General features: G+C 72.2%; 44 protein-coding genes (2 of these 44 only partly in view). 29 read left to right on the top strand and 15 right to left on the bottom strand.

Annotated features, from left to right (window positions below):
- Nucleotides 1–1,086 carry the 3' portion of a Gfo/Idh/MocA family oxidoreductase gene (locus ABZ370_RS09425; protein WP_358618550.1) on the top strand. The gene continues 282 nt to the left of window position 1, outside the view, so the window shows 1,086 of its 1,368 coding nt (coding positions 283–1,368); the start codon falls outside the window, past its left edge; its stop codon occupies nt 1,084–1,086.
- Between the two features lie 47 nt (nt 1,087–1,133).
- On the opposite strand, the gene ABZ370_RS09430 is transcribed toward ABZ370_RS09425, so the two are convergent.
- Nucleotides 1,134–7,544 (bottom strand): type I polyketide synthase, encoded by a 6,411-nt coding sequence (locus ABZ370_RS09430; protein WP_358618552.1) that lies wholly within the window; start codon nt 7,542–7,544, stop codon nt 1,134–1,136.
- 232 nt (nt 7,545–7,776) lie between these two features.
- A complete protein-coding gene (locus ABZ370_RS09435) occupies nt 7,777–9,081 on the bottom strand; it encodes a beta-ketoacyl synthase N-terminal-like domain-containing protein (protein ID WP_358618553.1) in 1,305 nt (434 codons plus the stop codon).
- Between the two features lie 335 nt (nt 9,082–9,416).
- Here ABZ370_RS09435 and ABZ370_RS09440 point away from each other — a divergent pair, with 335 nt between their 5' ends.
- The 11 genes from ABZ370_RS09440 (at nt 9,417) to ABZ370_RS09490 (ending at nt 22,000) form a co-directional block, all read left to right on the top strand.
- Nucleotides 9,417–9,929 carry an Lrp/AsnC family transcriptional regulator gene (locus ABZ370_RS09440; RefSeq protein WP_358618555.1) on the top strand — a complete coding sequence of 171 codons (513 nt, stop codon included), beginning with the start codon at nt 9,417–9,419 and terminating at the stop codon, nt 9,927–9,929.
- 122 nt (nt 9,930–10,051) lie between these two features.
- Nucleotides 10,052–10,897 (top strand): dimethylargininase, encoded by an 846-nt coding sequence (gene ddaH, locus ABZ370_RS09445; protein WP_358618556.1) that lies wholly within the window; start codon nt 10,052–10,054, stop codon nt 10,895–10,897.
- On the top strand, nt 10,897–12,150 hold the full coding sequence (gene rocD, locus ABZ370_RS09450) for an ornithine--oxo-acid transaminase (RefSeq protein ID WP_358618557.1): 1,254 nt from the start codon (nt 10,897–10,899) through the stop codon (nt 12,148–12,150). Before ddaH ends, rocD begins: the two co-directional genes overlap by 1 nt.
- A gap of 357 nt (nt 12,151–12,507) precedes the next feature.
- Nucleotides 12,508–13,122, top strand: coding sequence for a hypothetical protein (locus ABZ370_RS09455; protein WP_358618558.1), 615 nt, complete (start codon nt 12,508–12,510; stop codon nt 13,120–13,122).
- Nucleotides 13,110–15,329 carry an aminodeoxychorismate synthase component I gene (pabB, locus tag ABZ370_RS09460; protein WP_358618560.1) on the top strand — a complete coding sequence of 740 codons (2,220 nt, stop codon included), beginning with the start codon at nt 13,110–13,112 and terminating at the stop codon, nt 15,327–15,329. Before ABZ370_RS09455 ends, pabB begins: the two co-directional genes overlap by 13 nt.
- A gap of 140 nt (nt 15,330–15,469) precedes the next feature.
- Nucleotides 15,470–16,975: an AMP-binding protein gene (locus ABZ370_RS09465; RefSeq protein WP_358618797.1), complete on the top strand. Its 1,506-nt coding sequence runs from the start codon at nt 15,470–15,472 to the stop codon at nt 16,973–16,975.
- Nucleotides 16,976–17,057: 82 nt separating this feature from the next.
- Nucleotides 17,058–18,653 (top strand): AMP-binding protein, encoded by a 1,596-nt coding sequence (locus tag ABZ370_RS09470; protein WP_358618561.1) that lies wholly within the window; start codon nt 17,058–17,060, stop codon nt 18,651–18,653.
- Nucleotides 18,646–19,878: an FAD-dependent monooxygenase gene (locus ABZ370_RS09475; RefSeq protein WP_358618562.1), complete on the top strand. Its 1,233-nt coding sequence runs from the start codon at nt 18,646–18,648 to the stop codon at nt 19,876–19,878. Before ABZ370_RS09470 ends, ABZ370_RS09475 begins: the two co-directional genes overlap by 8 nt.
- A 19-nt stretch (nt 19,879–19,897) precedes the next feature.
- Entirely contained in the window at nt 19,898–20,791 is an 894-nt protein-coding gene (locus ABZ370_RS09480; RefSeq protein ID WP_358618564.1) for an aminotransferase class IV, read from the top strand.
- On the top strand, nt 20,788–21,291 hold the full coding sequence (locus tag ABZ370_RS09485) for a carboxymuconolactone decarboxylase family protein (protein WP_358618565.1): 504 nt from the start codon (nt 20,788–20,790) through the stop codon (nt 21,289–21,291). Before ABZ370_RS09480 ends, ABZ370_RS09485 begins: the two co-directional genes overlap by 4 nt.
- A 169-nt stretch (nt 21,292–21,460) precedes the next feature.
- Nucleotides 21,461–22,000: a hypothetical protein gene (locus tag ABZ370_RS09490; RefSeq protein ID WP_358618567.1), complete on the top strand. Its 540-nt coding sequence runs from the start codon at nt 21,461–21,463 to the stop codon at nt 21,998–22,000.
- Nucleotides 22,001–22,004: 4 nt separating this feature from the next.
- Here the strand turns inward: ABZ370_RS09490 and ABZ370_RS09495 are convergent, their stop codons facing one another.
- A complete protein-coding gene (locus ABZ370_RS09495; protein WP_358618568.1) occupies nt 22,005–22,715 on the bottom strand; it encodes an FCD domain-containing protein in 711 nt (236 codons plus the stop codon).
- A gap of 123 nt (nt 22,716–22,838) precedes the next feature.
- Between ABZ370_RS09495 and ABZ370_RS09500 the strand changes: the two genes are divergently transcribed.
- Entirely contained in the window at nt 22,839–24,101 is a 1,263-nt protein-coding gene (locus ABZ370_RS09500) for a cellulase-like family protein (RefSeq protein ID WP_358618569.1), read from the top strand.
- Nucleotides 24,102–24,135: 34 nt separating this feature from the next.
- On the opposite strand, the gene dgoD is transcribed toward ABZ370_RS09500, so the two are convergent.
- Entirely contained in the window at nt 24,136–25,281 is a 1,146-nt protein-coding gene (gene dgoD / locus ABZ370_RS09505; RefSeq protein WP_358618571.1) for a galactonate dehydratase, read from the bottom strand.
- 10 nt (nt 25,282–25,291) lie between these two features.
- On the bottom strand, nt 25,292–26,020 hold the full coding sequence (locus ABZ370_RS09510; RefSeq protein WP_358618572.1) for an SDR family oxidoreductase: 729 nt from the start codon (nt 26,018–26,020) through the stop codon (nt 25,292–25,294).
- 171 nt (nt 26,021–26,191) lie between these two features.
- Here ABZ370_RS09510 and ABZ370_RS09515 point away from each other — a divergent pair, with 171 nt between their 5' ends.
- From ABZ370_RS09515 to ABZ370_RS09525, 3 genes are all read left to right on the top strand, one after another.
- Nucleotides 26,192–28,681, top strand: coding sequence for a SpoIIE family protein phosphatase (locus ABZ370_RS09515; RefSeq protein WP_358618574.1), 2,490 nt, complete (start codon nt 26,192–26,194; stop codon nt 28,679–28,681).
- Between the two features lie 69 nt (nt 28,682–28,750).
- On the top strand, nt 28,751–30,124 hold the full coding sequence (locus tag ABZ370_RS09520; protein ID WP_358618575.1) for an MFS transporter: 1,374 nt from the start codon (nt 28,751–28,753) through the stop codon (nt 30,122–30,124).
- Entirely contained in the window at nt 30,115–31,287 is a 1,173-nt protein-coding gene (locus ABZ370_RS09525; protein ID WP_358618576.1) for an anhydro-N-acetylmuramic acid kinase, read from the top strand. Before ABZ370_RS09520 ends, ABZ370_RS09525 begins: the two co-directional genes overlap by 10 nt.
- A 9-nt stretch (nt 31,288–31,296) precedes the next feature.
- Here the strand turns inward: ABZ370_RS09525 and ABZ370_RS09530 are convergent, their stop codons facing one another.
- The 4 genes from ABZ370_RS09530 to ABZ370_RS09545 all read right to left on the bottom strand — a co-directional run bounded on the left by ABZ370_RS09530 (nt 31,297) and on the right by ABZ370_RS09545 (nt 36,215).
- Nucleotides 31,297–31,983, bottom strand: a complete 687-nt coding sequence (locus tag ABZ370_RS09530; protein WP_358618799.1) for a class I SAM-dependent methyltransferase — start codon at nt 31,981–31,983, stop codon at nt 31,297–31,299.
- Between the two features lie 133 nt (nt 31,984–32,116).
- Nucleotides 32,117–33,994, bottom strand: coding sequence for a molecular chaperone DnaK (gene dnaK / locus ABZ370_RS09535; RefSeq protein ID WP_358618577.1), 1,878 nt, complete (start codon nt 33,992–33,994; stop codon nt 32,117–32,119).
- Between the two features lie 66 nt (nt 33,995–34,060).
- Nucleotides 34,061–35,464 carry a Si-specific NAD(P)(+) transhydrogenase gene (sthA, locus tag ABZ370_RS09540; RefSeq protein ID WP_358618578.1) on the bottom strand — a complete coding sequence of 468 codons (1,404 nt, stop codon included), beginning with the start codon at nt 35,462–35,464 and terminating at the stop codon, nt 34,061–34,063.
- 49 nt (nt 35,465–35,513) lie between these two features.
- Nucleotides 35,514–36,215, bottom strand: a complete 702-nt coding sequence (locus tag ABZ370_RS09545) for a YoaK family protein (protein WP_358618579.1) — start codon at nt 36,213–36,215, stop codon at nt 35,514–35,516.
- A gap of 159 nt (nt 36,216–36,374) precedes the next feature.
- On the opposite strand from ABZ370_RS09545, the gene ABZ370_RS09550 reads away from it, so the two are divergent.
- Entirely contained in the window at nt 36,375–37,409 is a 1,035-nt protein-coding gene (locus ABZ370_RS09550; RefSeq protein ID WP_358618580.1) for a membrane dipeptidase, read from the top strand.
- A 94-nt stretch (nt 37,410–37,503) separates the two neighbouring features.
- On the opposite strand, the gene ABZ370_RS09555 is transcribed toward ABZ370_RS09550, so the two are convergent.
- Together ABZ370_RS09555 and ABZ370_RS09560 are read right to left on the bottom strand one after the other, a co-directional pair.
- Nucleotides 37,504–38,931: a cytosine permease gene (locus ABZ370_RS09555; RefSeq protein ID WP_358618582.1), complete on the bottom strand. Its 1,428-nt coding sequence runs from the start codon at nt 38,929–38,931 to the stop codon at nt 37,504–37,506.
- 90 nt (nt 38,932–39,021) lie between these two features.
- Nucleotides 39,022–39,939, bottom strand: a complete 918-nt coding sequence (locus ABZ370_RS09560) for a flavin reductase (RefSeq protein ID WP_358618583.1) — start codon at nt 39,937–39,939, stop codon at nt 39,022–39,024.
- Between the two features lie 180 nt (nt 39,940–40,119).
- On the opposite strand from ABZ370_RS09560, the gene ABZ370_RS09565 reads away from it, so the two are divergent.
- The 6 genes from ABZ370_RS09565 (at nt 40,120) to ABZ370_RS09590 (ending at nt 45,568) form a co-directional block, all read left to right on the top strand.
- A complete protein-coding gene (locus tag ABZ370_RS09565) occupies nt 40,120–41,298 on the top strand; it encodes an LLM class flavin-dependent oxidoreductase (RefSeq protein ID WP_358618584.1) in 1,179 nt (392 codons plus the stop codon).
- Nucleotides 41,291–41,944 (top strand): amino acid synthesis family protein, encoded by a 654-nt coding sequence (locus tag ABZ370_RS09570; protein ID WP_358618586.1) that lies wholly within the window; start codon nt 41,291–41,293, stop codon nt 41,942–41,944. Before ABZ370_RS09565 ends, ABZ370_RS09570 begins: the two co-directional genes overlap by 8 nt.
- Nucleotides 41,941–42,492, top strand: a complete 552-nt coding sequence (locus ABZ370_RS09575; protein WP_358618587.1) for an amino acid synthesis family protein — start codon at nt 41,941–41,943, stop codon at nt 42,490–42,492. Before ABZ370_RS09570 ends, ABZ370_RS09575 begins: the two co-directional genes overlap by 4 nt.
- Nucleotides 42,489–43,298, top strand: coding sequence for an alpha/beta fold hydrolase (locus tag ABZ370_RS09580; RefSeq protein WP_358618589.1), 810 nt, complete (start codon nt 42,489–42,491; stop codon nt 43,296–43,298). Before ABZ370_RS09575 ends, ABZ370_RS09580 begins: the two co-directional genes overlap by 4 nt.
- A complete protein-coding gene (locus ABZ370_RS09585) occupies nt 43,295–44,782 on the top strand; it encodes an aldehyde dehydrogenase (RefSeq protein WP_358618590.1) in 1,488 nt (495 codons plus the stop codon). The genes ABZ370_RS09580 and ABZ370_RS09585 overlap by 4 nt, the downstream gene beginning before the upstream one ends.
- Before the next feature lie 105 nt (nt 44,783–44,887).
- Complete coding sequence (locus tag ABZ370_RS09590) at nt 44,888–45,568, top strand: GntR family transcriptional regulator (RefSeq protein WP_358618592.1); 681 nt, start codon at nt 44,888–44,890, stop codon at nt 45,566–45,568.
- Nucleotides 45,569–45,623: 55 nt separating this feature from the next.
- Here ABZ370_RS09590 and ABZ370_RS09595 read toward each other — a convergent pair whose 3' ends face one another.
- Genes ABZ370_RS09595 through ABZ370_RS09605 form a run of 3 tightly spaced genes read right to left on the bottom strand, consistent with a single transcriptional unit; the run spans nt 45,624 to nt 48,803 of the window.
- On the bottom strand, nt 45,624–46,298 hold the full coding sequence (locus tag ABZ370_RS09595) for a GntR family transcriptional regulator (RefSeq protein ID WP_358618594.1): 675 nt from the start codon (nt 46,296–46,298) through the stop codon (nt 45,624–45,626).
- Nucleotides 46,299–46,334: 36 nt separating this feature from the next.
- Nucleotides 46,335–47,405, bottom strand: a complete 1,071-nt coding sequence (locus tag ABZ370_RS09600) for a sialidase family protein (protein ID WP_358618595.1) — start codon at nt 47,403–47,405, stop codon at nt 46,335–46,337.
- Nucleotides 47,406–47,417: 12 nt separating this feature from the next.
- The gene (locus ABZ370_RS09605) at nt 47,418–48,803 is read right to left on the bottom strand and encodes an MFS transporter (protein ID WP_358618597.1); all 1,386 of its coding nucleotides are present in this window, start codon (nt 48,801–48,803) and stop codon (nt 47,418–47,420) included.
- 209 nt (nt 48,804–49,012) lie between these two features.
- On the opposite strand from ABZ370_RS09605, the gene ABZ370_RS09610 reads away from it, so the two are divergent.
- From ABZ370_RS09610 to ABZ370_RS09630, 5 genes are all read left to right on the top strand, one after another.
- Entirely contained in the window at nt 49,013–51,316 is a 2,304-nt protein-coding gene (locus ABZ370_RS09610; protein ID WP_358618599.1) for a glycoside hydrolase family 3 N-terminal domain-containing protein, read from the top strand.
- A gap of 184 nt (nt 51,317–51,500) precedes the next feature.
- The gene (locus tag ABZ370_RS09615) at nt 51,501–52,424 is read left to right on the top strand and encodes an AEC family transporter (RefSeq protein ID WP_358618601.1); all 924 of its coding nucleotides are present in this window, start codon (nt 51,501–51,503) and stop codon (nt 52,422–52,424) included.
- A gap of 202 nt (nt 52,425–52,626) precedes the next feature.
- On the top strand, nt 52,627–53,451 hold the full coding sequence (locus ABZ370_RS09620; protein WP_358618603.1) for a SigB/SigF/SigG family RNA polymerase sigma factor: 825 nt from the start codon (nt 52,627–52,629) through the stop codon (nt 53,449–53,451).
- Between the two features lie 163 nt (nt 53,452–53,614).
- Nucleotides 53,615–54,451: an SDR family oxidoreductase gene (locus ABZ370_RS09625; protein WP_358618605.1), complete on the top strand. Its 837-nt coding sequence runs from the start codon at nt 53,615–53,617 to the stop codon at nt 54,449–54,451.
- Nucleotides 54,452–54,539: 88 nt separating this feature from the next.
- A complete protein-coding gene (locus ABZ370_RS09630; RefSeq protein WP_358618607.1) occupies nt 54,540–55,274 on the top strand; it encodes an HdeD family acid-resistance protein in 735 nt (244 codons plus the stop codon).
- A gap of 433 nt (nt 55,275–55,707) precedes the next feature.
- Here ABZ370_RS09630 and ABZ370_RS09635 read toward each other — a convergent pair whose 3' ends face one another.
- Nucleotides 55,708–56,865: a hypothetical protein gene (locus ABZ370_RS09635; protein WP_358618608.1), complete on the bottom strand. Its 1,158-nt coding sequence runs from the start codon at nt 56,863–56,865 to the stop codon at nt 55,708–55,710.
- Nucleotides 56,866–57,059: 194 nt separating this feature from the next.
- Between ABZ370_RS09635 and polX the strand changes: the two genes are divergently transcribed.
- On the top strand, nt 57,060–57,671 hold the 5' end (the start) of the coding sequence (polX, locus tag ABZ370_RS09640; protein WP_358618610.1) for a DNA polymerase/3'-5' exonuclease PolX. The gene runs 1,134 nt beyond the window's last position; 612 of the gene's 1,746 nt are visible here — the first part of the coding sequence; the start codon lies at nt 57,060–57,062; the stop codon falls past the right edge of the window.

Genomic DNA, 57,671 nt, shown 5'->3' on the forward strand with positions numbered 1-57,671 from the left:
CCCGCGCTGCGGGCCGGATGCCGGGTGGTCACCGAGAAGCCCATGACCACCGACGCCGCCAAGTGCCGCCGCATCCTGCGCACCGTCGAGGAGACCGGCAACCATCTGGCGGTGGCCTTCAACTACCGCTTCAACCCGGTGCACGAGGAAGTGCACCGGCAGCTGTCCTCGGGCGCCATCGGCGAGGTGCTGTCGGTGCACTTCGAGTGGCTGCTGGACACCCGGCACGGCGCGGACTACTTCCGCCGCTGGCACCGCGAGAAGCAGCACAGCGGCGGGCTGATGGTGCACAAATCCAGCCACCATTTCGACCTGGTCAACTGGTGGCTGGGGGCCCGTCCAAGGGACGTCTTCGGCTACGGCAGGCTCGGCTTCTACGGCCGCGAGGCGGGCGACCGCAGCGGCTACCGCCGCGAGTACGAGCGGGCCCACGGCGCGTCCGCCGCGAAGGACGACCCGTTCGCGCTGGAGCTGGCCGACAACGACGCGCTGCGCTCGCTGTACCTCGACGCCGAGGGGGCGGACGGCTACCACCGGGACCGCAATGTGTTCGGCGACGGCATCACCATCGAGGACGACATGTCGCTGCTGGTGCGCTACGACACCGGCGCCACCATGACGTACCACCTGACCGCGTACTCCCCCTGGGAGGGCTACCGGGTGATGTTCAACGGCACCCGCGGCAGGCTGGAGCTGGAGGTGGAGGAGAGCCGGTGGCAGCCGCCCGTGCTGGGTACCACCTCCGGCCGGGGCACGATCCACGGCGACGAGGCGCTCGCCAACGCGGGCGGCCCGCGGGTGGTGCTGCGCCCGCTGTGGGAGCCGCCGCGCGAGGTGGAGCTGCCGGTATTCGACCACGCGGGGCACGGTGGCGGCGACGAGCGCATGCTGACGGCGCTGTACGGCCCCCTGGACGGGGCGGTCTCGGCGGCGGCCACCGGGACGCCTTCCGCCGACGCCTCCGACGCGTCGAAGCAGCGGGCCACCGAGGCGGACGGAGCGCTGGCCCTGGTCACCGGTCTGGCCGCGAATGAATCGTTTGTCACCGGAAAGCCCGTGGCCACGGCGGAGGTGGTGCCGGTGTGAGCGCACGGTGGACTCGCTGACCCGGCACCCGCCACCCGGACGGCACACTAGGCGCTCAACCGCTCCTGGTGTGCTGTCAGTTCCAGGCCCATGTGCTGGGCCAGGCCGACGGCGAGAGCCGCCACGGTCGGGTGCTGCCAGACGAAGTTCGCGGCGAGCTTGATGTTCAGGCCGGTTTCCAGGCGTACCCGCAGCTCCATGGCGAGCAGCGAGTCGAAGCCGAGGGACTTCAGCGGGGTCTGCGGGTCCAGGGTGGTGCTGCTCAGCCGCAGGACGACCCGGATGTGGTCGGTCAGATACGCCTCCAGGGCGGCGCGGCGGGCGAGTCCGGCCGGGACGGCGGTCAGCCGGGCCCGGATGTCGCCGGTGTCCTCCCGGGTGTCGGCCGGGTGGCCGTCGCCGGGGACGAGCAGGCCGAACAGGGACGAGTGGCGCCCGGCGGCCGGAATCCAGCTGGTGGGCTCGCCGGGGATGACACCGGTGTGCACTCGCCCGTACGCCAGCAGGGTGCCGAGCGCGCGGAGCCCCTGGTCGGTGGGGATGGTGTCGTAGCCGCGCTCGGCGAAGCCGGTGGCGACGCCGGTCTCGCCCCACGGGCCCCAGTTGACGGTCAGCGTGCGCAGGCCCTGGGCGGAGCGCCAGGCGGCGAAGCCGTCCAGCCAGGCGTTCGCGGCGGCGTAGGCGCCCTGCCCGGGGTTGCCGAGCAGCGAGGCCATGGAGGAGAACACCGCGAACCAGTCGGGCCGCGTTCCGGCGGTGGCGCGGTGCAGCCGCCACGCCCCGGTGACCTTCGGTGTCCACACCCGGCGCAGCTGGTCCTCGCGGATGTTGGTGACCGCCGCGTCGTCGAGGACCATGGCGCAGTGGACGACGCCGTCGAGCCGTGCCCCGTCGGCGGTGGCGGCGGCCACCAGCCGGTCGGCGGTGCCGGGGCGTCCGATGTCGCCGAGGATGACGGTGACCTTGGTGCCGGTGGCCGACAGTTCGCCGAGTGTCTGCGCGTCGGTACCCGTGGGTGCGGTGCGGCCGTTGAGCACGAGGTGGCCCGCGCCCTGGCCGGCCAGCCAGCGGGCGGTGGCCAGGCCGAGGCCGCGCAGCCCCCCGGTGATCAGATAGGTGCCGCCCTCGCGCACCGGGGCGGGCCCGTCGGGCAGGACGGCGCCGACCTCGCCCTGCTGCGGGAGCGTCAGCACCAGCTTGCCGAGGTGGCGGGCGCCCGCCATCTGCCGGAACGCCTCGGTGACGTCGGCCAGCGGATAGGTGGTGCACCGCAGGGGCTTCAGGCGTCCGGCGGCGAACTCGTCGAGCACCTCGTGCAGCGCGGTGGCGAACACCTCGCGGCGGGAGGTCTGGAGTTCCACCAGGTCGACCGCGCTGAAGGTGATGTTGTGGCGCAGCGGCGAGAGGCCGAGCGGGGCGTCGGAGAGGATGTCGCGGACGCCGAGTTCGATGAAGCGGCCGAAGGGGCGCAGTGACTCAAGACCGGCCCGGATGGCCGCGCCGGACAGGGAGTTGAGGACGATGTCGACGCCCTCGCCGCCGGTGGCCGCCATGACCTCGTCGCGGAAGTCGAGCGAGCGGGAGTCCATGACGTGGGTGATGCCCATGGAGTGCAGATAGCGGCGCTTTTCCTCGCTGCCCGCGGTGGCCAGCACCTCGGCGCCCAGCAGCCGGGCGACGGCGATGGCGGCCAGCCCGGTGCCGCCGGTGGCCGAGTGGATCAGCACCCGCTCGCCCGCCGTGACCCGGCCGATGTGGCGCAGCGCGTACCAGGCGGTGAGGAAGGCGAGGGGCAGTCCGGCGGCGGTGGCCGGGTCGAAGCCTTCGGGGATGGGGCCGGTGCAGTCGGCGGGTACGACGGCGAAGGAGCTGAAGGTGCCGCCGCGCGCGTCGGCCGCCACGACCCGGTCGCCGACCCGGAGGTGGTCGACGCCGGGGCCGACCGCGGTGACCTCACCGGCGCATTCGAAGCCGAGCCGGTAGCGGACGTCCCCTTCGCCGGGGAGCAGGCCCATGGCGGTGAGGACGTCGCGGAAGTTCATGCCCGCGGCCAGGACGCGCAGTTCTGCCTCGCCGGGACCGGGCGGGCGCCGCCCGGCGGTGGCGAGCTCCAGGGTGCCGAGGTCGCCGAGGCGGCCCGCCCGCAGCCGGAAGCCGTCGGTGCCGCAGCGTACGGTGCGGGCGGCGGCCGTGGTGCGTTCGGTGTCGGTCAGGGGTGCGTAGGCGAGCCGGGCGGTGTGGCGGGTTCCGCCGCGCAGGGCGATCTCGTCCTCGGTGGCGTCGGCGAGGAGTTCGGGGACGAGGTCGAGCGGTGCGGCCGGGTCGGTGTCGACCAGGGTGGCGCGCAGCTCCGGGTGTTCGTACGCGAGCACCCGCACCAGCCCGCGCAGCGCGCTCTGCGCCGGGTCGGGCACGTCCTCGGGTGTTACGGCCCGGGCGCCGCGGGTGACGGCGTACAGGCGCGGCGGATCGGCGGCGTCGGCGGAACGGGTGGGACCGGCGGAACCGGCTGGACCGGCGGCGAGGGCCTGGGCGGTGGCGAGCAGCCGCCGGGTGCGGCGCAGCGCGTCGCCGCCGCCACCGTCGCCACTGTCGTCGCCGTCGGAACGCGGCGGAGTGCCGCACAGGACGACGACGCCGCGCGGCAGGGCGCCGGGGCCGGTCAGCCGGGCGATGAGGTCGTCGCGGAGGTCGTCGAGCCGGGTGTCGTCCAGGGGCGGGTCCCAGACCCGGGTGGTGGCTCCGGCGGCACGCAGCGCGTCGGACGCGGCGTGGGCGGAGCCGTCGCCCTCGCCGACGACGAGCCAGTGGCCGGGCGGGCGTGCGGAGTCCGGGGCGGGCAGCGCGGCGCGTTTCCAGCCGACCTCCAGGAACCACTGGTCGACCTCGGTGTTCTGCCGCGCGGCGCGGCGGGCGATCCGCAGCCCGTCGATGGCGACGATCGGGCGGCCTTCCCCGTCGAGCAGCCGGATATGGCCGACAAGGACCCCGGCGGTGCTCTCGGCCGTCACGCGGGCGTGGCAGTAGACGGCGGTGGCGGGGTCGCCCAGGACGCGGGCGGTCTGGATTCCGACGGGGAGCACCAGCCCCTGATCGGCGTCCTTCAGCAGCCCGGCGACCAGGAGCTGGGCGCACAGGTCGACCAGGACGGGGTGGATGCGCAGGGCGTGTCCGGGGGTGCGGGCGGCGTCGGGTATCCGTACCCGGGCCCAGAAGCTGTTGCCGAGGCGGGAAGTGTGCATCTCGGTGATTCCGTTGAACGCCGGGCCGTGTTCGATGCCCCGGGCCCGCAGATTGGCGTACAGGACGGCCGGTTCGACGGGGACGGGGTGGCGCAGGGCCAGGGTGCGTACGGAGGCGGGGCGGGGCCGCGCGGGTGTGGCGAGGCGGCGCAGTACCGCACCGGCCTGCCTGATCCAGGTGCCGTCCTCGCCTCGGCCGAAGATCTCGCAGGTGGCGCGGTCGGCGGCGGCCACGGTCACGGTGGTGCTGAGGTCGGTGTGGTCGGCGATGGTCAGGAGCTCGTGGAAGCGCAGATCGGTGACCTCGACCTCGGTGGGGGCGGCGTCGAAGACCTGGCAGGCCGTGGTGAGAGCGAGCGCGTAGTAGCCCGCGCCGGGCAGGACGGGGGTGCCGTGCACCCGGTGGTCGTCCAGCCAGGGCAGGGTGGCGGTGCCGGTGCTGGCGCGCCAGGAGTGGCGGAGGGCTTCGCCGGGCACTTCGGTGTGGCTGCCGGGCAGTTCACCGGCGCGCCCGCCGGTCGTGCCGGGGGCGGGCTCGGGCAGCGCGGGGATGGCCCAGTGGGGGGTGCGGTCGAAGGTGATGACGGGGACGTCGGCGAGGTCGCCGTCCCCGTACAGACGCGCCCAGTCGACGGGGACGCCCGCGCAGTGGAGGGCGGCGAGCTGGGTGCGGAAGGTGGTGGCCTCGTCCTCGCCCCGGCGCAGCGTGGGCAGGACGACCGGGTCCCGGGTCAGCTCGGCGAGGGTGCGGGTGACCGGGTGGGTGACCACGGGGTGCGGGGAGATCTCCACGTACACCACGTGGCGGTCGGCCGCGGCGGCCGCGAGCGCGGCGGAGAAGCGGACCGGGCGGCGGAGGTTGGCGCACCAGTAGTCGGCGTCGAAGGCGGGCAGGTCGTGCGGGTCGTCGAGGACGGTGGTGTAGAAGGGTATGCGCGGCCGCCCGGGTGTCAGATCGGCCAGGACGGTGCGCAGTTCGGGGAGCAGGGGGTCGACCTGCGGGGAGTGCGAGGCGACGTCGACGGCGACCAGGGCCGCGGGGACGCCACGGGCCTCCCAGTCGGCGACGAGGCGTTCCACGTGTGCGGTGTCCCCGGCCACGACGGTGGAGCCGGGCGCGGCCATGACGGCGACGGTGACGCGGCCTTCGGCGGTGCCGAGTTCGGCCCGCACCTCGTCGGCGGGCAGGCCCACGGTGGCCATGGCGCCGTTTCCGGCGATCCGGGTGAGGAGCGCGGAGCGGCGGCAGATGACCTTGACGCCGTCGGCCAGGGAGAGCGCCCCGGCCACCACTGCGGCCGCCACCTCGCCCATGGAGTGGCCGATGACCCCGGCGGGTTCGACGCCGTGGGCGCGCCAGGTGGCGGCGAGGGCGGTCTGCAGGGCGAACAGCACGGGCTGGACGCGGGCGCAGCCGGTCACCGGCTCGCTCGCGCGGATGATGTCGAGCACCGAGAAGCCGGTCTCGGCGGCGATGAGTTCATCGGCCTCGGCCAGCGCCGCGGCGAAAGCGGGGTCGCGCTCCAGCAGTCCGCGTCCCATGCCGGGCCACTGCGAGCCCTGTCCGGAGAACACCCACACCGGCCGCCGGGACACCTCGGCGCCCACGGCGCCGGTCACCACCGCGGGGTGGGCCTGGCCGGTGGCGAACGCCCGCAGGGCCTGGATGAGTTCGCCGTGGGTGGTGGCGGTGACGCCGAGCCGCCCGCGGCCCGCGGCCCGGCGCAGGGCGAGGGTGTGGGCGATGTCGCGCAGCGGTACGGCCGCGCCGTCGCCCTCCAGCCAGTCGGCCATGCGCCGCGCCGCGACCGGCAGCGCGGCGGGGGACCCGGCCGGGAGGAGGACGATGTGCGGGTCGGTGGCGCCGGTGGTGTGGCGCGGCCGCCGCACACCGGGGCGGGCCGGGGTGGCGGGTGGCTGTTCCAGCACCACATGGGCGTTGGTCCCGGAGAACCCGAAGGAGGAGACGGCCGCGAGGCGGGGGCCGGTGCGCACGGGCCAGGGGGTGAGTTCCCGGGGAACGAAGAAGCGGGTGGCGTCGGCGTCGATGGCCGGGTTCCATCGGGTGAAGTGCAGATTGGGCGGGATGAGGCCCTCGTTCAGGCAGAGGATGGCCTTGATGAGGCCGGTGACCCCGGCGGCGGGTTCGAGGTGGCCGAGGTTGGTTTTGACGGACGCCAGGGCGCAGCGGTCGCGGCCGGTGCCGTACACCTGGGCGAGGCTGCCGAATTCGACGGGGTCGCCGACCGGGGTGCCGGTGCCGTGGGTTTCCACCATTCCGACGTCGCGGGCGTCGATTCCGGCGCGGGCGAGCGCCTCCTCGTACAGGGCGCGCTGGGCGGTGGGCGAGGGCGCGGCGAGTCCGTCGGAGTGGCCGTCCTGGTTGACGGCGGAGCCGCGCAGCACGGCGAGGATACGGTCCCGGTCGCGGATGGCGTCGGGGAGGCGTTTGAGGACGACGATGCCACAGCCCTCGCCGCGTACGAAGCCGTCGGCGGCGGCGTCGAAGGCGTGGCAGTGGCCGGTGTGGGAGAGCATGCCCATCCGGTCGAAGGAGCGGGTGACTCTGGGTTCGAACATCAGGGTGACGCCACCGGCGAGGGCCAGGTCGCATTCGCCCGTGCGCAGCGCCTGGGCGGCGAGGTGCACGGCGACCAGGGAGGAGGAGCAGGCGGTGTCCAGGGCGAGGCAGGGTCCCTGGAGGCCGAGGAGGTAGGAGATCCGGCCGGCGGCGACGCAGTGGGCGTTGGACAGGGCCGAGCCCTGCTGCTCCTGGGTGTGCCGCTCGAGGCGGTCCGCGTAGTCGTTGTAGCTGAGGCCGGTGAAGACGCCGGTGGCGGTGCCGGTGAGCCGGTCCGGGGGTGTTCCGGCGTGTTCCAGGGCCTCCCAGGCCACCTCCAGCAGCAGCCGGTGCTGCGGGTCGAGAACGTCGGCCTCGCGGCCGGAGACGCCGAAGAAGTCGGCGTCGAAGCCGGACACTTCGCGCAGATAGCCGCCGACGGCGGGCAGGCCGGAGCCGTCCGCCGGGCCGGTGGCGGGCGGCGGCCCCCACAGGGCGGTGCGCTCGGCGGGGGCCGCGGCGACCGCGTCCCGCGCCTCGGCGAGCAGGCGCCACAGGGCGGCGGGCGAGTCGATGTCGCCGGGGAGGCGGCAGCCCATGCCGACCACCGCTATGCGGGTCGGCGGGCGTGCGGAGGCAGGGGTGTTCTGACGCATCAGGGTCTCCGTGAGGGTGTTTCGGCCTATGGGGTGGGAGGCCGGAGGGAGCGGGGCGGGCTTTGAGGGTGTCCGCCGAGGGTGTCGCAGAGGAGGTCCGCAACGGATGTCCGCAGAGCCGCGGCGGGTGAACCCGCGGTGGCGGGGGCACCTCCCGGCGGTGGCCGGGAGCGTGCGATCACACGGGGAGGGTGGCGGGCGCGCGGGCCCGGCGGGGCTTGGCGGACGCCCGTTACGTGGCGTCCGGGCTGCCCAGCAGCATGGCGTGTTTCACGCCGCCGATCTGGTAGTTGAAGCTCAGCGCGTAGTCGAAGTCGAGGGGCCGGGTGCGGGTGCCGGGGACGGGGTCGAAGGGCAGTCCGTCGGCGGGTTCCTCGCAGTTGGCGGTGGGGCACACCTCGCCCTGTTCCATCATCATCAGGGTCAGGGCCGCGCCGACGCAGCCGATGGGTGAGCCGTGGTGGCCGAAGCAGCCCTCCTGAGTGGTCACCAGGACGGAGCTGTCCGGCCCGTACAGCTCCCGGATGGCGTTGGCCTCCAGGGCGGTGACGGCCGCGCCGCCGTCGCAGGCGCCGTTGACGTACGGGATCTGCTCGATCCGCCACCGGTCCCCGAGGCAGGCGCGGACGGCCCGGACGAGCTGTGTGCCGCCCGCGTCGGTGGCGAGGGGGTTGTCGAGGCCGTCGCGGGTCATGGCGGTGGCGAGCACCTGGCCGTAGAGGTGTGCGCCGCGGCGCAGGGCGTGTTCCCGGCTCTCCAGGATCACGGTGGCAGATCCCTCGCCGTGGTTGATGCATTCGGCGCGCCGGTCGTAGGGGCGCATGAGGGAGTCGAACGAGGCGAGGAGGTCGGGCATGGCGGCGGCGTCCATCGCCTCGTGGGCGCGCTGCGCGCCCACTTGCAGCCGCTGGCCGTGCTGGATCAGGCCGAGGTCGAAGGCGTCGACCCCGGTCACGGCGGCCATCTCGACCTCTCCGGTGGCGATCAGCCGGCGGGCGTTGCCGATCTGCACGGCGGCGGACGAGCAGCCGCAGGTGACCGTGTAGCAGGGGCCGGTGGAGCGGGCCACCGCGGACTGGACGACCGCGACGTCGGAGGGGGTCGAGCCGAGCCCGGCCGCGACGAACATCTCCACCCCGTCCAGCGCGGTGGCCTCATCGGACTGGGTGTTCAGCAGCGAGAGATAGACACCGACATTGGTGTCCACTCCGCCGCGACCGACGAGGAGGGCCGCCTCGCCCAGATCACCCGCCTGGAGGTCCAGTTCGGCGTCGGCGCAGGCCTCCACCAGGGACACCAGGCCGAGGCGGTGGACGCTGGTGTAGTGGCGGGAGAAGAACTCGGGGATTTCGGGGAGCCGTTCTCCGAAATGTTCTGGGGTGAGGTTCACCGCACCGTAGGCGATGTCCCGCTGTACGAGGGCGGAGCGGCCGTGGGAGGCCATATCCCATACCTGTCCCGCGGTGAATACGGGCTCGGCGTCGCCCGGCAGGCAGAAACCCAGACCGGTGACCACGGCGTCCCGCGGTCTTTTCATCGCGGCCTCCTGAAGCTGATAATAGTTGTCATGACGACCACCTGATCATCACTCGGAAACGATTGCGGATTAGAAGACGTTACGCCGCGGTAAGGACCGCCGGAAGGTTGTGCCGTATCACCGAGGCGGAAACAACAGGCACGGTGCCCGGATTCGTACGCCCGGCGCCCAGAGCACACCACCGCCGCGCTATCGGGCCCCGCGTTCCCGCGCACGCCCCCTCTTGCAGAAACTTCCTGAAAACCGGGGAAACCAAGGGAAAACAGAGCGGTTTGCGGGCATCTCATCGGTATGTCATTTCGACTGTTCATCACCGGCCGCCGAAAGGACCCCACATGACGAACCAGTCCGCACCGTTCGACGACCTGGACCGCAAGATCGTCGCTGCTCTGGTCGCGAATGCCCGGGCGAGCTTCACGGAGATCGGCGCCGCGGTCGGGCTGTCGGCGTCCGCGGTCAAGCGGCGGGTCGACCGGATGCGGGAGAACGACGTGATCACCGGCTTCACCACGACCGTGCGGCCCGCCGCCCTGGGCTGGCGGACCGAGGCGTACGTGGAGGTGTACTGCGACAGCGCGGCCCCGCCCCGGCGGCTGGCGGAGGTGGTGCGCAGCTACCCGGAGATCACCGCGGCCATGACGGTGACCGGGGGCGCCGATGCCCTGCTGCACGTCATGGCCAGGGATGTGGAGCACTTCGAGGAGGTGCTGGAGCGCATCCGGACCGAGCCCTTCATCCGGAAGACCGTCAGCTACATGGTGCTGTCGCATCTGATAGCGGGCAGCGCCGAGGCTGGTGCGAGCCCCGCCGCACCCCCCGGTGAGCTGGACGCAATGAACACTCGCTGAACCCGTCGAAGACGCAACATCGCTGCGTCATTGCGCAATTTTCCTTTCTTGTGTCCCCTCTCGTCCGCTTTCTACCGTTGAATCATTCCCCCGGTCGCCCGCGGAAGCGAGAGGACTGCTCCGTGCCCCAGACCCGTGTGCCGCGCCCCCGGCGCTATCTGACCTGTCCGCCCAGATTCTTCGACGTGCGGTACGCCATCAATCCCTGGATGCGCGAGGACACCGTGGTCGACACCGCGCTCGCCCAGGCCCAGTGGGAGACCCTGATCCATACCTATCGCGATCATGGCCACCGGGTGGAGACCGCCGAGCCGGTGCCGGGTCTGCCGGACATGGTGTTCGCGGCGAACTCGGCCCTGGTCCTGGCGGGCCGGGTCTTCGGCTCCCGGTTCCACGCGCCCCAGCGCCGTCCGGAACAGCTCGCCTACACGTCCTGGTTCAAGGCGGCCGGATTCGAGGTGCACCCGCCGGAGGCGGTGTGCGAGGGCGAGGGCGACCTCGTGCCCGCCGGGCGGTTCGTGCTGGCGGGCACCGGGTTCCGCACGACGCGCGCCGCCCACCAGGAGGTGCAGGAGTTCTTCGGGGTGCCGGTGATCAGCCTGCTCCTGGTGGACCCGTACTTCTACCACCTGGACACCGCCCTGTTCACGCTCGACGACGAGAACGGCGCGAACGGCGGAACCGGCGAGGACGGCGCGAACATCGCCTACTACCCGGGGGCGTTCTCCCCCGGGAGCCGTGAGGTCCTGGAGCGCCTCTTCCCGGACGCGCTGATCGCCACCCGGGACGACGCCATGGCCTTCGGGCTCAACTCCGTCTCCGACGGCCGTCATGTGTTCGTCGCGCCGCGCGCGACCGGCCTCATAGCCCAGCTCACCGAACGCGGTTACGTCCCCGTCCCCGTCGACCTGTCGGAGCTGCACAAGGCCGGCGGGGGCATCAAGTGCTGCACTCAGGAGATCCGCTGATGACCGCACCCGCACGCACCGCACACACCGCCCCCGCCGCCGACGGCCGACCCGCGCGCTCCTCGGAAGAGCTGATCCACGCCGAGGAGTCCTCGCTCGCCCACAACTACCATCCGCTGCCCGTGGTCGTCTCCCGCGCCGAGGGCGTCTGGGTGTGGGACGTCGAGGGCCGCCGCTACCTCGACATGCTGGCCGGTTACTCGGCCCTCAATTTCGGCCACCGCCACCCGGCGCTCGTCGAGGCCGCCCACCGCCAGCTCGACCAGCTCACCCTCACCTCGCGCGCCTTCCACAACGACCGGCTCGCCGGGTTCGCCGAGGGGCTCGCGCGCCTCACCGGCCTGGAGATGGTGCTGCCGATGAACACCGGCGCGGAGGCGGTGGAGAGCGGCATCAAGCTGGCCCGCAAATGGGCGTACGAGGTCAAGGGCGTCGCCCCCGACCAGGCGACGATCGTGGTGGCCGACGGCAACTTCCACGGCCGCACCACGACGATCGTCGGGTTCTCCAGCGATCCGGTGGCCCGCGAGGGGTTCGGCCCGTTCGCCCCGGGCTTCCGCGTCGTCCCGTACAACGACCTCGCCGCACTGGAGGCGGCGGTCGACGAGACCACGGCGGCCGTGCTGATCGAGCCCATCCAGGGCGAGGCGGGCGTGCTCATCCCGGACGACGGCTATCTGCGCGGCGTACGCGAACTCACCCGGCGGGCCGGGGCGCTGTTCATCGCCGACGAGATCCAGTCCGGACTCGGCCGCACCGGCACCACCCTCGCGGTCGACCACGAGGCGGTGCGGCCGGATGTGCTGCTGCTCGGCAAGGCGCTGGGCGGCGGAATCGTGCCGGTCTCCGCGGTGGTCGCCGACCGCGCGGTGATGGGCGTGCTGCGCCCCGGCGAGCACGGTTCCACCTTCGGCGGCAATCCGCTGGCCGCCGCCGTCGGCTCGGCCGTGGTCGATCTGCTGCGCACCGGTGAATTCCAGTGCCGCGCCGCCGAGTTGGGCGAGGTGCTGGACGCCGGGCTGAGCGCGCTGCACGGCAAGGGCGTGGTGGGTCACCGCTGCCGCGGCCTGTGGGCCGGGGTCGATGTGGACCCCGCGCTGGGCACCGGGCGCGAGATCAGCGAACGACTGCTGCGCGAGGGCGTCCTGGTGAAGGACACCCACGGTTCGACGATCAGGCTGGCGCCGCCGCTGACCATCTCCCGGGAGGAACTGGAAGCGTCGCTGGCATCACTGGAGAAGGTGCTCGGCTGAGACCGCGCACCTGATCGAAACGGGCCCCGCACAGCCCGAAACCAACCCGACGGCGACTTTGAGCGCCGGGCCGCATTACGTTCCATACGGCCCGGCGCTTCGTCATGTTCAATGCGTCTCGGAGATTCTTTTTCGAGGCCCCGTCCGAGCCCCCTGAACCGTAGATAACGCGCAGGTCACGGCCCACTTATCGAGTTTTTATGTACGTTGTTGAGCATTCGACTGTTGCGGATCTCCCGATGTGGAACACTTCCTGTCAACTCGCTGGGAAGACCCGGCGGAGAGTATGAAGTCCTTGCAGGTCAGCATGGGTTGAGAAGGCGAGCGTGCAGGGTGCGGGAAGGAGTTGCGGCTGGAGTGGACACGGAACCGGTCACGGTGACGGCCGCATACCGGGTGGAGTCCGGCCGCGAAAGCGAGTTCTATGGCTGGGCGATTGAGATGCTCAATGCCGCGGCAAGTCTTCCGGGATACCTGGGGGGTGGCGTCATGGGCTCCGGTCAGGCGTCCTCCGAGTGGCACGTCATCTACCGGTTCGACAGGGAAGTATCCGCACAGGCATGGGAAACCTCGCTCGAGCGCGCCCGGTTGGCGACTCGGGCCGGGCCCTTCGTACAAGAAAAGGGAACTCAGCGCACCTCAGGACTGCAGAACTGGTTGAAGGGTCCGGTGCGGCCGCTGCCGCCGCCCCCCAAATGGAAACTCTGGCTGGTGAACCTGAGCGCCGTGTTCCCTCCGGTCCTCATCTTCAACGTGCTGGTGATCCCGTTCCTCGAGGGCACCAATTTCCTGCTGCGGACCCTGGCTCTGTGTCTTGGCGTGACCGCGATGGTGACCTGGCTCGTCATGCCGCGCCTGCAGCGGCTCCTCAAGAAGTGGCTCTACCCGCCGCTTCAGTCGATCCGAGGACGTCACAGGCGCATGGCGGTGGACGGCCCGAAGCAAGGAGGCAAATCCGGATGGAATCGCTGAGGACGCTCCTCGTCGATAATTACGACTCGTACACGTACAACCTCTTCCATCTGCTCACCGAGGTCAACGGTGAGGAACCGGAGGTGCTTCTCAACGACGCGCCCGAATGCGCGGGCATCGACCTCTCCGAGTTCGACAACATCGTGGTCTCCCCCGGCCCCGGACATCCGGCCGACGCCCGTGACTTCGCCGGTGCCGCCCGGCTGATCGAGCGCGCCACGATTCCGGTGCTGGGCGTGTGCCTGGGCCATCAGGGCATCGCGCTCGGCGCCCAGGCCCGGGTGGTGCCCGCCCCCGAGCCGCGGCACGGCCATCTCTCCCGCATCAAGCACGGCGGGAAGGGCATCTTCCGCGGAATCCCCCAGGACTTCACCGCCGTCCGCTACCACTCGCTGTGCGTGGCCGAGCCGCTGCCGCTGGGGCTCCAGGGCATCGCCTGGTCCGAGGACGGCGTCCTGATGGCGCTGCGCCACCGGGCCCGCCCGCTGTGGGGTGTGCAGTTCCACCCGGAGTCGGTGCTCACCGGATACGGCCACCGGATGTTCAGCAACTTCCGCGATCTGACCATCGAGCACGCCAACGGCGACTCCGTGACGTCCATCGCCTCCCCCGGCGGGCCCCGCAAGCCCCGCGCCCCGCGCCCCGCGAAGCCGGTGGTGACGAGCGCCCCGGCCGCGGCCGCCACGAAGGCCCGCTCCTACCGGCTGCACGCCCGCTGGCTGGCCGACGCGACCGACACCGAGGCGGCCTTCACCCGGCTGTACGCGGACGCGCCGCGCGCCTTCTGGCTGGACAGTTCGCGCACCCAGTCCGGCGAGGCGCGGTTCTCCTTCCTCGGCGACGGACAGGGGCCCCTCTCCGAGTTCGTGGCGTATGACACCGCCACCAAGGTGTGCGAGATCGAGCGCCCCGGGCAGCCCGCCACCACGTACGAGGGCAGCGTCTTCGACTACCTGAAGCGCGAGCTGGCCGCCCGCGAAGTACACGCCCCGGACCTGCCGTTCGACTTCACCGGCGGCTACGTGGGCTACCTCGGCTACGAGATGAAGGCCGACTGCGGCGCCCCCGGCCGCCACGAGGCCGCCACCCCGGACGCCTGCTGGCTCTTCGCCGACCGCTTCGTCGCCGTCGACCACCAGGAGGGCGTCACCTACATCTGCAGTCTCAGCGAGGACACCCCCGACGGCCACCGCGACGCCAAGGAGTGGCTGGACGCGACCGTGACCGTGCTGACCGGGGTGCCCGCCCAGAACGAACCCCTGCCCGCGCCGCCGCCGCTCACCACCACCGCCGCCGTCGAACCGTGGCTGGTCCGGGACCGCGAGAAGTACCTCGCCTCGATCGAGGCGAGCCTGCGCGAGCTGCGCTCCGGGGTGAGCTACGAGGTCTGCCTCACCAACTCCGCGTGGCTGCCCGCGCCGAGCGACTCGTACACCTTCTACCGGACGCTGCGCCGCTGCAACCCGGCCCCGTACGCCGCCTACCTGCGGTTCGGCGACACCGACGTGGCGTGCGCCTCCCCCGAGCGCTTCCTGCGCGTCACCCCGGACGGCATCGCCGAGGCCAAGCCGATCAAGGGCACGGCGCCGCGCTCCGGTGACCCCGACAAGGACGCCCGGGCGCTGGCCGCCCTCGCCACCAGCGCCAAGCCCCGGGCCGAGAACCTGATGATCGTCGACCTGCTCCGCAACGACCTGGGGCGGGTGTGCAAACCGGGCAGCGTGTACGTCCCGCGGCTGATGAACACCGAGTCGTACGCCACCGTGCACCAGCTGGTGTCCACCGTGCGCGGGCGGCTGCGCCAGGACACCAGCACCGTGGACTGCGTACGGGCCTGCTTCCCGGGCGGCTCGATGACCGGCGCCCCCAAGCTGCGCACCATGGAGATCATCGACTCGCTGGAGACCGAGGCCCGCGGTGTGTACTCGGGTGCTCTCGGCTTCCTCAGCTGCAACGGCGCGGCCGACCTCAGCATCGTGATCCGCACCGCGGTGTTCACCGGCGGCCGGATGCACATCGGCGCGGGCGGCGCCATCGTCCTCGACTCCGATCCGGCCGAGGAGTACGAGGAGATGCTGCTGAAGACCGCGGCGACGATGCGCGCCTACGACGTCTCGGAACAGCGGCCCGCCGGTGAGCTGGACGACCTGCTGGTGGCGGCGGCCCCGTCGCTGCCGGACTCCCCCGCGAAGGAGCTGGAACGGTGACCGCCCTCTCGGATCTGTCCGACCTCCCGGGCCTCCCGGGCCTCCCGGGCCTCTCACATGGCTCGGAGTCCGCCCTCGTCGACCCGGTCCTCGGCCACTCGGGGCTCGCGTCGTCCGGCCCGTCGGTCTTCGTCCCGTCGGTGTCCGCCAACGTGGCCGCGCATCTGGCGGCGCTCGCCGACCGGTGCGGCTGGACGGCCCGGCCCGCCTTCCTGGAGGCGCACCGGGTCTGGACCCATGGCGAGGTCCACGACCGTGCCGCCCGCGCCGCCACCGTGCTGGCCGGGCGCGGGGTGGGCGCCGGGGACCGGGTGCTGATAGCGCTGCCCGACGGCATCATGTGGGTGGCCACCTTCCTGGCCGTCGCCCGGCTGGGGGCGGTGGCGGTGCTGGTCAACCCCGGGCTCACCGCCGACGACCACCGGCTCATGGCCGAGGACTCGCGGGCCGCGCTGTGTGTCTCGGGCCCCGGCCTCCAGGACCACTTCGACACCGCGCGCTGGCTCGGCGCCGACCAGCTGTCGGCGCTCACGGGCCCGGACGGCGTCGACGCCGCGGCCGCGGCGTGCGAAGCCGAGCCGGTGACGGCCGACGCCCCGCTGTACATCCAGTACACCTCGGGAACCACCGGCCGCCCGAAACCGGTGACCCACACCCATGGCCATGTGGCGGCGTACTACGACCTGGTGGGCCGGGACGTGCTGGACATCCGCCCGGACGACGTGACGTTCTCGGTGTCCAAGCTGTTCTACGCCTACGGGTTCGGGAACGCGTTCGTCTTCCCGCTGTTCTCGGGGTCGTCCGCGGTGCTGAGCGCGCAGCGTCCAGGCCCCGGCCTCACCGACGACCTGGTGGCCCGGCACCGGGTGACCCTGCTGTACTCGGTGCCGTCCGCGTACGCCGCCCTGGTGGACGAGCGCGGCACCGGGCACACACCGTGCTTCGCCTCGGTGCGCGCGGCCGTCAGCGCGGGCGAGAGCTTGCCCCGCGGGCTGGGGGAACGGGTCGCCGAAATGCTGGGCGCCCCGGTGCTGGAGCAGATCGGCTCCACCGAGGCGGGCCACGCCTTCTGCGCCAACACGGTCTGGGAGAACGCCCCCGGCACCCTGGGCCGCCCGGTGCCGCGCTACGAGCTGGAGCTGCGGGACGGCAAGGGCGCCGTGGTGGCCGCCGCCGAAGGCGAGGCGGCCGAGGGCGAGTTGTGGGTGCGTGGGCCGACGGTGGCCGCCACCCGCCCGGCCGGCGACGGCTGGCTCGCCACCCGGGACCGGGTCCGGCGCAACCCGGACGGCACGTACCAGCACCTGGGCCGGGTCGACGATCTGGAGATGGTCGGCGGGATCACCGTGTCCCCGCTGGAGGTCGAGGAGGTGCTGCGGCACCACCCGGACGTACGGGAGGTGGCGGTGGCCGCCGTCCCCGACAGCCGGGGCGCGACCCGGCTGCACGCCTTCGTGGTGCCGACCGCGCCGGTGGCCGGTGGCCGGACCGTCGACGAGCGGGCCCTGTCGGACGACCTGATCGCGCTGGCCCGCAAGCGGCTCGCCGCGTTCAAGGCGCCGCGCACGGTGCGGGTGGTGGCGTCCCTGCCCCGCACGCAGACCGGCAAGCTGCGCCGCCATGTCGTACGGACGGGCGCCTGGTGACAGTCCGTCTTCCCGCCGGACACCGTCCCGCCGCCCCCGCGCGCACCCTCTCGTGAACGATTCCGAACGGTAGGTACTGGATATGTTGGAGCGGCTACTCCCCGAGCGCGGGTTCTACCTCGGGCAGATGTTCCAGGAGGCCGCGGCCCGGTACGGCAGGGTCCGGGTGACGCTCGACCGGCCGCTGGACGTCGCACCGGACGCCGGTACGGACCTCGGGTACACCGATCTGGCGGATCTGGTCGACGATCTGGCCGCCCGGCTGTGGTCGGCGGGGGTGCGGCCGAGCGAGCATGTGGCGATCCACAAGAGCGACAACGTCGACATCGTGCTGCTGGCCTGCGCCGTCTCCCGGATCGGCGCGGTGCCCGCCCTGCTGTCGCCGTCGCTGGACGGCGGGGTGGCCGCGGTGCTGCTCGACCGGCTCCACGCGCCCTGGCTGATCACCGACCGGGCGGCGCTGGAATCCACCCTGAGCGGTCTGGACACCGGGCTCGCCCGCGGGGTGCTCACGGTGGACGAGGCGCCCGGCAACGGCAACGCCATCCCGCTCGCCGTGTACGCCGGGGTGCCGCGCCGCGCGCCCATCCGGCTGCACCCCCGCGAACCCTCGCTGATCACGCACAGCTCGGGCACCACCGGCATCCCCAAGCTGGCGGTGCACTGCGCGCACACCATGTGGAACCGGCTGGTACCGCAGCAGGCGCTCGGGCGGGCCACCCGCGGCGAGTCCGCCGCGCTGCACATGTCGTTCGTGCACTCCCGCTTCTACCATCTGCTGGGTGTGCTGCTGCACTTCGGCAGCCCGCTGCTGCTGCTCCTCGACCCCGACCCGGCCCACGCGGGCCCGCTGCTGGCCAAGTACCGGCCCGGGATCGTGGAGACCCACCCCAACACCTTCGTGCTGTGGGAGGACCTGACCGACGCGCCCGGGATGCCGCTGGCCAACGTACGGGCGTACGGCTCCACCTTCGACGCCATCCATCCGCGCACCGTGCAGCGGCTGCTCGGCGCGTCCCGCCGCCGGGACCCGCGGCTGGTGCAGCTGTACGGGCAGAGCGAGACCGGGCCGATCGCCTTCGGCTGGTACACCCGGCGCGGCGCGGACCGGGTGCAGGGGCGGCGGGTGGGCACCGGCATCCCCGGGTTCACCCGGATACGGGTGGTGGACGAGCGGGGCCGGACGTGTCCGCCGGGCAAGCCGGGGGCCATCGAGGCCCGTACCCGCGGCCGGATTCTCACCTATCTCGGCGCCCCCGACCAGTACGCCCAGCAGGTGGACCGCGGCTGGTGGCGGATGGGCGACATGGGCTACCGCGACCGCTGGGGCGCGCTGTACCTGCTCGACCGCGAGGTCGACCAGCACGCCACGGTCGACTCCAATCTGGAGGTCGAGGACGAGCTGCTGTCCCGGGTCGCCGAACTCCGCGAGGTGGTCATCGTCCACGGTCCCAGCCTGGAGCCGGTGCCGGTGGTGTGCACCCGCGGGGACCTGCCGCTGGACGCCGGACGCTGGCGTACGGCCACCTCGGACCTGCCGCCGCTGGCCGATCCGGTGCAGTGCCGCTTCGAGGACCTGCCCCGCACCGGCACCTGGAAGATCAAGCGGCTGGAGATCAGCCGGCTGCTGGCCGAGGGCGGGCTGCCCACGCTGTCCACCGTCCGGGCCCATGGCTGACCCGGCGGAGATCGCGCGGCCGGTCCTGGTGGTGGGTGCCGGGCCGGTCGGGATGACGGCGGCGCTCGCCCTGCGGGCCCGCGGACTGCCGGTCACCGTGCTGGAGTCGGGGGCGAAGGACCGGGTGCGGCCCGGGAGCCGGGCGCTGTTCGTGCACCGGCAGTCGCTGAAGCTGCTGGAGCGGGCCCGCCCCGGGCTCGGGCAGCGCGTCGCGGCGTACGGCACGACCTGGCGGACCCGGCGCACCCTCTACCGCGGGCGCCAGGTGTTCGCGCGGACCTATCCGGAGGCCGCGAACGGCGGCGGCGATGACAGGCTGCCCGCCTTCGCGAGCCTGCGCCAGGTGGACACCGAGCGCTTTCTGTTCGAGGCGTGCCTGGAGGCGGGCGTGGACTTCCGCTTCGACGCCGAGGTGACCGGGGTCGAGGCCACCGGCACCGGGGTGACGGTGACGGCGGCGGACGGCGACAGCTGGACGGCCGGGCACGCGATCGCCGCCGACGGCGCCCGCTCCGGGGTGCGCCGGGCGCTGAACATCCCGCTGGAGGGCACCCGTTCCGACGGCTATCACGTGGTGGTGGACGTGGCGGACCCGGCGGGCGGGGAGATGTCGTTCGAGCGGGTCTTCCACTACGAGCACCCCGCCGCCGGCGGCCGCACCGTGCTGCGGGTGCCGTTCACCGGCGGCTTCCAGATCGACTTGCAGTGCCGGGCGGACGACCCGCCGGGTACGTACGACACCGAGCAGGCGGTGCGCCGCTGGCTGCCCCGGCTGGTGGGCGCGGACTGCGCCCACCATGTGCTGTGGGTGTCCCGGTACCACTTCCTGCGCAAGGTGGCCGCGTCGTTCACCGATCCGGCGGGCCGGGTGCTGCTGACGGGCGAGGCGGCGCATCTGTTCCCGCCCTTCGGGGCGCGCGGGATGAACAGCGGGATCGCGGACGCGGTCGCGGCGGCCGACGCGATTTCGACGGCATGCTCCGACCCCACGCGGGCACCCGTGGCCATCGGCGAGTTCGCTTCCACCCGTCGCCGTGCCGCGCTGTTCAACAGCGTGGCCGCGGGGGCGGCCCTGGACCATATGCGGCCCCGCCGCTGGGGGCGGATGACCCAGCGCGCGGCGGCCACGCTGGCCCCGGTGGTCCCCCGGTGCGGTGCGTGGCTGGAGCACGCCCCGTACGGCCCCCGCGGCGGCCCGAAGGCCGACGCGGCGCGGAAGTACTGACGGTGGAGGGAACGAACGCGTGAACACGGATACGGACACGGCCAGGGACACGAACACGGGCACGGACCGGGTCGCGACGGCCCGGGACACCGGCCGGGGGAAGCCGTCGGAGCAGCAGCAGTGGACGCTGATGTGGCGCGAGGACGGCGGGCTGATGCCGTCGCGCCCGGTGCCCGACAGCGCGCTGCTGGCCGCCGACTCCTGGCTGGTCGACGAGGGGCGGGCGCGGGCGCTGGGCCACCACCACCGGCGGTTCGCCGCCGCGTGCGCCGAGGCGACGGGCGACTCCCCGGCCCGGATCGAGAGCTTCTGGCAGGACGCGGTGGCGGCGCTGCCACGCACCGGCCGCTGGTTCCCCCGGGTCGAACTGGCCGGTCCGGAGCCCGCCCGGCTCTACTTACGGATACGGCCCGCACCGCCCCGGACGGCCGATGTGGCCGTCTGTCTGACCGAGGAGTTCGACCCGCGCATCCATCCGCGCCGCAAGGGACCGGATCTGTCCCTGCTGGCGCATCTGCGCCACCGGGCCGCCCAGCGCGGCGCGCAGGAGCTGTTGCTCACCACCCCCTCCGGTCTGGTGCTGGAGGGGACGACGGCGAACGTCCTGTGGTGGGAGGACGACGTCCTGTGCCTGCCGCCGCCGGACCTGCCGCTGCTGGCGGGCGTCACCACGACCCTGATCCAGGAGCACGCGGCGGAGCTGGGCGTCCGTACCGAACACCGCCGGTGTCCCGTCCAGGAGCTGGACGGGCGCGAGGTGTGGCTGGTCAACGCGTTGCACGGGATACGTCCCGTGGCCGCGTGGCTCGGCCGTCCGCTGCGCGCGGGACCGGCCCTGCGCGCCGCTTCCTGGCAGAGCTGGCTCGACAGCTGTGCCGATGTCCTCATGCCGACGAACGGAGTTCACCCATGACCGCGACCGCACCCGGCCCCCGGACCACCACCGCCCGGCTGGAGCTGAAGAAGCTGGCCCCCAAGGTGTCCGCCGCGATGGGTGCCCTGCACGCGGCGGCCGTCGAGGCGGCGCAGGAGGCGAAGGTCGAGCCCGAGCTGCTCGAACTGGTCAGAATCCGCGCCTCCCAGCTCAACGGCTGCGCGTTCTGCCTGGACATGCACACCAAGGACGCCCGGGCCCAGGGCGAGACCGAGCAGCGCATCTACGCCCTGAACGCCTGGCGGGAGACCCCGTTCTTCACCGAGCGCGAGCGGGCCGCGCTCGCCCTGACCGAGGCCGTCACCGATGTGAGCGACGGCCACGTCCCGGACGAGGTCCACCGGGCCGCGTCCGAGGTGTTCGACGAACCGCAGATGGCGGCCTTGATCTGGGCCGCGGTCGTCATCAACGCGTACAACCGCACGGCGATCAGCGCCCGGATGGTGCCCGGCGCGTATCAGCCCGCTCCTCGCACCTGACCCACTGCCCGTCGCGTGGCGCGCCATGGGGCACCCCCGGCGCATGGCGCGCCGCGCGACGACGTCAGCACTCGCTGGAGGCCTTGAGACCATGAACACCCACGGACCGCGGGGCGCTTTCGGACCCCATCCGCCCCTGCTGGGCCGTCCGGCCAGGGGGCGCAACCCGTTGCGCAGGCGGACTGACCGGGTCCAGTCCTGGTGCACCGTGCTCTTTCTGCTGGTCCTCGCGATCGGCCTGCCGATGGCCGCGGTCGGCGCGGGGAACGCCGCGTACGCGTCGCAGATGCGCGTCGTGCACGACCAGGCCGCGGCGCGGCACCAGGTCACCGCGCGGCTCGCCGAGTCCCCGCAGGGCGGGCCGGGCCAGTCGGAGGCCACCGAGCTGAGGATGGCGAAGGTCAGCTGGACCGGCGGGGACGGCGCCCGGCACATCGGTGTGGCCACGGTGCCCGGCCGTGCGGACTCGGGTACGGAGGTACGGGTGTGGGTGGGCTCGGACGGGGATCTCGCCCAGCCGCCCACTTCCGCCTCGACCGCGCGGACGATGGGCTGGTTCACCGGCATGCTGACCGCCGCGGTGGTGGCCGGGGCGGCGTTCGCGGGGCGGGCCCGGGTCCGGTACGTGCTGGACCGGCGCCGGTACGCGAGCTGGGACACGGAGTGGAAGGCGGTGGAACCCGCGTGGTCCGGCCGGAACCGTCGCTGAACGGTTAATCACCGGGCGGCCGGGACGCGGCGGCGCCGACGTCCTCGGCCGCCTTGGCGAGCAGGTCGAGCATGGCCAGCTCCGCGCCCGGTGCGTCCCGGTCGCGGACCGCGTCCAGCACCCGGCGGTGGCTGGGCACCGGGTCGTCGGCGTCCCCGTGGGCGTGCACCAGCCGGTCGCGCTCGCGCAGCCCGGGCTCCAGGATCAGCTCGAACCGGGCGAGGAGTTCGTTGCCGGTGGCGGCGAGCAGCGCCCGGTGGAAGGCGGCGTCGGCGTCGGCCTCGGCGGCCAGGTCGCCCCGGGCGCGTTCCATCGCGGTCAGCGCCTCGTCCAGGGCGGTCAGGTCGGCGTCGGTGCGGCGCAGCGCGGCGCGGTGGGCGGCGGCGGGTTCCACGACGGAGCGCACATCGGTGAGGTCGCGCATCAGCCGCTCGCCGTCGCCGCCCGCCATGCGCCAGCGGATCACATCGGCGTCCAGGAGGTTCCAGGCGGAGCGGGGGCGGACGTAGGTGCCGCGCTTCTGCCGGGCGTCGATGAGCCCCTTGCCCGCCAGGACCTTCAGGGATTCGCGCATCACGGTGAGGCTGACGTCCAGTTCGTCGCCGAGGGCCCGCACGTCCAGGGTGTCGCCCTCGGCCCAGTGGCCGCCGACGATGCGGGCGCCCAGCCGCTGGACCACCTGGCCGTGCACACCGCGGCCGGAGTAGGACGCCATGGGGTTTCTCCTCGGGGAAAGGGGCGTTGGGCATTATTTATGAATACATCTTGACACCCCCCAGGCCCGCCCGGACGATGAACCGACCTCACCGACGAGCACGCCGACCGCGGGGAGCCCCCTGTGACGCAGTCGCCGCACGCCCATCTCCCGGCCACTCTGACCATCTCGCTGTGGGACTTCAGCTGGTACACCCGTACCGGCCCGGGCGAGCCCTTCGCCGATCTGGACCGTGCCTTCGAGGACGCCGTCGCCCGCGGCTACAACACGGTACGCGTCTGCGCGATGCCGTATCTGCTCTTCGGCTCGGGACTGGACACCACCCGGCTGCGGCTGCGCCCGCTGGGCGGCGACTACGGGCAGCGGATGCGCTGGTACGACGTGGGCTCGGTCGCCGAGATCGACGGACTCGCCCAGCTGCGGGCGCTGTTCGAGGCGGCCCTGCGGCACGACTGCTACGTCATCCTCTCCAGCTGGGAGTACCAGCAGAGCCCGTCGTTCGCCGAGGACCGCGCCTGGTTCGACGCCCTGATGGCGGTCGATCCCGAGCGGCGCGCCGAGGCGCTCGCGGACGCGCTGGCCGATCTGATCGACTTCCTCGTCGTGCACGGGCTGGACGACCGGATCGCCTTCACCGAGCTGCACAACGAGGTGCAGGGGACCCGGCTCACCGACGGGCTGCGGGGCGAGGACCGGGTCGTCGCGCTGCGCCCGCGGCTGGAGCGCGGTCTCGCCCGGTTCAGGGAGCGCCACCCGAACCGTCCGGTCACCGTCAACTACGCCATGGTGCCGGTCGGTTCGCTGCGCGGGGTGCCCCGCGACATCGACGTCGCCGTCTTCCATCCGTACGTCTACGGCGTGCTCGGCGAGCTGATCGACACCTTCGCGATCCGCGACCGCGCCCGGCCCTTCCCCCAGCCGCGGGCCCGCCGGGAACTGCTGCGCCCCGGCGCGCCCGATCTGGCGGACTGGGTGCCGCCGGAGCGCGACCGGTGGCGGCTGGCGGCCACCACGGTCGGGCCACGGGAGATCTACGTCCACGACTGGTGCGATCCGGCCAAGTGGGACGCCTGGCTGTACGAGCGGTACGCCACCCACCGGCTGGCGATGGAGCAGAAGCTGACCACCTGGATCGACGCCGCCGCGGACTGGGCGGCGGAGACGGGCGTGCCGCTGGTCTTCGGCGAGGGCTGGATCGGCTACACGCCGCTGCACGGCACGTTCGAGGAGGGCCCGGTGGGGGCCGCGTTCTGCCGCCGCGCCGTGGCCGAGGCGGCGCGGGTCGGGGCGTGGGGCGCGGTGGTGTGTTCCAACGCCGCGCCGCAGCACCCGATGTGGCAGGACATCGCGCTCCAGCGGGAGTGCAACGCCGTACTGCGCGGCTGAGCGCACATTCACCTGCCGGTACGCCCGGACGCGGTCACCACTCGGCGAACGAGCCGTCCGCGTGGCGCCAGATCGGGCCGCGCCAGTCGGGGGTGGTCCCGTCCGCGGCGCGTACGGCCCGCTCGTCGACCTCGATGCCGAGCCCGGGGGCGGTCGGCCGGTTGATGTGGCCGTCGTGGAAGCGGAACACCTCGGGGTCGACGACGTAGTCGAGGACTTCGGCGCCGTCGTTGTAGTGGATACCGATGCTCTGTTCCTGGATCAGGAAGTTGGGGGTCGCGAAGGCGATCTGCAGGCTCGCGGCGAGCGAGACCGGGCCGAGCGGGCAGTGCGGGGCGAGGGGGATGTCGAAGACCTCGGCGAGCGAGGCGATGCGCCGCACCTCGGAGATGCCCCCGGCGTGCGAGAGGTCGGGCTGCAGCACGGCGACCCCGGCCCGCAGCGCGGGCAGCGCGTCGGTGCGCGAGTAGAGCCGTTCCCCGGTGGCGATGGGGACGGGCGAGGCGGCGACGAGGTCACCGAGCAGATGGGTGTACTCGGGAAGGACCGGCTCCTCGGCGAACAGCGGGTTGTACGGGGCCAGATGGGGCAGCGTCCGGCGGGCGCCCGCGGCGGTGAAGCGGCCGTGGAAGTCGACCGCGAAGTCCCGGTCCGGCCCCAGGGCCTCGCGCGCGGCGGCGGCGCGGGCCACGACGTCGTCGATGTCGGAGACGGTGGGCAGCCGGTTCATCCGCCCGGAGGCGTTCATCTTGACCGCGGTGAATCCCGCCTCGACCTGGGCGGCGACCGCCTCGCCGATCGCGCTCGGCTCATCGCCGCCGACCCAGCTGTAGGCGCGGACCCGGTCCCGCACCGGGCCGCCGAGCAGGACGTGTACGGGCACACCGAGGGTCTTGCCCGCGATGTCCCACAGCGCCTGGTCGAGCCCGGCGACGGCGCTGGAGAGCACCGGGCCGCCCCGGTAGAAGGAGCCCTTGGTCATGAGCTGCCAGTGGTCCTCGATCCGGCTGGGGTCCTTGCCGACGAGGAGTTCGGACAGCTCGTGGACGGCGGTGCGGACGGTGGCGGCGCGGCCCTCGACCACCGGCTCGCCCCAGCCGACGACGCCCTCGTCGGTCTCCACGCGGCACAGCAGCCAGCGCGGCGGGACGGCGAAGGTCTCCACACGGGTGATGATCACAGGTTGCTCCTCAGGAACTGGTTTTCAGCACGCTCCACCCGCCGTCGACCACCAGCGAGGCGCCGGTGACGAACGAGGCATCGCCGCCGAGCAGGAAGGCGATGGCCCCGGCCACCTCCTCCGGGCGGCCGAGGCGGCGGGCGGCGGTCTGCTCGGCGCTCTTGCGCCGGTCCTCCTCGCTGATCCCCGCCCAGGCGCGGGTGAGGACGGGGCCCGGCAGCACGGCGTTGACCCGCACCCCGGGGCCGTACTCGACCGCCAGCTGACGGGTCAGCCCGGTGAGCCCGGCCTTCCCCGCCGCGTAGGCGGGGCGGCCGGGGAGTCCGACGAGGGCGTGCACGGACGACACCAGGACCGCGCTCCCCCGGGTGGCCCGCAGGCCGGGGAGGCAGGCCCGGAAGCCGAGGAAGGCGGCGGTGAGGCCGACCGACAGCTGCCGGTTCCACTCGTCGAGTCCGATCTCGTCGGCGGGCCCGATCCGCACCGCGCTCGCGTTGCCGACCAGCCCGGACACCGGCCCGTAGGCCTCGGTCGCGGTACGCACCGCCACGTCCCAGGAGGCCTCGTCGGCCACGTCGCAGTACTGGAAGACGGCGGCGCCGCCCTCGTCGCGGATCTCCCGGGCGACCGCCTCGCCCTCCTCGCGCAGCACATCGGCGATCAGCACCCCGGCGCCGTCCGCGGCCAGCCGGCGGGCGGTGGCCGCGCCGATGCCGCCCGCGGCGCCGGTGACGATCACGCAACCGGACCCCGGAGCGGCCTGAGCGGGCCCCGGAGCGGACCCCTGAGCGGAAGAAGAAGGCTTCACGGCCGATATTAAATATGAATTAATGATCGACGCCAAGGGGGCGTCCGAGTCCGGCGGAGTAAAATTCGCTGCACGTGCCGATACGAGGCGAGAGCGCATGCAATGGGCGACAGCACCTACCGCGGATGGCCCCACCACCTCCCCGACCTGGTCTCGGAGGCCGCTCTCGTGGTCGACGAGCGGGGCGTGCTGACCGGCTGGAGCCTGGGCGCGCAAAATCTCCTCGGATACCGGGCCGAGGACGTGGTCGGACACCCGGTGGCCGAGCTGTTCGCCCCCGGCGGCCCGGAGCCGCCCCGCGTCGACGCGTACACCGCCGCCGGAGGCCGCCCCGCGGTGCTGCGCCACCGCGACGGCGAGGAGATCCGCACCGTCCTGTGGGCCCAGCCGTGGTCCCCGGGCGACGGGCGCCCCCACTGGCTGCTGGAGGCCACCCGTGAGGCGTCGGTGCGGCGCCAGGACATCGGCCGCGCACTCCTGGACGGACTGGGCCTGGCGGCACCCGTCGCCATGAGCGTCTACGACGACCAGTGCCGTTGTCTGATGCAGAACGCCGCGCTGCGCCGGCTGAGCGGCGTCCGGGACGAGGAGCGCCTGGGGCGCACCCTGGGCGAGACGGTCTCGCGGGTGGACACCTCCGGAATCGAGGCGATGCAAACCCAGGTACTCCGCCAGGGCGTCGCGGTCGCCGACATCGAGATCCGGGGCCGGGTGCCCTCCGACCCGGGCCGGGAGCGCGTCTGGTCCAACTCGGTCTTCCCGCTCAAGGACCGCTCCGGCCAGGTGTTCGCCGTCTGCCACGCGGTGCTCGACATCACCGAACGGCACCGCGCCCGGGAGCGGCTCGCGGTGCTGAACGACGCCAGCGCCCGCATCGGCTCCACCCTCGACCTGCTGCACACCGCCCAGGAACTGGCGGACGTGGCGGTGCCCCGGCTCGCGGACTTCGCCTGCATCGACCTCATCGACTCGGTCTTCGAGGGCGAGGAGCCGCCCACCGGGGCGGTGGCGCGCGAGAGCGTGTTCCGGCGCGCCGCGCACCAGTCCATCGTGCCCGGCATCCCCGAGGCGGTGGCCGACGTGGAGGACGTGGACGTCCACGCGTCCGCCCCGGACTCCCCCTTCGCCCGTGCCCTGGCCACCGGCACCTCCGTCCTGGAATCGGTGAACGGCCCCGGAGCGGTCCCCGGCTGGCTCGCCGACGATCCGAAACGGGCCGAGGGCATCAAGCGGTGGGGCATCCACTCCTGGATGGTGGTGCCGGTCCGGGCACGCGGCAGCACCCTCGGAGTGGCGGTGTTCCTGCGGCGGCAGCGCACCGACCCCTTCGAACAGGACGATCTGCTGCTCGCCGACGAGATCGTGGCCCGCGCCGCGGTCTGCGTCGACAACGCCCGCCGCTACACCCGCGAACGCGGCACCGCCCTCGCCCTCCAGCGCAGCCTGCTCCCCCAGCGGATGCCCACCCAGGCGGCGGTGGAGGCCCGGTCGCGCTACCTGCCCGCCGGCAGCCGGCTGGGGGTGGGCGGCGACTGGTTCGATGTGATCCCGCTGTCCGGCGCCCGGGTGGCGCTCGTCGTGGGGGACGTGGTCGGCCACGGGATGAAGGCCGCCGTCACCATGGGGCGGCTGCGCACCGCCGTCCGCACCCTGGCCGATCTCGACCTTCCGCCCGATGAACTGCTGGCCCATGTCGACGACCAGGTGCGGCGGCTGGTCGCCGAACAGGCCGACGAGAACCAGGAGTCCGGCGATGCCACCGGCCCCGCGGCCGGTTTCTCGTCCGAACCGGCCATCGACGCCTGGGCCTTCGGCGCCACCTGCGTGTACGCGGTCTATGACCCCATCACCCGGCATCTCACCTTCGCCCGGGCGGGCCACCCCCCGCCCGCCGTCGTCACCCCCGGCGGCCGTGCCTCGTTCCTGGACTCGCCGAACGGGCCGCCGCTGGGCGTGGGCGGGCTGCCGTTCGAGGCCACCGAGGTGGAGCTGCCCGACCGCAGCCTGCTCGTGCTCTACACCGACGGCCTGGTGGAGTCGCGCGACGACGACATCGACGCCGGGCTCGACCGGCTGCGCCGCGCCCTGGACGACGGCTGCCGCGATCTGTCACTGGACGCGGTGTGCGACACCGTCGTCTCCCGGCTGATCCCGGGCCATCCGTCCGACGACGTGGCGCTGCTGGTGGCCCGTACCCGGGCGCTGAGCGACGACCGCTGCGCCGCCTGGGACCTGCCCGCCGAGCCCGAAGTCGTCGCCCTGGCCCGGGCCCAGGTGGCGCGCCAGCTGTCACGGTGGCAGCTGGGCCATCTCGTGGCCACCACCCAGGTCGTGGTCACCGAGCTGCTCACCAACGCGATCGTGCACGCCCGCAGCCCGATCCAACTGCGGCTGGTCAGAAACCAGTCGCTGATCTGCGAGGTCTCCGACAGCAGCGCGGCGGCGCCGCATCTGCGCCGGGCCGGACGGATGGACGAGGGCGGCCGCGGCCTGTTCCTCATCGCCCAGCTCAGCCAGCGCTGGGGCACCCGCTACTCCGGCGACCGCAAGACCATCTGGGCCGAGCAGCCACTGAACGGCCCGCGCCGGTAGCCCCTCCGGTGCTCCTGTGGCCCGGTACTTCCGGTACATACCCGCCCCGGGCGGGTACGGGTTGCGGATGTGAGCGCTTCTCTCCCCGGTCCGGCCGTGCGCCGCGCCCTGCTGGCGGGTTCGGTCGGCAATTTCATCGAGTGGTACGAGTTCGGTGTCTACGGCTTCTTCGCGACGGTCATCGCCACGAACTTCTTCACCCCCGAGGGCGGCAGCGAGATCGAGGGCCTGGTCAGGACCTATGCCTCGTTCGGGCTCGCGTTCTTCTTCCGGCCCCTGGGCGCCGCCGTCTTCGGCCGCACCGGCGACCGGATCGGACGGCGCCCGACCCTGATCCTGGTGCTCGCGCTGATGACGGGCGCCACCACGCTCATCGGCCTGCTGCCCACGTACGACACGGTGGGCGCCGCCGCCCCGTGGCTGCTCACCCTGGCGCGGATTCTGCAGGGGCTCTCCGCGGGCGGGGAGTTCGGCGGCACGGTGTCGGTCATGACGGAGTTCGCTCCGCCGGGGCGCCGCGGGCTGTACGGGGCGTGGCAGTCGTTCACCGTCGCGCTGGGGCTGCTCGCCGGGGCCGGGACCGCCGCCGTCCTGGCCACCGCGCTGAGCGAGGAGGCGCTGAACGACTGGGGCTGGCGGGTGCCGTTCCTGCTGGCCCTGCCGATCGGGCTGACCGCGCTGTGGCTGCGGCTGAGACTTGAGGAGACCCCGTCGTTCCGCAGGACGCACGTGGACACGGGCGCCACGGGCGCCACGGGGACGGCGGGCGCGGCGGCCCTCCCGGTCGCCTCCCGCCGCGAGCTGGCCCGCGCCATCGGCCTGGGCGCCGGGCGCGTCATGGGCTGGGCGGCGGCCGGGTACACGTTCCTGGTCGTCATGCCCTCGTATCTGCAGGCCACTCTGGACGCGAGCTTTCAGCAGGCGCTGGTCGCCACCGTGGTGGCCAACGCAGGTTTCGCGGCCGCCATTCTCCCGGCGGGGCTGCTCAGCGACCGGATCGGACGGCGCCCGGTCATGCTGACCGGTGCCGCCCTGGTGACCGTGCTCGCCTTCCCGCTGCTCAACATCCTTCAGAATCCGGCCAGTTCGGCCCTCGTCCGGGGCGTGGCCGTCCTGGTGGCGGGCGCGGTGGTCGGGCTGATGGCGGGTCCGGGACCGGCGATGCTCGCCGAGATGTTCCCGACCCGGGTCCGGTACACCGGGCTCGGGCTGGCGTACGCGCTGTCGAACGCCGTGTTCTCGGGGTGCGCCGGGCTGATCATCACCGAGGCGATCAAACGGACCGGCGATGCGGACATCCCCGCGTACTACGTGGCGGCGACCGGCGCTCTCAGCCTGATCGCCCTGGCCACCCTGCGCGGCGACACCCACCGGGGCACGCTGCGGGAGGAGGAGCCGCACCCGCCCCGGGACGAGACCGAGGAGGAGACCCCATGCGCGTGATCGGACTCATGTCGGGCACATCCCATGACGCGGTGGACGCGGCGGCCGCCGATCTGGCCCTCGACGGCGACACGCTGGTGCTCGCCCCGCTGGGCCTGATCGGCGCCGCCTATCCGGACACGTTACGCGCGGCCCTGAGCGCCGCGCTGCCACCGGCGGCGACCACCATGGCGGATGTGTGCGCGCTCGACACCCGTATCGGCCAGGCGTTCGCCCGGCTCGCCGTCCGCGCCGACCGGGAGCTGTGCGACGGACGGGCCGATCTGATCAGCTCGCACGGCCAGACCGTGTACCACTGGGCCGAGTACGGCCGGGTGCATGGCACGCTGCAACTCGGCCAGCCCGCCTGGATCGCCGAGGCCACCGGCGTCCCGGTCGTCTCCGACCTGCGCAGCCGGGACGTGGCCGCGGGCGGCCAGGGCGCCCCGCTGGTCAGCCTGGTCGACACGCTGTGGCTGCGCGGGCGGCCCGGGGTGTGCGCCGCCCTGAACCTGGGCGGCATCGCCAACCTCACCGTGGTCCCCCGGGCCGGTGAGCCGCGAGCCTTCGACACCGGCCCCGCGAACGCCCTCATCGACGCGGCGGTACGGGATCTGACGGACGGACGGCTCGACCACGACGCGGACGGCGCCCTCGGCGCACGCGGCACTCTCCACCCCGGGCTGCTGGAACGGCTGCTGGCCGAGCCGTACTACGCGCTCTCCCCGCCCAAGACGACCGGCAAGGAACTGTTCCATCTGCCCTATCTGCGGACCGCGCTGGCGGCCACCGGCCCGGTCGACGGCCACGACGTCATCGCCACCGTCACCGAGCTGACCGCCCGCACCGTGGCCGACGCGGCGCGCTCCGTCCACGCCACCGAGGTGATCGCCTCCGGCGGCGGCACCCGCAACCCCGCTCTGATGGCCGCGCTGCGCCGCACGCTCGGCAGCATCGCCCTGCGGGTCTCCGACGACCTCGGGCTTCCGGCGGCGGCCAAGGAGGCGTACGCCTTCGCCGTCCTGGGCTTCCTGACCGCCCACGGCCTGGTGGGCACGGTTCCGAGCTGCACCGGCGCCCGGCACCCCCGCGTCCTGGGCTCGATCACCCCGGGACGGCGGCCGCTCGCCCTGCCGCCGCCGGACCTCCCGGCGCCGTCCCGGCTGGAGATCTTCCCCCGGTGAGCCGGTTCCTCAGCCGCCTCGTCGGCACCGGAGGAAGATCTGTTCCTCGGGCGGGACGTCCGAGGAGGCCGGTGCGTAGCTGTAGGACGCCTCGTCGACGATCTCGAAGCGGGCCGCCTCGATCACCCCGCGCAGATCGTCCCGCAGATAGCCGGTGACCCGGATGGTGGAGCGGAGGAACGGGATCGAGAAGTCGTCCACGTCGGCCTCCACCATCGACAGGGCGAACAGCCCGCCGGGGGACAGCAGGCGACGGATGGTGCCCAGCGCGAGCGGGATCTCGGCACGGGGCAGCATCAGCAGCGAGAAGAACGCCGTGACCGCGTCGAACCGGCCCAGATCGGCCGGGCCTCCGGGGCGCAGATCGGCGATGTCCAGCTGGTGGAAGTCGGCGCCGGGGACATAGGACCGGGCGAGCCGCACCATTCCGGCGGACAGGTCGACTCCGGTGACCCGGAGCCCGGCGCCGGTCAGCTGGCGCGCGGTGGGGAGCCCGGTGCCGCAGCCCAGATCGAGCACCCGGGAGCCGGGCGGGAGCAGCCCGACGAGCCACTCGCCGGCGGCGAGCTGGCCCTCCTTGTGCGGGAACGCCTCGTCGTAGCGGTCGCCTATGGCGTCGAAGGCCTCGGCCTGACCGGTGCGGTCGAGCCGTATGTTCCGGTAGCCGGTGTCGCCGGTCCCCTTGCTCACGGACACCTCCCCGGGTTTCTCCACGTCACCCCACGTCACCCCCATTGTCCTCGTATTCCGGGTCGGCGCCATGGCCGGAGCACACCTTCCGGGACGTACCTTCCGGGGCTCACCCTCCGGCGCTCACCTTCCGGGGCGGTCAGCCGGTGCTTCCCTTCGGCTTCTCCTCGTCCACGATCTCCGCGTCCACGACCTCGTCGGCGTCCGCGTGTGCCCCGCCCTGGCCTCCGTCGCCGCCCCCGCCCCCGTCCGGGGTCCCCGGCTGCTGCTGCGCCTGGGCGTAGAGGGCGGTGCCGATCTTCTGCCCGACGGCGGCGGTCTTGTCGGTGGCGTTCCGGATCGCGGTGGTGTCCTCGCCCTTCAGGGCCTCCTTCAGCTCCGCGACCGCCGTCTCGGCCTCCTCCCGGACGTCCTGCGGCACCTTCCCGGGCTGGTCGCGCAGCAGCTTCTCGGTCTGGTAGACGAGGGTTTCGGCCTGGTTGCGGGTCTCGGCGGCCTCGCGGCGCCGGTGGTCCTCCTCCGCGTAACTCTCGGCCTCCCGCATCATGCGGTCGATGTCGTCCTTCGGCAGCGCCGAGCCGCCGGTCACGGTCATCCGCTGCTCCGTGCCGGTGCCCAGGTCCTTGGCGGAGACGTGCATGATGCCGTTCGCGTCGATGTCGAAGGCCACCTCGATCTGCGGCACCCCGCGCGGCGCGGGCGGCAGCCCCGTCAGCTCGAACATCCCGAGCTTCTTGTTGTACGCGGCGATCTCGCGCTCGCCCTGGAACACCTGGATCTGCACCGAAGGCTGGTTGTCCTCGGCGGTGGTGAAGACCTCCGAGCGCTTGGTGGGGATCGTGGTGTTGCGCTCGATCAGCTTGGTCATGATGCCGCCCTTGGTCTCGATGCCGAGGGACAGCGGGGTGACGTCCAGCAGCAGGACGTCCTTGACCTCGCCCTTGAGCACACCGGCCTGGAGGGACGCGCCGATGGCCACGACCTCGTCCGGGTTGACTCCCTTGTGCGGCTCCTTGCCGGTCAGCTCCTTGACCAGGCCGGACACCGCGGGCATCCGGGTCGAACCGCCGACCATGATCACGTGGTCGATGTCGGAGGTCTTGACCCCGGCGTCCTTGATCGCCTGGTGGAAGGGGGCCTTGCAGCGCTCCAGCAGGTCCGCGGTCAGCTGCTGGAACTGCGAGCGGCTGAGCTTCTCGTCCAGGTGCAGCGGGCCCTCGGCGGACGCGGTGATGTAGGGCAGGTTGATGGTGGTCTCGGTGGCCGCGGACAGCTCGATCTTGGCCTTCTCGGCGGCCTCGCGCAGCCGCTGCACCGCCATCTTGTCCTTGGCCAGGTCGACCCCGTAGGCATTCTTGAACTGCTTCACCAGGTGGTCGACGACGCGCTGATCCCAGTCGTCGCCGCCGAGGTGGGTGTCGCCGTTGGTGGCCTTGACCTCGACGACCCCCTCGCCGATCTCCAGCAGCGAGACGTCGAAGGTGCCGCCACCGAGGTCGAAGACCAGGATGCGCTGGTCGTTCTCCCGGTCCAGCCCATAGGCGAGGGCGGCCGCCGTGGGCTCGTTGATGATCCGCAGCACCTTCAGCCCGGCGATCTCGCCCGCCTCCTTGGTGGCGGTGCGCTGACTGTCGTTGAAGTACGCGGGGACGGTGATGACGGCGTCCGTGACGTCCTCGCCGAGGTAGGCCTCCGCGTCGCGCTTGAGCTTCTGCAGCACCCGCGCGGAGATCTCCTGGGCGGTGTACCGCTTGCCGTCCACATCGCCCGTGGCCGGGAAGCGCCACCGCTCCTCCCCCACGTGGCGCTTGACCGACCGGGCGGTGCGGTCCACGTTGGTCACGGCCTGGCGCTTGGCCACCTCACCGACCAGCACCTCCCCGTTCTTCGCGAAGGCGACCACCGAGGGGGTGGTCCGGGCGCCTTCGGTGTTGGTGACGACGGTGGGCTCACCGCCTTCGAGGACCGAGACCACGGAGTTCGTCGTCCCCAGGTCGATACCGACTGCGCGGGTCATGTCGAACCACCTCCCGATACGCCTCCCAGTATCCCAAAAGACGCGGTATGGGGCGGCGGGGCGGAATCAGTCCCCGAGGTGGTCGACCTCGCGCATCCGGTTCGTCGCGTCGAGGGCGGCGACCTTGTAGGACTCGGCGAAGGTCGGATAGTTGAACACCGCGTCCACCAGATAGTCGACGGTGCCGCCGCAGCCCATCACCGCCTGGCCGATGTGGATCAGCTCGGTCGCGCCGGTGCCGAAGCAGTGCACCCCGAGCAGCCGCCGGTCCTCCGGGGACACCAGCAGCTTCAGCATGCCGTGCCCGTCGCCGACGATCTGGCCGCGGGCCAGCTCGCGGTAGCGCGAGACCCCGACCTCGAACGGCACCCTGGCGTCCGTCAGCTGGTCCTCGGTCCGGCCGATGAAGCTGATCTCGGGGATGGAGTAGATCCCGATGGGCTGAAGATCGTGGATCGGGTTCACCGGCTCGTCGCACGCGTGGTACGCCGCGCTGCGGCCCTGCTCCATGGAGGTCGCGGCCAGCGCCGGGAACCCGATGACATCGCCCACCGCGTAGATGTGCGGCACGGCCGTACGGTAGTGCTCGTCCACCGTGATCCGGCCACGCCGGTCGGCGGCGAGCCCCGCCCTGGCGAGGTCCAGCTCCTCGGTGAGCCCCTGCCGCCCCGCGGAGTACATCACCGCGTCGGCCGGGATCTTCTTCCCGCTCTCCAGCACGGTCAGAGTGCCGCGCTCATGCCGCTCCACCGCCGCGACCGTCTCGCCGAAGCGGAAGGTGACGGCGAGGTCCCGCAGCCGGTACCGGAGCGCCTCGACGATCTCGACGTCGCAGAAGTCCAGCATGCCGTCGCGCTGCTCGACCACGGTGACCTTGCTGCCCAGCGCGGCGAACATCGAGGCGTACTCGATGCCGATCACCCCGGCCCCCACGATGACCATGGAACGCGGCACCCGCTCCATGCTCAGGACGCTGTCGGAGTCCATCACCGTGCGCTCGTCGAACTCCACGCTCGCCGGGCGGGCCGGGCGGGTGCCGGTGGCGATCACGATGTGCCGCGCGGTCAGCAGCTGTTCCTGGCCGGAGGTGTCCGTCACGGCCACGGTGTGGTCGTCCACGAACCGTCCGGTGCCGGAGAAGAGCGCGACCCGGTTGCGGGAGAGCTGATTGCGGACGACATCCACCTCGCGGCCCACCACATGCCGGGTGCGCGCCGTCAGATCCGCGACCGTGATCTCGTCCTTGAGCCGGTAGCTCTGGCCGTACAGATCCCGCTGGGTCAGCCCGGTGAGGTAGAGCACCGCCTCGCGCAGCGTCTTGGACGGCACGGTCCCGGTGTGCAGGGACACCCCGCCCACCATCTCCGGCCGGTCGACGACGGCGACCCGGCGGCCGAGTTTGGCCGCCGCGATGGCGGCCTTCTGACCGCCCGGGCCTGATCCGATGACAAGCATGTCGAAGTCGGTCACGGCTGGAGTCTGTCACCCGGACCCGCCCGCCGGAAGGGCGTTCCACCGCTCAACGTCCCCGACTCGACGCCCACTTGAGGTGGGTGACGTCCCGGGCCGGTGGGGTGAGGGACACCAGGAGGACCAGCGCGACCAGCCCGGTCGGCAGGGCGGGCGCGGCCGGGGCCGCGTGGGTGACCAGCAGTGCGCCGAGCGCCGCGCCCGCGACGAGGGCGGCGAGCAGCGCCGCGCTGACCCAGCGCACCCGGCCGTCGCGGGCCACGTCGACCAGCAGACCGGTCAGGGTGCCGGTGAGGTAGGTGGTGGACATCCCGGGCGGTCCGACGGCGCGCACCAGACCGCTCTGGCCGCCCATGGCGAGCGCGGCCACCGCGAGCAGCCCCAGCCGCACGCCCCCGCCCGGGTGGCCGCCCGCCGTGGCCCACCCCGCCCACAGCCCGCCGAGCGCGAGCACTTCCACGCCGAGGGCCCAGCGGACGCGCCGTACCGGCCGCTCGCCCCGGGCGATCCGGGCGCTGAGCAGGGCGCCCACGATGAATCCGGCCACCGCGACGGCGGCGTCCAGGGCCCGCTGCGGGTCCTGGGCACCCGCCGAGATGCCGAGGAGCGAGAGGTTGGCCGTCATGACGCTGACGAAGACGCCACCGAGGGCGAGGAAGCTGATCGCATCCATCGCACCGGTGGCCACGGTGAGCGCGAGGGCGGTCGCTACCAGCCCGCTGTCACCGGTGGTCTCGTCGCCGTCCGCCATTCGGCCACCTCCGGGCGGTTCGGGTGCCCTTCCCGGTGCCCGGGAAACAGGTGAGGAAACAGCGGGCCGGAACTCCGGCCGTATACCGCTTTCCGTACCGCCACCGCACCGTTAGGTTCGGGGGGCTCCGCCCCGTAACGCCCCCTGAGCCGTGGAGGAATGCCGCACGTGTCCCGCGAACTCCATCACCGCGCGGTCGTCGCCGACGCCCACAACGATCTGCTGGTCGCCGTCGCCGCCCGCCCGCCGAGGCGCTGGGCGTCCTTCTTCCGGGAGCGGTGGCTGCCGCAGCTGCGCGAGGGCGGTGTGGACCTCCAGGTGCTGCCGGTCTTCATCGAGGACCGGTTCCGGCCCGAAGGCGCGCTGCGGGAGACGCTCCGCATGATCGAGTGCGCGCATATGCTGGCCGAGGGCAATCCGGACGAGGTACGGCTGTGCCTGGACGGGTCCGACATCGACGCCGCGCTGGCGGAGGGCAGGATCGCGCTGGTGCTGGCGCTGGAGAGCGCCCCCGGCCTCGACGCCGACGTCGAGCTGATCCCCACCGTCCACCGCCTGGGCGTTCGTGTCGCCTCCATCGCCCACTGGGGGCGCACCGCGCTGGCCGACGGCAGCGGCGAGGACGCCACCGGCAGCCGGCTGACGGCGGCCGGGGTCGAGGCGCTGCGGGAGATGGAGCGCCTGGGCATCCTCTTCGACGTCTCGCATCTGAGCGCGTCGGGCGTGGCCCATGTGCTGGAGCTGGCCACCCGCCCGGTGCTGGCCACCCACTCGTCGGCGCGTGCGCTGCTCGACCATCACCGCAATCTCACCGACGACCAGATCCGCGGCATCGTGGCCACCGGCGGCATGGTGTGCGTGAACTTCCTCGGCGAGTTCCTGGCCACCGATCCGGACGAGCGCACGGTGGACCGGCTGGCCGACCACATCGCCCATATCGCGGAGGTCGCCGGGCCGGACCGGGTGGGGCTGGGGCCGGACTTCATCAAGGAGGTCAGCGCCGATGTCAGCCCGCCGTGCTGCGAGGACCTGGAGTACGCCGAGTTGGTCGTGCCGGGGCTCGAAGGGCCCCGCGGCCTTCCCCTGGTCACCGAGGCGCTGCTCGGCAGGGGCTTCTCGGAGGCCGCGGTTCACCAGATCCTGGGCGGCAATGTGCTGGACCTGTTCCGCAAGGAGCTGGGCCGCCCCGCCTGACCGGCTCGGCCGCCCCGCCTGACCGGCGCCCGCCCGCGACAGACGGAAACGGGCGGCACCGCCACCGCGATGCCGCCCGTTCGCCGAGGTCCCGTCAGGAGCCCGCCACCGCCGCAGGTTCCGCCGACGTCCCGGCCGGGACGTCCTCACCGGCACGCGCCCACAGCGGCTTCAGCCGGTAGGTCAGCAGATAGAGCACCACGGAGACACCCGCGGCGACGTACATGCTCAGGTCACCCGCGCTCGGGTACGCCGAGGCGAACGCCCCGGTGTACACCTTGGACTCCCAGAAGGGTATGGACGCCAGGACACCGCCCGCCCACGCGACGAAGCCCCAGGAGAGCACCCGCCCGCGGTCGTACAGTTCGGCGATCCGCGCCGGGTCGGAGCGGCCGCCCAGCCCGTAGTCCAGGAGCAGCACGACGGCGAAGGGCGCGATGAAGTACGCGGTGAGGTTGAGGAACACCGAGAACTTCTCCTCGATCCCGGACTCGCCCCACAGGCTGATCACATACGCCAGCAGACAGATGACGGTGACCGCCTGGGTCCGGGTGACCGGCACCTTCAGCGTCTGGACGGAGATCGCGCCGCCGTAGACGTTGAGGAAGTTCTGCGCGAGCGCCGAGAGGCCGACCGCGATCAGCGCGGGTACGGCGAACGGCCCGGCCAGTTCGTGGAGGGCGGTGATGGAGTCGGTGCTGTTGGCGTTGGAGCCGACCAGGACGCCCAGGATGCCGAGCCAGCAGATGGTGACGAAGTTGCCGAACCCGGTGTACCAGGCGGTGCGCTTCACCACGGCCGGGGTGTCCGGCAGATAGCGCGAGTAGTCGGAGGCGAACGGCGCCCAGGCGACCAGGAAGGAGAGGAACCAGCCGCAGAAGGTGATCCAGCCGCCCGTGTCGCCGATGTAGCCGGACGCCTTCGGGTTGGCGTCGAAGGTGCCCGCGCCGCGCACCAGGGCCACGACCGTGATCATCGCGAACAGCGGGGTGAGCACATAAGTGAGCACCCGCTGAAGGAAGTTGATCATGTTGTAGCCGAAGATGGACACCACCAGCACGACGGCGGTGAGCAGCATGCCACAGAGCCAGTAGGGCAGATGGGTCAGCTCGGAGATCGCCTTGCCACCGAGGATCACGGTGACCGAGGCCCAGCCGACCCCGGCGAACACATTGATGTACGCCACCGGCAGGAAGTTTCCGAAGAAGCCCAGCGGCCCGCGCGCCTGGATCTGCTGCGGCACCCCGAGCCGTACGCCCATCTTGGACATCACGGCCATCAGCACCGAGCCGACCCCGGCCCCGACGACGATCGCGGCGACCGCGCCGGTGAAGCTGAGGCCCAGGCTGATCGCGCTGAATCCGAGCAGGATGATGGGAAAGTTGAGGCCGGCGGCGAACCAGACGAAGAACTGCGAGCTGGGTTTGCCGTGCCGCTCGTTGTCGGGGATGTGGTCGACCCCGAAGGGTTCCACTTTGGTGACGGCGCTGCCGTAGACCGGCGCCGCATCGTCGTGGGTCATGGGCGTGCTCCTGGGGCAGGGGGAGATCTGGGCGTCAAGGAGTGACGGTGTGCGAAGTGGGGGGTGGGTCCAGGCGCGGCCGGAGGCGTCTCACCACGGCAAAGGCGCTGTGTTCGAGATATCGAAAAACCCGCCACCACTGTAGACCAGAGGTGCCAGGTCCTCGTGACGGGCCGCGACCACCCGGCCGGTGAAGACGGTGTGACTGCCCGCTTCCAGCCGCTCGCCGATCTCCACCTCCAGCTGAGCGCAGGACCCGTCGATCAGGGGGACGCCGGAATCGCCCGGGGTCCAGGACAGTCCGGCGAACTTGTCGTCCGACTTGGACGCGAAGACCTTGGCGACGTCGAGCTGGCCCGCGGCGAGGATGTTGATGCCCAGATGGGTGGCCCGGTGCAGCGCGGGGTGGGTCGTGGAGCTGTGCTGGACGCAGACCAGCACCATCGGCGGGTCCAGCGAGATGCTGGAGAAGGCGTTGACGGCCAGCCCCCTGGGCGTACCGGCGTCGTCGGTGGTCACCACCGTCACACCGGTGATGAACTTGCGGTGCACCCCGCGCACCAGATCGGCGTCGACGGCGGCCTCCTGGGTGGTGGTGATGATCCCCAGCGCCTCCAGCAGCTGGCGGGGGTCCCAGGTCACCCATTCCTCGGCGATCACACCGTCGTCGAAGTGGGTGAAGGTGGCGCCGGAGACCTCGACCGGGCGGCCGGTGGGCGGCACGCCGAGGAAGTCGCCGGTGTGGCTGCCGGTGCTGCGCCAGCGGATCGCCAGCCCCTCACCGTCCTCCACGATCTCCTCGATCTCGGTGTGCAGGTCGGGGAACGCCTCGCGGATGGCAGTTACGGAGCTCTTGAACTGCTCGCGGTCCTGGGGTGCCGCGGCGAGGCCGCGGCGCCGTATGTAACCGGGGCTGAGCAGTTCGTCGAGTGCCTCCACCCGGCCCTGATCCCAGGCGGCCTGCCAGGCGGAGCGGATGCGGGTGGTGCGGTCAAGAGTGTGCGTCATGACTGATCCCTCATTCAGCTCTTGTATGGCAGAGGACGGTAGGAACGTCATCAATGACTGTCAACACCTTGGACCAAATGAGCCGGGAAAGAACCGGTCTCCCACCAAATGCACAGGTCAAGGTTGTTGCCCGAACGTTAACCCTTGACGGCCCCGAACCGGACTCCTAGCCTCACTGCCATGGCACAGCGCGACCCGGAAGAACAGGACGGACGCTGCATGCGATTCTCGATATTCCACAACCTCGGAGCACCGGGCCGGCTCGGCTCCTACGCCGAAGTCATGGACGAGGCCCGGGAGTTCGCGGTCGCCGCGGACCGGGCGGGCTTCTGGTCCACCTGGTACACCGAGCACCATTTCGGCCACGAGGCGATCGAGATCACCCCGAACCCGGTCCTGATGGGCGCCGACATCGCCGCCCGCACCGAGAACATCAGGATCGGCCAGGCCGCCAACATCGCCACCTTCTGGCATCCGCTGCGGCTCGCCGAGGACATCGCGATGCTGGACCAGCTCTCCGGCGGCCGCGTCGAGGTGGGCCTCGGCCGCGGGCTGTACGGGCGCGAGGCGCTCAATCTCAACGCGCTCGCCGATCCGCGCGACCAGGAGCAGAACCGCGCGCTGTACGACGAGACCGTGGAGATCCTGCGCAAGGCCTGGAGCGGCGAGTTCTTCTCGCACAAGGGCCGCTTCCACGAGTTCCCCGCCCCCGGGGTGAAGTGGAACCACCCCCTCTCCCCTGCCACCCCGGACTACACCGAGGCCGGGGTCATCACCAAGATGCAGGTCACGCCGTTCCCGTTGCAGCGCCCCCATCCGCCGCTGTGGCAGGTCATCGACAGCCCGCGGTCGATCAAGGCGGCCGCCGCCGACGGTGTTCAGGGCATGTTCTGGCTGCCGCCGGTCTCGGCGCTCAAGGAGCGCTTCGAGCTGTACCGCGACACCGCGAGCCAGGCGTCGGGCCGCGAATACGCGCTCGGCGAGGGCATCGGCCTGGTACGGGACGTCTACGTCGCCGACACCATGGAGCAGGCGCGCGCCGACTTCGAGGAAGCGCTGATGACCACCTATGGGTGGATCACACATTTCCGGGGCCTGGGCAATCTGATGGAGGCGGGCGAGGAGCTGACCGACGCCCACGAGCTGTCCTTCGACTTCCTGGCGGAGCGCAATCTGCTGGTCGGCACCCCGGAGTACGTGTCCGAGAAGATCGCCGAGCTGCGGGACGAGGTGGGCCTGGAGCATCTGCTGCTGTGGACCACCCACCCCGGTCTGGAGCACCGCAAGGCGATGCGCAGCCTGGAGCTGTTCGCGGAGAAGGTCATGCCGCGGTTCACCGGCGGCGGCAGCCATGACTGACCTGGGCCTGCGCAAGGTCGTCGGCGTCACCGACGAACTGCTGCTGGAGCTGGGGCGGCCGGTGGCCGTGCCGGTGCGCCGGGCCGCGGCGGCGGCGGTGATCCGTAACCCCTGGGCGGGTCTGGGCCTGGTCCCCGACCTGCAGCCCGAGGTCGAGCGGATCGCCCCGGGGCTGGCCCGGCTGCTCACCGACCGGGTGAGCGAGGCGCTGGGCGGTGTGGAGCGCGTCGAGTCGTTCGGGAAGGCCGCGATCGTCGGCCTGAACGGGGAGATCGAACACGGCGGGGCGCTGATCCACACCCCCTTCTTCGGCAACGTCCTGCGGGAGCTGACCGAGGGCACCTCGATCATCGTGTTCAGCGACGACCGGCTTCCGGCGGGTGAGCCGCTGACCGTGCCGCTGTGGCACAAGACGGCGGCCGCGACCCGCTCGCACTACCAGACGTGCCAGATCCGCATCCCCGACGCGCCCCGGCCGGACGAGATCGTCGTCATCGCGGCCGGTGCGTCCGGCCCCCGCCCCAACGCGCGGATCGGGGACCGGGCCACCGATCCCCTCATCCGCCTCGCCGATCTCGAAAATCGCCAAGACCGCGAAGACCCGATGGACCCGATGGACCCGATCAACATGGAGACCGTGAAGTGAACGTCCGCAAGATCATCACCTTCACCGAGGACATCCACAGCGAAGGCGGCCGCCCGGTCGATCCCCCGGCCCGGACCGCGGTGGTGCTCGCCATCATCGAGAACCCCTGGGCCGGTCAGGGCTATGTGGCGGATCTGCTGCCGGGCATCGACGAGGTGGCGCCGAAGCTCGGCGAGCTGCTGGCGCCGCGGGTGGTCGAGGCGCTGGGCGCGCCGGTCGAGGCCTACGGCAAGGCCGCCATCGTGGGCCTGGACGGGGAGATCGAGCACGGCTCCGGCCTGATCCACACGCTCAAGTTCGGCGACCACTTCCGGCAGGCCGCGAAGGCGACCACCCTGCTGCCCGCCGTGGAGAAGCGCGCGGCCGCGGGCGCGGTCTTCGACATCCCGCTCAAGCACATCACCGACGCCACGATCCGCTCGCACCACCAGAGCATCGAGGTGCGGGTGGCGGACGGACCACGCGCCGACGAGATCGTCGTCGGGCTCGCGGCCGCCGCCCAGGGCCGCCCCCAGGCCCGGCTGGCCCCGCTCGCCACGGAGCAGTGAGCGCCTTGGGCACGGCCGGGACCGGCCCCGCCACGCCGGTGGCGCTGGGGCACGAGACACACGGCACCGGGCCCGGCCTGGTCCTGCTGCACGGTGTCGGGCTCGACCGGAGGATGTGGGAGCGCTGTCTGCCCGCGCTCACGGCCCGGCACCGGGTGACGCTGGTCGATCTGCGCGGCCACGGCACCTCCCCGGCCGCCGCCCCCGGGGTGTCGCTCGCCGAGCTGGCCGCGGATGTGGCGGCCCTGCTGAGCGGACCGGCGCACATCGTCGGCTTCTCGCTCGGCGCCCTGGTCGCCCAGCACCTCGGCCTCGACCGGCCGGACCTCACCGCCTCGCTGACGCTCGTCAGCTCGGTGGCGGGGCGGTCGGAGGAGGAGCGCGCGGCGGTGGCGCGGCGGCGGGAGGTGGCGGCCCGGGACTTCGGGGCGTCCGCGTGGTCGGCGGTCGACCGCTGGTTCTCGCCCGGCTGGCGCGCCCAGGAACCCCTCCTGGCGCGGCGGGTGCTGGACACGCTGCTGGCCAACGACCCCGTCTCCTACCTCGCCTGTTATGACGTCTTCGCGACCGCCGACGCCGGGCTGTGGCCGCTGCTGCCCCGGATCGGCGCCCCCACCCTCGCGGTGACCGGGGAGAACGACCCCGGCTCGACCCCGGCCATGTCGCTCCGGCTCGCACAGCGGATTCCCGGCGGCCGGGCGGTGATCGTGCCCGGCGCCCGCCATCTGCTGCCGCTGGAGTGCCCGGAGCGACTCACCGACGCGATCCTCACCCACACCGGACATCAGGAGTGCCACAGCTCATGAACCGCCTGCCGCGCCATGACCACTACATCGCGGGCGAGTGGACCGCCCCCGCCGACGGCGGCTACTTCGCCAGTGTCAACCCGGCCACCGCCGAGCCCTGGTACGAGGCGGCGGACGGCACCGCCGCCGATGTGGAGCGCGCGGTGGGCGCCGCGCGCGCCGCCTTCGAGGACGCGCGCTGGCGCGATCTGAGCCAGACCCGGCGCGGCCGGCTGCTGCGGAACCTCGGCGATCTGATCGGCGAACACGCCGAGGAGCTGGCCCGCACCGAGTCCCTGGACAACGGCAAGCTGCTGCGCGAGATGCGGGCCCAACTCGCGGGCCTGCCCGAGTACTTCTATTACTACGCAGGGCTCGCCGACAAGATCCACGGCGATGTCGTCCCGGGCGGCAGCCGCGAACTGCTCAACTACACCCTGCGCGAACCGGTCGGCGTGGTCGGTGCCATCACCCCCTGGAACTCCCCGCTGCTGCTCACCGCCACCAAGCTCGCCCCGGCGCTGGCCGCGGGCAACACCATCGTCGTCAAACCCTCGGAGCACACCTCGGCCTCACTGCTGGCGCTCGCCCCGCTCTTCGAGGAGGCGGGGTTCCCGCCGGGCGTGGTCAACGTGGTCACCGGCTTCGGCGCAACGGCGGGCGGCCCGCTGACCGAGCACCGGGACGTGGCGAAGGTGAGCTTCACCGGCTCCACCGAAACCGGCCGCCGGATCGCCCGGACCTGCGCCGGACGGCTGATCCGCTGCACCCTGGAGCTGGGCGGCAAATCACCCAACATCATCTTCCCGGACGCCGATCTGCGCTCGGCCGCCATGGGCGTTATCGCCGGGGTGTTCGCCGCCGCGGGCCAGACCTGTGTGGCGGGCAGCCGGGTGCTGGTGCACCGCGAGGCGTACGACGAGATCCTGGAGCGGGTGACGGCACGGGCCGCCACCATCGCGATCGGCGACCCCCTTGACGACGCCACCGAGCTGGGCCCGCTGGCCATCGCCGACCAGTTGGAGAAGGTCGAGTCGTACGTCGAACTGGGCCGCTCCGAGGGCGGAAAAGTGGTCTGCGGCGGGACCCGGCCGGACACCGGCCTCAACGGCTACTTCTACTCCCCCACCGTGTTCACCGACGTCGACAACACGCTGCGGATCTGCCAGGAGGAGATCTTCGGCCCGGTGGCCACCGTCATGCCCTTCGACTCCGAAGAGGAGGCCCTCTCCATCGCCAACAACTCGGCATACGGCCTCGCGGCCGGGGTGTGGACCCGGGATGTGAACCGGGTGCACCGGATGGCCTCCCGGCTGGAGGCGGGCACGGTGTGGGCCAACACCTACCGTTCGATGTCACCGATGTCGCCCCGGGCGGGCTTCAAGGACAGCGGCATGGGCACCGAGCACGGCACGGAGGTCATCCGGGAGTACACCCGGCTGAAGAGCGTGTGGATCAACACCAGCGAGGAGCCCGCCGGTGATCCGTTCATCCTCAAGTCGTGACGTATGCCCGGACGGGAGCGCTCTTGTATGGCAGGTCACACGGGCTCGCCCTTGACCGACGGGAAGGTTGACGGGGACAGAGCGCCCCGCATACGGTTCCGTGCCATGCAACAACCCACAGGGAAGCGGCTTCAGCAGACCAGCATGCAGGCCAGGGTCGCCGAAGAGCTGCGGCAGATGATCATCAGTGGTGAACTGCCGCCCCGCTCCAGCCTGTCCGAGATGGCGCTGTCCGAGACGTTCGGAGTCAGCCGGACGCCCATCCGCGAGGCCCTCAAGCAGCTCCAGATAGAGGGGCTGGTCGAAGTCCGGCCGCGGGTCGGCACCTTCGTCGCCGTGCCGTCACGGCGTGAGCTGACCGAGCTGTTCCAGATGAAGGAGCTGTTCGAGGGCGCCGCCGCGCGGCTGCTCGCCTTCCGTGGGAACGTGCCCGAAGTGGAGCAGCTGGACGCCAGCATGCGGGCGGCCGACCAGGCGGTGAGGGACGGCGACGCCGAACGGTACGCGGCGCTGGTCCACGAGTTCCACGACCTGATCGTCAGGGGTGCGGACAACAGCAAGCTGGAGGGGCACTACCGCACCCTGATGAACCAGCTCGCCTACGCGCGGCTGGTGCGCACCTCGCTGTCCCGCCCCGGGCGGCTCATCGAGTCCGACTCCGAGCATCACCGCGTCCTCAGCCTGATCCAGGCCAAGGACGGCGACGGCGCGGAGCGGGTGATGCGCGAGCATGTACGCGCCAGCCACCAAGCCCTGATGAAGGGCATGGACGAGCGCGGCCACTGACCGTCCCGGCCCCGGCGCCGGGCCGCTGACCAGGGGCGGGGCGGGACGGATGCGGTCAGCCGTCGGCACCGGCCCGGGCGGAGCGCAGCGCCGAGCGGAGCCGGTTCCGGGCACCGAGGAGGTGCTCCCGCAGAGTGGTGACGGCGGTCTCGGTCTCACCGCCGCGCACGGTCTCCAGCAGGTCGGCGTGGGCCTCGGCGGAGGGGTGCAGATCGACGTCCTGGGCGTTGGTGACGTCGAGGACGACACCGAAGGTGGGGCGGTACTGCTCCCAGACCGCGACCAGCCTGCGGTGCCCGGACAGCACATAGAACTGGGAGTGGAACTCCAGATCGGCGAGGGCGAAGTCGCTGGGCGCGGAGCGGTCGGCGGCGTCCCGCATCCGGCCGACGAAGCCCTGGGCGCGGTCCCAGTCGCCGGGTTCGGCCCGGCCGATGGCAAGGGTGAGGGCGAGGGTCTCCAGGGACTCGCGCAGCGTGTACAGCTCGTCGACGTCGTCCTCGGTGAGCCCGGTGACGAAGACCCCGCGGCGGCGGGACTCGACCAGCCCCTCGGCTTCCAGCTGGCGCAGCGCGTCGCGGACCGGGCCGCGGCTGACGTCGTACTGCTCGGCGAGGGCGCCTTCGACAAGATGGGTGCCGGGGTGCTGCCGGCCTGAGATGATGAGGACGCGCAGCTCGTGTGCGACCAGATCGCCGAGGGACTGCTGCTGTAGCGAGGTGATGGGCACCGACGGGCTCCTTCTGGGGGGCGGAACGTCCTTCAGTCAACGGTTAACCGTTGACTCATTATTCCTCCTCAGGGCCGCTTCGGAAACGGTGACGAAGGCGATGCCGCGCCGCTGCCAGGTGTAGCCGACGGCGACGCCGTCCGCCCAGGGCACGATCGCCGGGTAGGAGAACTCTCGGTGGCCGTCGGTCCGCACGCCCGTCTCGTCCGGGACGATGGCGCCGGGGCGGGAGAGGGGCCGATCCTCCAGCACCACCGCCCGGCGCCAGGTGATCCCGTCGTCCTCGGAGACGGACAGCACCAGCGGGGTGCGCGCGCCCCACTCGGCGGCCACCGGGTTGTGTGCCAGCACCACCCGCCCGTCGGCGAGCCGTACGGCGTCCAGACCGCTGTTGTTGTTCGGGACGTCCAAAGGCCGCGCGGTCGACCACGTCGCGCCGCCGTCGTGCGAGACGCTGCGGCAGACCCGGCCGCAGGAGCTGCGCAGCAGCATCCGGACCTCGCCCGGAGCGCTCTCCCACAGCGCGGGCTGGATGACCCCGGCGCCGGGGAACGCCGGGCGGTCCAGGGGGACCGGCGCGGAGCGCCGCCAGCTCGCGCCGCCGTCGGCCGAGCGGTCGGTGAAGGCGTCCCAGCGGCCACCGGCGCTCCGCGGCTCCTCGACGGACGCGGGCGCCAGCCAGCTGCCGTCGGCCAGGCGGATCGGCTTGTTCTTCACCGGTCCGCGCCCGCCCGCGCCTTCCGGGCCCGGCACCAGTTCGGCGGGGGCGGACCAGCTCCGGCCACCGTCCCGGGAGCGCAGTACCCGGGTGCGCCAGTCGGGGATGCGATGGCCGGCCTTGCAGAAGAGCAGCACCTCTCCGTGGCCGGTGGCGAACAGGACGGGGTTCCAGTGCGGCAGCCCCGGCTCGTCCGCCACCTTCACCGGCTCCCGCCATCCGTCGCCGGTCCGCCGCGCCAGCCAGACCGCCACGTCGCCCGCGCCCTCCCGGCTTCCGGCGAACCAGGCGGCGAGCACCTCGCCGTCCGGCAGCGGGAGCAGGGTGGCGGCGTGGCAGTGTCCGAAGCGGGGGTCGTCGCGCAGGACGAACTCGCGGTGGACGGTCATGGGTGGCTCCTGTCAGGGCGCGACCGCGCCGGTCTCCGGCACCTCGGCGGCCGTGGTGTCAGCCTTGATGTCCGGTGCGGGCTCGGGTCCGGCCGCCATCGCGGAGCTGGTGTCGACCAGGTCGCGGCGGGAGGTCTCGGGGGTGAAGAAGTACGCGGCGGCGGCCGAGACCAGGGCGACGGCGCTCGCGTACGCGGCCACCGGGACCCAGTTGTCGCCGCCGCCGGTGAGCGCGGTGGCGATGAACGGGGTGAGGCCACCGGCCACGATGGCGCCGAGCTGGGCGCCGACCGAGGCGCCGCTGTAGCGGACCTTGGAGCCGAACAGCTCGGTGAACAGGGCGGGTTGGACCGCGTTGCAGGCGTTGTGGGCAAGGTTGATGACGAGGCAGTACGCGAGCACGATCAGCACCGCCGAGCCGGACTTCAGCAGCCAGAACGCCGGGAAGGCGAGCACTGCGGCGGCCAGGGCGCCGTAGACGTAGACCGGGCGGCGGCCCACCCTGTCGGAGAGCGCGCCGAAGAAGCCGTGGGCGGGGAAGGCGAGCACCGAGGCGACCATGATGGCGGTGGTCAGCGTGGCCTTGGGGATGCCGAGGTGTTCGGGGCCGTAGGACACCGCGAAGACGGTCAGCAGGAAGAACGGGACGCTCTCGCTGAACCGCAGCGACATGATCAGCAGCACGCTCCGCCAGTCGTGGCGCAACACGTCCAGCAGCGGCGCCTTGGCCTTGCCCTCCTCCTGCTTGACCTGCTCGAACACCTCGGACTCACCGAGTCGGCCACGCATCCACAGGCCGACGCCCACCAGCACCGCGCTGCACAGGAACGGCACCCGCCAGCCCCAGGACTGGAACTGTGCGTCGGGCAGGATGCCCATCAGCGCGAACATTCCGGTGGCGAGCAGCTGGCCGGAGAAGCCGCCGGTGTTGGGCCAGGCGCTGAAGAAGCCACGGCGGTGGGCCGGGGCGTTCTCGACGACCATCAGCATGGCGCCGCCCCATTCGCCGCCGACCATGAAGCCCTGGACGAAGCGCAGCACCACGAGCAGCACCGGTGCCCAGATGCCGATGGTGTCGTACGTTGGCAGAAGACCGACGGCGAAGGTGGCGGCGCCCATTCCGCACAACGTCGTGATCAGCGTGGTCTTGCGCCCGATGGTGTCGCCGAGGTGGCCGAAGACGAAGCCGCCGAGCGGGCGGGCGATGAAGCCGATGCCGAAGGTGGCGAACGAGGCCAGGGTGCCCGCGAACGGGCTCAGGCTCGGGAAGAAGAGATCGCCGAACACCAGCGCACTGGCGAGGCCATAGAGCAGGAAATCGTAGAACTCGATGGTGTTGCCGATGAAGCTCGACAGCACGGTGCGGCGGAGCTGAACAGACGCGTGGGGTGAGGTCATGTGGTTCTCCTGCTCTCGTCCTCATTGCCCGGGATTTCGGTTAACCGTTCACGGTTAACGGTGGCGCCGAGTATGGAAGCCCGCACCACGCCCGTCAATAGGCACCCTTGACGCCCCGGAAACCCCTCCGTAACTTCGGTTCAACTTTTGAAAGATCGGACCGTCAAACACCCGCAGAACCCTTCAATACTCTTCAAGGGGCGAAGAACATGAATGGTGTGCGCAGACGAACGGTGCTCGCCGCGGCCGGTGGCACGGCCATCGCGGGCAAGGCCGCGACCGGCACGGCCCACGCCCGGGAGCGCCCGGGCCCCGGCGAGCGGCCCGCGGCGGAGCCCGCGCCGTACGAGGCCAAAGTCCAGGCCCTGCTGGGGAAGATGACGGTCGAGGAGAAGCTCGGCCAGCTGCAGCAGCTCGCCTGGGCCGGCGACACCGGGCCCGGCGGCGGACAGACCGCCGAGGCGGAGAAGGCGGCCCGCCAGGGGCGGCTGGGCTCCGTTCTCAACATCTACGGCGCGAAGACCACCAACACGCTCCAGCGGATCGCCGTCGAGGAGTCGCGCCTGGGCATCCCGCTGGTGTTCGGGCTCGATGTCATCCATGGCATGTGGACCACCTTCCCCATCCCGCTGGCCCAGGCCGCGAGCTTCGACCCGGCGGTGGCCGAACGGGACGCCGAGGTGTCGGCCAAGGAGGCCCGCTCCGTCGGGGTGCACTGGGCCTTCTCCCCGATGATGGACGTCACCCACGAACCGCGCTGGGGGCGGATCTCCGAGGGCAGCGGCGAGGACCCGCATCTGACGGCCGCGTTCGCCGCCGCCAAGACGCGCGGCTACCAGGGCGAGGACCTGGCGTCCAAGGACCGGCTCGCGGCCTGCGCCAAGCACTTCGTCGCGTACGGGGGCGCCGAGGGCGGGCGCGACTACAACACGGTGGACGTCTCCGAGGCCCGGCTGCGCAACCTCTACCTCGGGCCCTTCCTGGCGGCCGTGGACGCCGGGGTGGCCACCGTGATGGCGAGCTTCAACACCATCAGCGGGGTCCCCGCCCATGGCAACCGGCACACCCTCACCGACATCCTCAAGGACGAGTGGGAGTTCGGCGGCGTCGTCGTCAGCGACTACAACGGCGTTCAGGAGTTGATGGTCCACGGCTTCGCCGCCGACCAAGCCGACGCCGGACGGCAGGCGCTGAACGCCGGGGTCGACATGGAGATGGTCAGCACCACCCTCGCCGACCACGGCAAGCGGCTGCTGCGCGGCGGTGACATCACCACCGCCCGGCTGGACGACGCGGTGGCCCGCATCCTGCGGCTCAAGTTCCGGCTCGGGCTCTTCGAACACCCCTACGCGGAGGAGGACGCCGCGATCGAGGAGCCCACGAAGGCGTCCCGGGCGGCGGCCCGCGAGGCGGCCGCGCGCACCATGGTGCTGCTCAAGAACACCCCGGCCGGGAAGGGGAAGTCGGCGCTGCTCCCGCTCAGCCCGTCGGCCTCCTCCATCGCCGTCATCGGGCCCTTCGCCGACTCCACCGATCTGCGCGGCTCCTGGGCCGGACCCTGGGCGGACGCGTTTCCCCCGGTCACCGTCCTCGACGCGGTCAAGGACGCCGCGCCGAAGGCCCGGGTCACCCATGCGCCCGGTGTGGACCCGGCAGGTAAGAACACCGGCGGCATCGCGAAGGCCGCCACGGTGGCCCGGGCCGCCGAGGTGGCGGTCGTCGTGGTCGGGGAGGCCTCGGCGCTCAGCGGGGAAGCGGCGGTCCGCAGCGACATCAGCCTGCCCGGACAGCAGGAGAAGCTGATCGCGGCGATCGCCGACACCGGCACGCCGTTCGTGGTGGTCCAGGTCAGCGGACGCCCGCTGACGATGGGCGGCTGGCTGGACTCGGCACCCGCCGTGCTCCAGGCGTGGCATCCGGGCATCGAGGGCGGAAACGCCATCGCGGACGTCCTGTTCGGCACCGTGAACCCGGGCGGCAAGCTGCCCGTGTCCTTCCCGCGCTCGGTCGGGCAGATCCCCATCTACTACAACCACGAGAACACCGGGCGACCCTACGACCCGGACGACAAGTACACCTCCAAGTACCTCGACCTCGCCGACGGCCCGCAGTTCGCCTTCGGCCACGGTCTCGGTTACACCACCTTCGACATCGGCGAGCCGGGGCTGTCCGTCAGCCGGATCTCGGCCGACGCGCTGCGCCGGGGCGACACGGTGGAGGTGGCGGTCGCGGTGCGCAACACCGGAAAACGTGAGGGCGACGAGGTGGTGCAGGTGTATCTGCGCGACCCGGTGGCGAGCCTCGTGCAGCCGGTGCGGCGGCTGTGCGGCTTCCGCAGGGTCACCCTCGGCGCGGGGAAGTCCACCACCGTCCGCTTCCGGCTGGGCGCCGAGGACCTGGGCTTCTGGACCCATGACCGGGACGGCACGTTCACGGTGGAGAAGGGCGAGATCCGGATCTACGCGGGAAACAGCTCGCTGGCGAGGAGTGAACGCACCCTGGCGATCACATAGTGGGACGGCATCCCGTATTCTGCACAGACATACCGGGTTACTTGTAGGGTGCATGCTGACAACTCCAGCCCGGGAAGACACCACCCATGACCGCCGCGCCCTGCCCCTCGCCCCGCATCCCGAGAAGCCACCCCGACCCGCGACACCTCGCGGCCCCCCGGAACCCCGGCCGGGCGGAGGTCCCGTGGGCGGTGTGATCACCGGCTTCGGCGTCATCGCGAGCATCATCGTCACCGGCTATGTGCTCGGCCGCCGCGGGGCGCTGGGCGCGCAGGGCCGGGAGGTCCTGACCAGGCTCTCCTTCCACGTCGCCTCCCCCGCGCTGCTGTTCACCACGCTGGCCCGCGCCGACCTCTCCGTCATCGTCTCGACCCCGCTGCTCGTCACGGCCCTGAGCACCTTCGTGGTGGCGGGCGCGTTCGTCGCGGTCGGCGCGGTACGCAAGTGGAGCGTGGGCCGCACCACGATCGGCGCGCTGTGCGCGAGTTATGTGAACTCGGGCAACCTCGGCATCCCGGTCGCCGTGTACGTCCTCGGCGACGCGTCCCTCGTCGCCCCCGTGCTGCTGTTCCAGCAGCTGGTGATGATCCCGATCGCGCTGACCGTCATCGACCTCAGCCGCCCCGCGGAAAACCCGACCTCGGTGCTGCGCCGGGTCACCACCCCGTTCCGCAACCCCATCGTGATCGGCTCGCTGTCCGGGGTCGCGGTGGCCGCCACCGGGTGGCGGCTGCCCGGGCCCGTCATGGAACCGTTCGCCCTGGTGGGCAGCATGGCCGTACCCGCCGTGCTGCTGGCCTTCGGGATCTCGCTGCCCGGCAGCGAGCTGCCCGGACGTGGCGAGGAGCGCGGTCCGGTGCTGCTGTCGGTGGCGCTGAAGTCCTTCGGCCAGCCACTGGTGGCATGGGCCATCGCGGCCGGTGTCTTCGGGCTCGGTGGCCCCGCCCTCTTCGCGGCCGTCGTCACCTCCGCGCTCCCCGCGGCGCAGAACCTGTTCACCTACGCCGTGCGCTACGAGACGAGCACCATCCTGGCCCGCGAATCCATCCTGCTGTCCACCGTGCTGGCCGCGCCGGTGCTCATCACAGTGGCGGCGCTGCTGGGCTGACGGCCCGGTGTCCCGTGGCGGGTTGGGTTTACCCCAGAAGGCCCCGGGCAGGCGATTATTCGTGCTTCGGACCGGAGGCACGCACCGTGGGAGCGCTCTGACCGCTCCGGGACACGGCCCTCCGGTCCGTATCCCGCACGCTCCCGCATCAAGCGACCACGGTCCCAGGCGACCCGTCAGCCCACTGCAGGAGGTGTGTGACATGACGACCGCAGCGCAGCACACGGCACGTCCCCGCTCCGGCTCCTCGAAGCACCCGCATGACGACGCCCCCGACACCAGCGCCGAGTTCCACGAGATGGCCCGCCTCCCCGAGGGTCCCCGCAAGGAGGCGCTGCGGCAGCGGGTGGTGGAGGCGTGGATGCCGATGGCCCAGCGGCTGGCCCGCCAGTACCGCAACCGGGGCGAGTCCCTGGAGGACCTGGAGCAGGTGGCCGCGCTCGGCCTGGTGAAGGCCGTCAAGCGGTACGACCCCGAACACGGCACGGCGTTCGCGGGTTTCGCGGTGCCCACCATCGTCGGCGAGATCAAGCGCCACTTCCGTGACCACCTGTGGGTGCTGCACGTGCCGCGCCGGGTCCAGGAACTGCGCAACCGGGTGCGCGTCGCACACCGGGAGCTGTCCCACTCGCTCGACGACGCCACGGTGCCCACCCAGGCCATCGCCGAGCGCACCGGCCTCACCGAGAAGGAGGTGCGCGTCGGCATGGAGGCCATGGGCAGCTTCACCCCGCTCTCCCTGGACGCCCAGCTGGCCGGCGCGGACGACGGCTACTCGCTGGCGGACACGCTCGGCGGCCAGGAGCCCGCGTACGACCGGGTGGTGGACCGCGAGGCGGTGCGCCCCGGGCTCGGACGGCTGCCCGACCGGGAGCGCCAGATCCTCTACCTGCGGTTCTTCTGCGACATGACCCAGAGCCGCATCGCCGAGCAGCTGGGCATCTCCCAGATGCATGTCTCCCGGCTCATCAACCGCACCTGCTCGACGCTGCGCGCCCAGGCCATGGCCGAGGCCGGCGCCAGCTGACCGGCGCGCCGTCCGCCACTCCCCCGCGTTGCGCCGCTGGAACGATGTGCATCGCCTCAGCGGGTGACCGTGGCGCCGTGGAGAGCGGCGGTGTCCGCTCCGGGCTGCGAGGGTCGGGGCGCGGATCACCGAAGCCCCGGACGCCCAGCGAAGGAGAACGCCCGTGACCACCACCCAAGGCCCGCCCACGGTGTCCGGCCTCAAGCTTCTGAGGGGCCAGAAGGCGCTGGTGACCGGCGCCAACTCGGGCATCGGCAAGGCCACCGCCATCGCCCTGGGGGCCTCCGGCGCGGATGTGGTCGTCAACTATGTCTCCGACCGGCCCGCCGCCGAGGCCGTCGTGAAGGAGATCGAGGGCCACGGTGTGCGCGCCTACGCCCACCAGGCGGATGTATCGCGGGAGGACGAGGTGGTCGGCATGGTGTCCGCCATGGTCGACCGGCTCGGCACGATCGACATCCTGGTCGCCAACGCGGGTCTCCAGCGTGACGCCCCGACGGTGGAGATGACCCTGTCGGACTGGGAGAAGGTGCTCTCCGTCAACCTCACCGGTCAGTTCCTGTGTGCCAGGGAGGCGGTCAAGGAGTTCCAGCGGCGCGGTGTCGTACCGGAGGTGTCGCGGGCGGCCGGGAAGGTCATCTGCGTCAGCTCGGTCCACCAGACCATCCCCTGGGCCGGTCATGTGAACTACGCGTCGTCCAAGGGCGGCGTGGCGATGATGATGCAGACCATGGCCCAGGAGCTGGCGCCCCGGAAGATCCGGGTGAACGCGATCGCGCCGGGCGCCATCAAGACCCCGATCAACCGCGACGCGTGGGACACCCAGGAGGCGGAGACCGCTCTGCTGGAGCTGATCCCCTACGGCCGGGTCGGCGACCCGCGGGACATCGCGAACACCGCGGTCGTCCTCGCGTCCGACCTGTGCGATTACGTGGTGGGCACCACGCTGTACGTGGACGGCGGGATGACCCTCTTCCCCGGCTTCGCGACGGGCGGCTGACCCCGGCACCACCGGCCGTCGCCGGGCGATACGGCGCGCGGAGAGCGAGGATGGTGGTGTCACTGTTCCCTCGAGGAGGTGGACGACGATGACGTTCCCCTCGGACCATTCGCGCGACGCCGACCAGCCCGGCGGCCGCCCTGAGCACTCCGACCAGCCGAGCGGGCGCGCTGAGCACGCTGAGCGCCCCACTACCGGCCCGGAGGGCGGCGCCTCCCCCGGACTCCTGGGCACCCTCTCGGACGCCGCCTGGCAGGTCCTGCTGACCGCGGGCCTGGTCGCGATCGTGCTGGGGCTGCTGGTGCTGGTATGGCCGACGGCCACCCTGGCGGTGGTCGGCGCCCTGTTCGGCGTCTACCTGCTGATCAGCGGCATCTTCCAGCTGGTCGCGGCCTTCGGGGCCCATGTCCCGCGGTCGATGCGCGTGCTCGGCTTCATCAGCGGCGCGGTGAGCGTGTTCCTGGGCCTGATCTGCTTCCGGGGTCCGGCGCAGTCGATCCTGCTGCTCGCCCTGTGGATCGGATTCGCCTGGCTGCTGCGGGGGGTCATGCACACCGCCACGGCTGTCCAGGACGAGGACATCCCCGCCCGCGGCTGGCAGATCTTCCTCGGCCTCATCTGTGCCCTGGCCGGAATCGTGCTGATCGTGTCGCCCTTCGGCTCCATCGCCGCGCTCACCCTGGTGACCGGTGTCTGGCTGATCGTTCTGGGCATCATCGAGGTCATTCACGGGATTCAGCTGCGTTCCCGGCTCGGAGGCCACGCGCCCCGCAAGACACATCACGGCTTCCGGTTCCGTCAACAACCCCATCCGCAGCCGTAGCCGCCGCGACAGCCGCCCCGAGCGGCTGTCGCGACAACCAGGGACAACCAAGCGGGGCTAGTGTGTCTGCACCCACCACGCCATCAGGCCGATGGCCGCGGTGCCGGATGCATACGACGCGCCCCGCACGAAATTCGCGGCGGCGAGCCGTCCGTATCGACGCCATCTACTACTCGAACGACTGGGTACTGGTGGGCGAACCTCCATCGTCTGCATATATGGAGCCCCTTTCGTGACCGTACGGACAGTGACTGTCCGACAGGGGGGAACGACGCGCTGAAGAAAGCATACAAAAGTGTGAACTTTCCCCATGTGACTGACTCGCCGAGAAAATAGCTTTCGGCACGATTTCAGAAATTTCTCAGAAAGCGATGCCAGACCGGCGTGTCCGGCCCCGCGTGTCCAGCCCCCGCGCGTGTCCAGCCCCCCGTGTTCAGCCCTGCCCGTGCCAGCGCAGCACCGCGCCCAGCCCACCGGCCGGTCCCGGCACGCCCTCGGGCACCAGCAGCACCTCGGTGTCGGCCACCACCGCGGACCGCATCAGCGCGTCGTCCGCACGCGCCGGTTCGGGCGTGCTCACGCCCAGCGCCCGCGCCTGGGCGCGCTGCACCGCCACCTGGTCGGCGCCCGGGCCGACCCACACCTCATGGCGCATGTCGCCGCCCACCTGTCCCAGCAGCAGCGTGGCCGCCTGATGGCTGCGTACCGCCTCCACCACCGCGGGCACCCCCTCCGCCGCTCCGCTCGGCGCGGAGCCGTCGTGGCCGCTCGCGACGTGCCCGCCGGGGCGGCCGCGCCCTGCGCGGAAGAGATCGAGTACGGCTTCCAGATGGGCTTGGGCGTGGTCCGCCCGGGCGTGTTCGATCTCCGCCTCCAGGAGTTCCCGGGCCGATCCGGGCGTCCGGCTGCCGTGCCGCGCCTCCACCGCCCGGTCCCGCAGCGGCTCGGGCAGCCGGTCACGTACCGCCCTGCGCTCGCGCGGATCGCCCGCCAGGACCAGCAGCGGCGCCCCGCTGTCCGGCCACTGCCGCACCAGCTCCTCGGCGACGAGGTCCGCGGTCTGCTCCCAGCCCTTCTCGACCCGGTTGCGGTAGTGCCACTCGTACCGGTCGGCGGGCACCGAGCGGTGGCCGCGGCCGCGCGGCCCCCCACCCGTGGCGCGGCACACCGGACGGGCCCCGCCCTCGTCGCGCAGCTCCAGGTCGGCGCCCGCCTTGTCGACGTACGCCACCAGGCACGACGGCCACTCGCCGCGCAGCGACGCCAGCGGCGCCACCCGGGGCAGCGGCGACCAGGACGTCACGACGTCGCCCGGGGACGCGGCGAGCGGCAGGTCGAGCACCACCGCGCCGTCCGCGGCGAACAGCGCCCGTCCGGCGGACGCCGTGGCCGCCCGCTCGCCGGCCAGCCTGCTCACCAGCGCCTCCCGGGTGCGGGGGTCGGCGCCCTGGGCGGTCAGCTGACCGGCCACGAACCGCTCCCGCAGCCGGCGCCGCGTGGGGGCGTCCTCCGTCGAACGCGAGGTGTCGAGGTAGACGCACGCCCACGGACCGGGACGATCGAACAACGGCTTCAGGAATCCAACGTCCATGACCTCCCCCAAACCGGGGAAACCGGGGAAACACACGACCCGGACGGGCGTCCGGATCGCCGCGCCACTTCGGCCGCCCGGGGCCGCGCCACTTCGGCCGCGTGGGGCGCTTCACGAACCAAGCATCCCTCCAGCTCTCCGGGATCGCCAGGGCCGTCCGGCCGTATGCCCGTACGGCGACTAGAATTTGTGCCATGGCTCGCTCCAACGAGGAGGTCGAAGCCCTTCTGCGCGAGTACGCCGATCTCCTCCTGATCACGGGCGGGGACGCGTTCCGGGCACGCGCCTACGAGAAGGCCGCACGGTCGATCGGCGGCCATCCCGCCGATGTGGCGGGGCTCGATGTGAAGGGGCTGCGGGAGATCCCCAACGTCGGCAAGTCGATCGCCGAGAAGGTCGTCGAGTATCTGCGCACCGGACACGTACCCGCCGTCGAGAAGGCGCGCGCCGCGATCCCCGCCGGAGTGCGGGAGCTGACCGCGATCCCGGCGCTGGGGCCGAAGAAGGCCATGGTGCTGTACGAGGAGCTGGACATCGCCTCGGTCGAGCAGCTGGCCACCGCGATCGAGGAACACCGGCTGCGCGATCTCAAGGGCTTCGGGCCGAAGTCCGAGGAGAACATCGCGCACGGCATCGGGCTGCTGAAGGCCGCGGGCGGCCGGGTCCCGCTGGACGAGGCCATGGACGTCGCCGACGACATCGTGGCCGCGCTGTCCGGGGTGCCGGGCTGCGAGCGGGTGGCGTACGCCGGGTCGCTGCGCCGGATGCGGGAGACCGTGGGCGATGTGGACATCCTGGTGGCGGCG

This window comes from Streptomyces sp. NPDC005962, from assembly GCF_040629205.1.
Taxonomy (GTDB): domain Bacteria; phylum Actinomycetota; class Actinomycetes; order Streptomycetales; family Streptomycetaceae; genus Streptomyces.

Bases quoted from the DNA above. Each gene is read 5' to 3' on its own strand.
- ABZ370_RS09430 (WP_358618552.1), bottom strand. From the start codon at position 7,544: ATGCGTCAGAACACCCCTGCCTCCGCACGCCCGCCGACCCGCATAGCG.
- ABZ370_RS09435 (WP_358618553.1), bottom strand. From the start codon at position 9,081: ATGAAAAGACCGCGGGACGCCGTGGTCACCGGTCTGGGTTTCTGCCTG.
- ABZ370_RS09440 (WP_358618555.1), top strand. From the start codon at position 9,417: ATGACGAACCAGTCCGCACCGTTCGACGACCTGGACCGCAAGATCGTC.
- rocD (WP_358618557.1), top strand. From the start codon at position 10,897: ATGACCGCACCCGCACGCACCGCACACACCGCCCCCGCCGCCGACGGC.
- pabB (WP_358618560.1), top strand. From the start codon at position 13,110: ATGGAATCGCTGAGGACGCTCCTCGTCGATAATTACGACTCGTACACG.
- ABZ370_RS09470 (WP_358618561.1), top strand. From the start codon at position 17,058: ATGTTGGAGCGGCTACTCCCCGAGCGCGGGTTCTACCTCGGGCAGATG.
- ABZ370_RS09475 (WP_358618562.1), top strand. From the start codon at position 18,646: ATGGCTGACCCGGCGGAGATCGCGCGGCCGGTCCTGGTGGTGGGTGCC.
- ABZ370_RS09485 (WP_358618565.1), top strand. From the start codon at position 20,788: ATGACCGCGACCGCACCCGGCCCCCGGACCACCACCGCCCGGCTGGAG.
- ABZ370_RS09495 (WP_358618568.1), bottom strand. From the start codon at position 22,715: ATGGCGTCCTACTCCGGCCGCGGTGTGCACGGCCAGGTGGTCCAGCGG.
- ABZ370_RS09515 (WP_358618574.1), top strand. From the start codon at position 26,192: ATGGGCGACAGCACCTACCGCGGATGGCCCCACCACCTCCCCGACCTG.
- ABZ370_RS09525 (WP_358618576.1), top strand. From the start codon at position 30,115: ATGCGCGTGATCGGACTCATGTCGGGCACATCCCATGACGCGGTGGAC.
- dnaK (WP_358618577.1), bottom strand. From the start codon at position 33,994: ATGACCCGCGCAGTCGGTATCGACCTGGGGACGACGAACTCCGTGGTC.
- ABZ370_RS09545 (WP_358618579.1), bottom strand. From the start codon at position 36,215: ATGGCGGACGGCGACGAGACCACCGGTGACAGCGGGCTGGTAGCGACC.
- ABZ370_RS09550 (WP_358618580.1), top strand. From the start codon at position 36,375: ATGCCGCACGTGTCCCGCGAACTCCATCACCGCGCGGTCGTCGCCGAC.
- ABZ370_RS09555 (WP_358618582.1), bottom strand. From the start codon at position 38,931: ATGACCCACGACGATGCGGCGCCGGTCTACGGCAGCGCCGTCACCAAA.
- ABZ370_RS09560 (WP_358618583.1), bottom strand. From the start codon at position 39,939: ATGACGCACACTCTTGACCGCACCACCCGCATCCGCTCCGCCTGGCAG.
- ABZ370_RS09565 (WP_358618584.1), top strand. From the start codon at position 40,120: ATGGCACAGCGCGACCCGGAAGAACAGGACGGACGCTGCATGCGATTC.
- ABZ370_RS09570 (WP_358618586.1), top strand. From the start codon at position 41,291: ATGACTGACCTGGGCCTGCGCAAGGTCGTCGGCGTCACCGACGAACTG.
- ABZ370_RS09585 (WP_358618590.1), top strand. From the start codon at position 43,295: ATGAACCGCCTGCCGCGCCATGACCACTACATCGCGGGCGAGTGGACC.
- ABZ370_RS09590 (WP_358618592.1), top strand. From the start codon at position 44,888: ATGCAACAACCCACAGGGAAGCGGCTTCAGCAGACCAGCATGCAGGCC.
- ABZ370_RS09600 (WP_358618595.1), bottom strand. From the start codon at position 47,405: ATGACCGTCCACCGCGAGTTCGTCCTGCGCGACGACCCCCGCTTCGGA.
- ABZ370_RS09605 (WP_358618597.1), bottom strand. From the start codon at position 48,803: ATGACCTCACCCCACGCGTCTGTTCAGCTCCGCCGCACCGTGCTGTCG.
- ABZ370_RS09610 (WP_358618599.1), top strand. From the start codon at position 49,013: ATGAATGGTGTGCGCAGACGAACGGTGCTCGCCGCGGCCGGTGGCACG.
- ABZ370_RS09620 (WP_358618603.1), top strand. From the start codon at position 52,627: ATGACGACCGCAGCGCAGCACACGGCACGTCCCCGCTCCGGCTCCTCG.
- ABZ370_RS09630 (WP_358618607.1), top strand. From the start codon at position 54,540: ATGACGTTCCCCTCGGACCATTCGCGCGACGCCGACCAGCCCGGCGGC.
- ABZ370_RS09635 (WP_358618608.1), bottom strand. From the start codon at position 56,865: ATGGACGTTGGATTCCTGAAGCCGTTGTTCGATCGTCCCGGTCCGTGG.